At 74.8% G+C, this 57,671-nt stretch carries 43 protein-coding genes (1 of these 43 running past the window's edge); 25 read left to right on the top strand and 18 right to left on the bottom strand.

Annotation, left to right across the window (positions count from 1 at the left end):
• Window positions 1-13: 13 nt before the first annotated feature.
• The 7 genes from BJP25_RS10580 to BJP25_RS10610 all read right to left on the bottom strand — a co-directional run bounded on the left by BJP25_RS10580 (window position 14) and on the right by BJP25_RS10610 (window position 7,536).
• On the bottom strand, window positions 14-640 hold the full coding sequence (locus tag BJP25_RS10580; protein ID WP_075974638.1) for a TetR/AcrR family transcriptional regulator: 627 nt from the start codon (window positions 638-640) through the stop codon (window positions 14-16).
• 465 nt (window positions 641-1,105) lie between these two features.
• Window positions 1,106-1,810, bottom strand: a complete 705-nt coding sequence (locus tag BJP25_RS10585; RefSeq protein WP_075974639.1) for an alpha/beta fold hydrolase — start codon at window positions 1,808-1,810, stop codon at window positions 1,106-1,108.
• A 16-nt stretch (window positions 1,811-1,826) separates the two neighbouring features.
• Complete coding sequence (locus tag BJP25_RS10590) at window positions 1,827-2,924, bottom strand: FAD-dependent oxidoreductase (protein ID WP_075974640.1); 1,098 nt, start codon at window positions 2,922-2,924, stop codon at window positions 1,827-1,829.
• Entirely contained in the window at window positions 2,885-3,613 is a 729-nt protein-coding gene (locus BJP25_RS10595) for a TetR/AcrR family transcriptional regulator (RefSeq protein WP_075974641.1), read from the bottom strand. The genes BJP25_RS10590 and BJP25_RS10595 overlap by 40 nt, the downstream gene beginning before the upstream one ends.
• A 105-nt stretch (window positions 3,614-3,718) precedes the next feature.
• Window positions 3,719-5,323 (bottom strand): MDR family MFS transporter, encoded by a 1,605-nt coding sequence (locus tag BJP25_RS10600; protein ID WP_075974642.1) that lies wholly within the window; start codon window positions 5,321-5,323, stop codon window positions 3,719-3,721.
• Window positions 5,324-5,380: 57 nt separating this feature from the next.
• Window positions 5,381-5,992, bottom strand: coding sequence for an acyl-CoA-like ligand-binding transcription factor (locus BJP25_RS10605; RefSeq protein ID WP_075974643.1), 612 nt, complete (start codon window positions 5,990-5,992; stop codon window positions 5,381-5,383).
• 143 nt (window positions 5,993-6,135) lie between these two features.
• Window positions 6,136-7,536 (bottom strand): KamA family radical SAM protein, encoded by a 1,401-nt coding sequence (locus BJP25_RS10610; protein ID WP_075974644.1) that lies wholly within the window; start codon window positions 7,534-7,536, stop codon window positions 6,136-6,138.
• An 83-nt stretch (window positions 7,537-7,619) separates the two neighbouring features.
• On the opposite strand from BJP25_RS10610, the gene kdd reads away from it, so the two are divergent.
• The 7 genes from kdd (at window position 7,620) to BJP25_RS10645 (ending at window position 15,935) form a co-directional block, all read left to right on the top strand.
• Window positions 7,620-8,654, top strand: coding sequence for an L-erythro-3,5-diaminohexanoate dehydrogenase (kdd, locus tag BJP25_RS10615; protein WP_075974645.1), 1,035 nt, complete (start codon window positions 7,620-7,622; stop codon window positions 8,652-8,654).
• Window positions 8,651-10,291, top strand: a complete 1,641-nt coding sequence (locus tag BJP25_RS10620) for an amidohydrolase (RefSeq protein ID WP_075974646.1) — start codon at window positions 8,651-8,653, stop codon at window positions 10,289-10,291. Before kdd ends, BJP25_RS10620 begins: the two co-directional genes overlap by 4 nt.
• A complete protein-coding gene (gene kamD, locus BJP25_RS10625; RefSeq protein ID WP_075974647.1) occupies window positions 10,278-11,852 on the top strand; it encodes a lysine 5,6-aminomutase subunit alpha in 1,575 nt (524 codons plus the stop codon). Before BJP25_RS10620 ends, kamD begins: the two co-directional genes overlap by 14 nt.
• 28 nt (window positions 11,853-11,880) lie before the next feature.
• Window positions 11,881-12,627 (top strand): lysine 5,6-aminomutase subunit beta, encoded by a 747-nt coding sequence (gene kamE, locus BJP25_RS10630; protein ID WP_233157993.1) that lies wholly within the window; start codon window positions 11,881-11,883, stop codon window positions 12,625-12,627.
• Window positions 12,624-13,013, top strand: a complete 390-nt coding sequence (gene kal / locus BJP25_RS10635; RefSeq protein ID WP_075974648.1) for a 3-aminobutyryl-CoA ammonia lyase — start codon at window positions 12,624-12,626, stop codon at window positions 13,011-13,013. The genes kamE and kal overlap by 4 nt, the downstream gene beginning before the upstream one ends.
• A gap of 294 nt (window positions 13,014-13,307) precedes the next feature.
• Entirely contained in the window at window positions 13,308-15,368 is a 2,061-nt protein-coding gene (locus BJP25_RS10640; RefSeq protein ID WP_075974649.1) for an AMP-binding protein, read from the top strand.
• Window positions 15,369-15,407: 39 nt separating this feature from the next.
• Window positions 15,408-15,935: a DUF3558 family protein gene (locus BJP25_RS10645; RefSeq protein WP_075974650.1), complete on the top strand. Its 528-nt coding sequence runs from the start codon at window positions 15,408-15,410 to the stop codon at window positions 15,933-15,935.
• Window positions 15,936-15,938: 3 nt separating this feature from the next.
• Here the strand turns inward: BJP25_RS10645 and BJP25_RS10650 are convergent, their stop codons facing one another.
• The gene (locus BJP25_RS10650; RefSeq protein ID WP_198943416.1) at window positions 15,939-16,802 is read right to left on the bottom strand and encodes a Vgb family protein; all 864 of its coding nucleotides are present in this window, start codon (window positions 16,800-16,802) and stop codon (window positions 15,939-15,941) included.
• 145 nt (window positions 16,803-16,947) lie between these two features.
• Between BJP25_RS10650 and lnt the strand changes: the two genes are divergently transcribed.
• The gene (lnt, locus tag BJP25_RS10655; RefSeq protein WP_075974651.1) at window positions 16,948-18,570 is read left to right on the top strand and encodes an apolipoprotein N-acyltransferase; all 1,623 of its coding nucleotides are present in this window, start codon (window positions 16,948-16,950) and stop codon (window positions 18,568-18,570) included.
• Between the two features lie 63 nt (window positions 18,571-18,633).
• Entirely contained in the window at window positions 18,634-19,401 is a 768-nt protein-coding gene (locus tag BJP25_RS10660) for a polyprenol monophosphomannose synthase (RefSeq protein WP_075974652.1), read from the top strand.
• Between the two features lie 89 nt (window positions 19,402-19,490).
• Here BJP25_RS10660 and BJP25_RS10665 read toward each other — a convergent pair whose 3' ends face one another.
• The 3 genes from BJP25_RS10665 to BJP25_RS10675 all read right to left on the bottom strand — a co-directional run bounded on the left by BJP25_RS10665 (window position 19,491) and on the right by BJP25_RS10675 (window position 22,312).
• Entirely contained in the window at window positions 19,491-19,832 is a 342-nt protein-coding gene (locus BJP25_RS10665; protein ID WP_075974653.1) for an RNA polymerase-binding protein RbpA, read from the bottom strand.
• Between the two features lie 238 nt (window positions 19,833-20,070).
• Window positions 20,071-20,859, bottom strand: a complete 789-nt coding sequence (locus BJP25_RS10670; RefSeq protein ID WP_084793858.1) for a thymidine kinase — start codon at window positions 20,857-20,859, stop codon at window positions 20,071-20,073.
• A 25-nt stretch (window positions 20,860-20,884) separates the two neighbouring features.
• Window positions 20,885-22,312, bottom strand: coding sequence for an MFS transporter (locus BJP25_RS10675; protein ID WP_075974654.1), 1,428 nt, complete (start codon window positions 22,310-22,312; stop codon window positions 20,885-20,887).
• A gap of 231 nt (window positions 22,313-22,543) precedes the next feature.
• On the opposite strand from BJP25_RS10675, the gene BJP25_RS10680 reads away from it, so the two are divergent.
• A complete protein-coding gene (locus BJP25_RS10680) occupies window positions 22,544-23,200 on the top strand; it encodes a transglycosylase family protein (RefSeq protein ID WP_084793859.1) in 657 nt (218 codons plus the stop codon).
• Between the two features lie 21 nt (window positions 23,201-23,221).
• Here the strand turns inward: BJP25_RS10680 and BJP25_RS10685 are convergent, their stop codons facing one another.
• Together BJP25_RS10685 and BJP25_RS10690 are read right to left on the bottom strand one after the other, a co-directional pair.
• Complete coding sequence (locus BJP25_RS10685) at window positions 23,222-24,016, bottom strand: arylamine N-acetyltransferase family protein (protein ID WP_233157994.1); 795 nt, start codon at window positions 24,014-24,016, stop codon at window positions 23,222-23,224.
• Window positions 24,013-24,801: a glycerophosphodiester phosphodiesterase gene (locus BJP25_RS10690; protein ID WP_075974656.1), complete on the bottom strand. Its 789-nt coding sequence runs from the start codon at window positions 24,799-24,801 to the stop codon at window positions 24,013-24,015. Before BJP25_RS10690 ends, BJP25_RS10685 begins: the two co-directional genes overlap by 4 nt.
• A gap of 121 nt (window positions 24,802-24,922) precedes the next feature.
• Here BJP25_RS10690 and BJP25_RS10695 point away from each other — a divergent pair, with 121 nt between their 5' ends.
• The 7 genes from BJP25_RS10695 to BJP25_RS10725 all read left to right on the top strand — a co-directional run bounded on the left by BJP25_RS10695 (window position 24,923) and on the right by BJP25_RS10725 (window position 31,746).
• On the top strand, window positions 24,923-25,264 hold the full coding sequence (locus BJP25_RS10695; RefSeq protein ID WP_075974828.1) for a hypothetical protein: 342 nt from the start codon (window positions 24,923-24,925) through the stop codon (window positions 25,262-25,264).
• 55 nt (window positions 25,265-25,319) lie between these two features.
• Window positions 25,320-27,038, top strand: a complete 1,719-nt coding sequence (locus BJP25_RS10700) for a putative bifunctional diguanylate cyclase/phosphodiesterase (protein ID WP_233157995.1) — start codon at window positions 25,320-25,322, stop codon at window positions 27,036-27,038.
• Window positions 27,039-27,071: 33 nt separating this feature from the next.
• Window positions 27,072-27,863, top strand: a complete 792-nt coding sequence (locus BJP25_RS10705) for a pentapeptide repeat-containing protein (RefSeq protein WP_198943417.1) — start codon at window positions 27,072-27,074, stop codon at window positions 27,861-27,863.
• Between the two features lie 4 nt (window positions 27,864-27,867).
• On the top strand, window positions 27,868-28,611 hold the full coding sequence (locus tag BJP25_RS10710; protein ID WP_198943418.1) for a putative protein N(5)-glutamine methyltransferase: 744 nt from the start codon (window positions 27,868-27,870) through the stop codon (window positions 28,609-28,611).
• A gap of 26 nt (window positions 28,612-28,637) precedes the next feature.
• Window positions 28,638-28,982 carry a hypothetical protein gene (locus BJP25_RS10715; RefSeq protein WP_143218978.1) on the top strand — a complete coding sequence of 115 codons (345 nt, stop codon included), beginning with the start codon at window positions 28,638-28,640 and terminating at the stop codon, window positions 28,980-28,982.
• Between the two features lie 216 nt (window positions 28,983-29,198).
• Window positions 29,199-30,560, top strand: a complete 1,362-nt coding sequence (locus BJP25_RS33170) for a coiled-coil domain-containing protein (protein ID WP_075974661.1) — start codon at window positions 29,199-29,201, stop codon at window positions 30,558-30,560.
• On the top strand, window positions 30,553-31,746 hold the full coding sequence (locus tag BJP25_RS10725; RefSeq protein ID WP_075974662.1) for a tyrosine-type recombinase/integrase: 1,194 nt from the start codon (window positions 30,553-30,555) through the stop codon (window positions 31,744-31,746). The genes BJP25_RS33170 and BJP25_RS10725 overlap by 8 nt, the downstream gene beginning before the upstream one ends.
• A gap of 108 nt (window positions 31,747-31,854) precedes the next feature.
• Here BJP25_RS10725 and BJP25_RS10730 read toward each other — a convergent pair whose 3' ends face one another.
• Window positions 31,855-32,265: a hypothetical protein gene (locus BJP25_RS10730; RefSeq protein WP_075974663.1), complete on the bottom strand. Its 411-nt coding sequence runs from the start codon at window positions 32,263-32,265 to the stop codon at window positions 31,855-31,857.
• Between the two features lie 168 nt (window positions 32,266-32,433).
• Between BJP25_RS10730 and BJP25_RS10735 the strand changes: the two genes are divergently transcribed.
• Entirely contained in the window at window positions 32,434-34,620 is a 2,187-nt protein-coding gene (locus tag BJP25_RS10735) for a hypothetical protein (RefSeq protein ID WP_075974664.1), read from the top strand.
• Window positions 34,621-34,764: 144 nt separating this feature from the next.
• On the opposite strand, the gene BJP25_RS10740 is transcribed toward BJP25_RS10735, so the two are convergent.
• Window positions 34,765-36,006 (bottom strand): Nramp family divalent metal transporter, encoded by a 1,242-nt coding sequence (locus tag BJP25_RS10740; protein WP_084793863.1) that lies wholly within the window; start codon window positions 36,004-36,006, stop codon window positions 34,765-34,767.
• Between the two features lie 329 nt (window positions 36,007-36,335).
• Between BJP25_RS10740 and BJP25_RS10745 the strand changes: the two genes are divergently transcribed.
• Window positions 36,336-37,304, top strand: coding sequence for an ABC transporter ATP-binding protein (locus BJP25_RS10745; protein WP_075974665.1), 969 nt, complete (start codon window positions 36,336-36,338; stop codon window positions 37,302-37,304).
• Window positions 37,301-38,155, top strand: coding sequence for an ABC transporter permease (locus BJP25_RS10750; RefSeq protein ID WP_084793864.1), 855 nt, complete (start codon window positions 37,301-37,303; stop codon window positions 38,153-38,155). Before BJP25_RS10745 ends, BJP25_RS10750 begins: the two co-directional genes overlap by 4 nt.
• Before the next feature lie 111 nt (window positions 38,156-38,266).
• Here BJP25_RS10750 and BJP25_RS10755 read toward each other — a convergent pair whose 3' ends face one another.
• Complete coding sequence (locus BJP25_RS10755; RefSeq protein ID WP_075974667.1) at window positions 38,267-39,457, bottom strand: macrolide family glycosyltransferase; 1,191 nt, start codon at window positions 39,455-39,457, stop codon at window positions 38,267-38,269.
• A gap of 92 nt (window positions 39,458-39,549) precedes the next feature.
• Between BJP25_RS10755 and BJP25_RS35335 the strand changes: the two genes are divergently transcribed.
• Genes BJP25_RS35335 through BJP25_RS10780 form a run of 4 tightly spaced genes read left to right on the top strand, consistent with a single transcriptional unit; the run spans window position 39,550 to window position 46,639 of the window.
• A complete protein-coding gene (locus BJP25_RS35335; protein WP_084793865.1) occupies window positions 39,550-41,949 on the top strand; it encodes a macrolide family glycosyltransferase in 2,400 nt (799 codons plus the stop codon).
• A gap of 10 nt (window positions 41,950-41,959) precedes the next feature.
• The gene (locus BJP25_RS10770; RefSeq protein ID WP_075974668.1) at window positions 41,960-43,684 is read left to right on the top strand and encodes an ABC transporter ATP-binding protein; all 1,725 of its coding nucleotides are present in this window, start codon (window positions 41,960-41,962) and stop codon (window positions 43,682-43,684) included.
• Between the two features lie 4 nt (window positions 43,685-43,688).
• Complete coding sequence (locus tag BJP25_RS10775; RefSeq protein ID WP_084793866.1) at window positions 43,689-45,419, top strand: ABC transporter ATP-binding protein; 1,731 nt, start codon at window positions 43,689-43,691, stop codon at window positions 45,417-45,419.
• Entirely contained in the window at window positions 45,419-46,639 is a 1,221-nt protein-coding gene (locus BJP25_RS10780) for a macrolide family glycosyltransferase (protein WP_075974669.1), read from the top strand. Before BJP25_RS10775 ends, BJP25_RS10780 begins: the two co-directional genes overlap by 1 nt.
• Before the next feature lie 19 nt (window positions 46,640-46,658).
• Here BJP25_RS10780 and BJP25_RS10785 read toward each other — a convergent pair whose 3' ends face one another.
• Window positions 46,659-47,885 (bottom strand): macrolide family glycosyltransferase, encoded by a 1,227-nt coding sequence (locus BJP25_RS10785; protein ID WP_075974670.1) that lies wholly within the window; start codon window positions 47,883-47,885, stop codon window positions 46,659-46,661.
• Between the two features lie 58 nt (window positions 47,886-47,943).
• Window positions 47,944-49,182, bottom strand: a complete 1,239-nt coding sequence (locus tag BJP25_RS10790) for a macrolide family glycosyltransferase (protein ID WP_075974671.1) — start codon at window positions 49,180-49,182, stop codon at window positions 47,944-47,946.
• Between the two features lie 217 nt (window positions 49,183-49,399).
• Here BJP25_RS10790 and BJP25_RS35340 point away from each other — a divergent pair, with 217 nt between their 5' ends.
• Window positions 49,400-57,671 carry the 5' portion of a type I polyketide synthase gene (locus tag BJP25_RS35340; protein ID WP_075974672.1) on the top strand. Its footprint extends 2,984 nt past the window's final position, so 8,272 of the gene's 11,256 nt are visible here — the first part of the coding sequence; it begins with the start codon at window positions 49,400-49,402; its stop codon lies beyond the right edge, outside the window.

Raw genomic sequence — 57,671 nt, forward strand, 5'->3', positions numbered from 1 at the left:
GGCTCTCTCCGGGCTAGGCGGGGTTCGGGACGGTCGTCCCCAGCGCGGGCAGCGCGGTGACGAGGATCTTGAGGAAGGCGCGGACCTCGGCGCCGCGGCCCGCCGGGTCGCCGTCGGGCAGCGCGTTGAGCGCCAACCCGCTGAACAGCGCGTGCACCGCCCGCAGCGCCTCCCCGAGGAACGGCCGCCCGGCGCGCTCGGGGAAGAACTCCGCGAACACCTCGGAGGTGACCTCGGCGATGCGGTCCGGCAGCGGCGCCATGACCACCGCCAGCTCCGGGTTGTGCCGGGCGGCGACCATCAGCTCCAGCAGCACCACGCCACCGGTGTCGGCGTAGAACGACCACAGCACCGCCAGGCCCTCGGCGGGGGTCCGCCGGTCCGGGGCGATCGCGCCGAAGCGGCTGCGGAAGTCCTCGACCCGCCGCTCCAGCAACCGCTGCGCCGCGGCGCTGACCAGGTCGGCCTTGGTGGGGAAGTGGTGGGCCAGCGCGCCCCGCGAGACCCGGGCGCGGCGGACGATGTCGTTGGTCGACGTGCCGCCGTAGCCGAGTTCGGCGACGCAGTCGATGGTCGCGTCGAGCAGCCGCTCCCGCATGGCCAGCGCGCGCTGCGCCTGGGAGAGGTGTGCCCGGTCCATGGTGACCTGTCGACGGTGACGTACCACACGCCGACGGTAGCCCGGCGCGCCACAAACAGGCAAGCCTGCCGGTCATCCCGCGGCGTCAGCTTCTCGCACGCTGTTTCAGCCTGTGAAACAGCCATTAACTATCGACTATCCAGATAATGTGCTCTTCTCGCTTGGCGTGCCACCGGACCTGGCAGTGGGGGAGAAGCAGCCGAAGGCGGGGCGAACGATCGTGGGGAAGTGGGGTGAGTCGGCCGCCCGAGCGAGGGCGCGCACGTCCTTGCGGAGGTTGCGCGACGCCACCGTGGCCTCGGCGGAACGTGCTCGGCCGCGGCGGGTGTCCTTCCGGGACTGGCCCGCCGCGACTGAGCCTGGCACCACTCGTTTCAGCGTATGAAACACTATCAGCTATTCACTATCAAGATAATTGACTGTTTTCAGGAACGTCGAACCCAAACCCCTGCACAGACCAGGGGGTCACCGCGCCAGGAACGCGTCGAGGGCGGCGAAGGTGGCGGTGGGGGCTTCGCGGGTGGGCAGGTGCCCGCCACCGGGGATGAGGTGGAACTCGGCCCGGGGGAACGCCGCGGCGTACGCGCGGCCGAACTCGGCGCTCACCACCTGGTCGTGCTCGCCCCACAGCACGAGGGTCGGGATGTCCACGCCCGCCAGCCGGTCGAGCAACGCCGGGTCGCCCAGGGTGGGGCCGGTGTAGGCGCGCAGGGTCGCCAGGGCGGCGGGTGGGGGACCGGCCGGGGCGCCGCCGGGGCGCGGGCCGGACGGGGTGCGCACCTCGTGCCCGGGGACCACCGGGCCGATGGCGTCGATGAGCACGAGCCGGGAGACGCGGTGGCCGTGGTCGCGCGTGGTGAGGTCGGCGGCGACCCAGCCGCCGAAGGAGCTGCCGACGACGAGGACGTCGGTGAGGTCGAGGTCGTCGAGCAGGGTGAGGTAGGTGGTGCTGAGGGTGTCGACGCCGGTGAACCAGTCCGGGCGCGGGGTGCCGTCCCAGCCGGGGTGCGTGGGGACGTGCGTGGTGCGCGTGGCGGCGAGGTGGTCCGCGATCGGGGCGACGCTGTCGGGCCCGCCGCCGCCGTGCAGCACGAGGGCGGGGGCGCCGTCGCCGGTGGTGGTGATGGTGAGGGGCAGGTCGGGGTGCGGGTGGCGGGTGGTGGTGCTCATGGGATCTCCGGTGTGGTCAGTCGGTGCCGTGCGCGGCGAAGGCTTCCAGGAGTTCCCGGGGTGCGCGCGGGCCGAAGGTGCTGATCAGGTTGGCGGCGGACTCGGCGGCGCTGACCTCGGCGCGGGCGAACATGGTGTGCTCGTACACGGCGAGGGCGGTCTCGACGTCGGGTGCGTTGACGAGGGCGTCCGCGAGGTCGGCGGCGTCGCGCAGCGCGAGGTTGGCGCCCTCGCCCGCGAAGGGGGACATGAGGTGGGCGGCGTCGCCGAGGAGGGTGATTCCGGGGACGCGGTCCCAGCGGTGGCCGACGGGCAGGGCGTGGATGGGGCGGGGGATGAGCGGGGTGTCGCTGGCGCTGATCAGGGCGCGCAGCGCGGGGTCCCAGCCGTCGAACAGGTCGAGCACGGCGCTGAGCAGGGTGCTCGGGTCGAGGCCCGCGGCCCAGGGTTCGGGTGTGCGGACGGCGGCGTAGACGCGGATGCCCCCGCCCGCGCCGCGCTGGGCGATGATGCCGCGCCCGTCGGCCAGGGCGAACATCGTGCCTGCGCCGACGAGTTCGGCGGCGCCCGGGTGGGCGGTGTCCACATCGGTCAGCTGCGCTTCGACGAACGACAGCCCGGAGTAGGCGGGGCGGGCGTCCGACAGCGCGGGCCGCACGCGCGACCAGGCCCCATCGGCGCCGACGAGGACGTCGCCGCCGATGGTGGTGCCGTCAGTGAGGGTGGCGCTGGTCCCAGTCGTGGCGACGACCTTGCTGCCCCAGTGGACGGTGCGCGGACCTGCGGCGTCGAGCAGCAGCGCGCGCAGGGTGCCGCGGTCGATCTCGGGGCGGGTGCCGTCCCCGCCGTCCTCGTCGAGGTGGGTGGTGGCGGTGCGGTCGAGGACGCGGGTGGCCTCGCCCTCGGGGCGGGCGTGCTCGGCGAAGGCGCCCGCGAGGCCTGCGGCGGCGAGGGCGTGCTGGCCGGTGCCGGGGTGCAGGTCGAGGGTGCCGCCCTGGGGGCGGGCGGTGGGGGAGGGGTCTGCTTCGAGGACGGTGGTCGTGGTGCCGTGGCGACGCAGGACGGCGGCGAGGGTCAGCCCGCCGAGCCCGGCTCCGACGATGGTGACGTGCACGGTGGCTCCTGGTGCTGGTCCGGCCGCGGTGTGGCGGCGACCCCGGTGAGCAGCACGCGCAGTCCCCAGTCGAGGCGCTGGGGTCCGGTGCCGGAGACGAGGTCGTCGGCGAGGGCGGTCAGGTGCGGGTGGGTGGTCGGGTCGAGGGTGGCGGCGGTGCGGCGCAGGCGGTCGAGGTCGGCGGCCTGCTCGGCGCGGTCGCGGTCGGCGTGCTCGGCGGCGGTCGCGGTGGCGTGGGCGAGCAGCAGGTCGACGGCCCAGGCGGCGCGGCCGGGGTCGACGCCGCCCCCGGTGAGCAGGGCGAGCAGTCGTTCGAGCAGGTCGGTGTAGTGCGGGCCGTCTGGCCGGGTGACCAGTGCGGTCTTGGCCAGGCCGGGGTGGGTGAACAGGACGCGGGTGTAGTCGGTGAGCAGGGCGACGACGCGGTCCTGCCAGGTCCCGGTGGTGGGGGTGGTGAGGGTGCCGAGGACGGCGTCGAGGACGGCGGCGTGCAGGTCGGCGGTGTTGCGGACGTAGACGTAGAGCGAGGCGGGGCCGGTGTCGAGCGCGGTGGCCAGCCTGCGCATGGTGACGCGGTCGAGGCCTTCGGCGTGCAGCAGGTCGAGCGCGGTGGAGATGACGGCGGCGCGGGAGAGCGCGGGTTTGGCGGGGCGCTCGCGCCTGCTGGTCGGGTGGGCTCGTCCGGTCATGCCGCCACTGTAACGAACATGTTCGTGACGAACAAGTTCGTTGTCGCGGGACAGCGAGAAGGGGGACCGGGCGGGTGCCCGATCCCCCTTCTCCGGAGGGGTGGTCTAGTGGCCCGCGGCCATCTCCTGCGCGCGCCGCTCGTCACCGCTGAGGGTCTTGAGCGGCTGCTCGCGGATGAACAGCACCACGACCAGGGCCAGCAGGGCGATCGGGGCGCCGACGAGGAACAGGAACGCGGTGGCGTCGCCGTAGGCCTGCTGGACGATGGTGCGGAACGGCTCGGGCAGGGTGGCCAGGTCCGGGACGGTGGTCTCGCCGGAGCCCGCGCCCGCCACGGGGGTGCCCGCGGGGAGCCGGGAGACGATCTCGCTGGTGACCCGGTTGGCCAGCACCGCGCCGAGCGCGCTGACGCCGACCGCGCCGCCGAGGCTGCGGAAGAAGGTCAGCGTGGAGGTGGTGGCGCCGAGGTCCTTGGCGGGCACGTCGTTCTGCGCGGCGAGGACGAGGTTCTGCATGAGCATGCCGACCCCGGCGCCGAGGACGAACATGTAGACGCCCACGAGCGGGATCGGGGTGTCGGAGCCGATCGTCGACAGCGCGGTCATGCCCCCGACCATCGTGACGCCGCCCGCGACGAGGTAGGCCTTCCACTTGCCGTGGCGGCTGATGAGCTGCCCGGCGATGGTGGAGGACAGGAACAGGCCGAAGATCATCGGCAGCCCGTACATGCCCGCGGCGGTGGGGGAGGCGCCGTGGCCGATCTGGAAGTACTGCGACAGGAACACGGTGCCGCCGAACATCGCCAGGCCGACCAGCGCGGAGGCGATGGTGGTGAGCGCGACGGTGCGGTTGCGGAAGATCGACAGCGGCACGACCGGGTCGCTGGCCCTGGACTCCACCCACACGGCCAGGGCGAGCAGCACCACGCCCGCGCCGACGAGGGCGATGGTCCAGGTGGAGGCCCACTCGAACTTGTTGCCCGCCAGGGTGGCCCAGATGAGCAGGGTGGACACGCCGGAGACGATGAGCGCGGCGCCGAGCCAGTCGATGCGGACCGACTCCTTGCGCACGGTCGGCAGGTTCAGCGTCTTCTGGAGCAGGACGATCGCGGCGAGGGTGAACGGGACGCCGATGAAGAAGCACCAGCGCCAGCCCAGCCAGGGGGTGTCGACCAGGACGCCGCCGATGAGCGGGCCCGCGACGGTGGCCACGCCGAACACGGCGCCGAAGAGCCCGGAGTAGCGGCCGAGTTCGCGCGGCGGGATCATCGCGGCGAGCACGATGGTGGCCAGCGCGGAGACGCCGCCCGCGCCGAGGCCCTGGGCGACCCGGCTGATGATGAGCACCTCGATGTTCTGCGCCGACCCCGCGACCAGCGAGCCGACCACGAACAGGCCGAGGGAGACCTGGATGAGCAGCTTGCGGTTGTACAGGTCGGCGAGCTTGCCCCAGAGCGGGACGGTGGCGGTCATGGCCAGCAGTTCGGTGGTGACGACCCAGGTGTAGACCGACTGCGACCCGCGGAGGTCGGAGATGATCCTGGGCAGCGCGTTGGCCACGATGGTGGAGGCCAGGATGGCGCAGAACATGCCGAGCATGAGGCCGGAGACGGCCTGCCGGACGTCGCGGCGGGAGCGCGTGCCGGGCGCGGGGGCGCCCTCGGTGGTGGCGCCGGGACCCGGGGTCCCGGTCGCGGTGGTGTCGGACATCGCTCCTCGTCAGGGTGGTGAGTTGTCGGCGTGGTGGGTCGTCGGCGTGCTCGGTCGTCAGGGTGCGGTGGGCGCGGGCAGGCCGCGGGCGATCAGGTCGAACGCCTCGTCGACGAGGTCGACGAGGGCGGGTGGGGTGCCGGGGGTGGACCACCGGGTGATGGCGACCCGGAAGGCGGCGCTGGCGGTGGCGGCGACCAGCAGCGGGTAGCCGTGGTCGACGGGCAGCCCGGTGTGCGCGGCGACGCCTGCGGCCAGGGCGCGCTCGGTGCTGGCGCCCGCGAGGAAGACCCGGTTGAGCAGCTGCGGGTTGTCCTGGATGACCTGGATGCGGGTGAGCCACCGCTGCCGGTCCTGGCGGTCGCCCGCGAGTTCGGCGTGCAGGAAGGCCCGCACCGCCGCGAGCGGGTGCTCGTCGGCGGGGCGGGCGGCGAAGTGCGCGTCGATGCGGCCGGTGACGTCGGGGTCGGGTCCGACGACGGCGTCTTCCTTGGTGGGGAAGTAGTTGAAGAACGTGCGCGGGGAGACCCCGGCCGCGTGGGCGATGTCGTCCACGGTGACCTGGTCGATCCCGCGTTCGGCGACCAGGTCGAGCGCGGCGTCGGACAGGGCTGTCCTGGTCTCGCGCTTCTTGCGGTCGCGCAGTCCCCCGGTGCTGGGTGCGGCCATGGCGGCGAGTGTAGGCACCGATGTGCAGTCGCTGCAACTTTGCACCTACTGCACGTTGTGTGCTGGCCCCCACCCGGGCGCGCACAGCGGCGCGCGGTGGCCCCGGTCAGCACCGGGACCACCGCGCGCGGGGTTCTAGGGGGTCACTTGTCCGCGATGGCCGCCCAGTGCCGCTTGCCCGCCTCCGGCAGGGTGGAGATCGGGTCGTAGTAGGGGTAGCGGCGGTCGAGGACGTCCTCCGCGGTGTCGAGGCGCTCGGTGCCCGCGCGGTAGTTCTTCGTCCAGTAGGAGATGCCCAGCTCGCGGTCGTACTCCGCGAGCTGGTGCACCCAGCGCTTGCCGACATAGGGGACGTCGCAGATGATCCGCGGCGTGGCGTAGCCGGGCAGGTAGCCCATGATCGCGTGCTGGAGCCGCTGGGCCTCCCACACCGCCACCCGCCAGTGCTCGGCGTTGGGGATCATGTCGCACATGTAGAAGTAGTACGGCAGGATGCCCGCCTCGCCCTGCAGGGCGAAGCACAGGTCGAGCAGGTCCTCGGCGGTGGCGTTGACCCCGCGCATGAGCACGCCCTGGTTGCGCACGTCGCGCACGCCGACCTCCAGGGCGGTGCGGGCCGCCTCGGCGACCAGCGGGGTGACCGACGCGGCGTGGTTGACGTGGGTGTGGATGGCCAGGTTCACCCCGCGGCGCTGGGCGGTGCGGGCGACCCGCTCCAGGCCCTCGACGACGGTGGGCTGCAACCAGTGCTGGGGCAGGGCGGCCAGGGCCTTGGTGGCCAGCCGGATGTCGCGCACGGTGGGGATGTCGAGCAGCCGCATCAGGAAGGACTCCAGCTGCCGCCACGGCACGTTGGCCACGTCGCCGCCGGAGACCACCACGTCGCGCACGCCCGGGGTGCGCTTGAGGTAGTCGATCATCCTGTCCTGCCGGTCGACCGGCTTGAGCAGCAGCTTGTGCTTGTCGACCGCGGGGGTGGAGTTGCCGACGAGGTCCATGCGGGTGCAGTGGCCGCAGTACTGCGGGCAGGTGGACAGCAGCTCCGCGAGCACCTTGGTGGGGTAGCGGTGGGTCAGCCCCTCGACCACCCACATCTCCGCCTCGTGCAGGGAGTCGCGGGAGGAGTGCGGGTGGCTGGGCCACTCGGGGTCGCGGTCGGAGGCCACCGGGAGCATGTAGCGGCGCACCGGGTCGGCCAGGAACGCGGCGGTGAACGCCTCCGGGGTGGTGGGGGCGTGCGCGGCCATGGTGTTGAGCATCTGCGGCGGGATGAGCATCGACATCGTGGCCAGGTTCCGCTGGTCGGCGTCGAGGTCGTCGAAGAAGGCGTCGGTGAGCAGGTCGCCCACCACCGCGCGCAGCTGCGCGGCGTTCTTCACGCAGTGCGCGCGCTGCCACTGCGCGTCGCGCCACTGCGCCGCGGTCACGTCCCGCCAGCCGGGGAACCGGCGCCAGTCCGGTTCCACCAGCTCGTGCCGGAGGTACTCGTAGGGCTGCTCGCCAGGGGCGCCCCGGGTCGCGGAGCGCTCGTCCACTGCGGTCATCTCTACTCCTCGCCAGTCGCGTCGCGTAAAGATATGCTGCCAGACGACCGGTTGGACGTAAATTTTTCGGCAAGGGGTGTGACGTGGGGAGTTCATCGCCGCTCGGGCTGCACCGGGTGCTCGACCCGGTGGGGGTGCTGCCGCAGCGCGCGCACCGCCTTGACGCCGACCCCACCCCGCACCCGGACGAGGTGGTCGTGGACATCGAGGTGCTCAACCTCGACGCCGCCTCCTACCGGCAGTTGCGCGAGCAGCACGGCACCGGCGCGGCGGTGCGCGCGGCGGTGCTGGCGATCGTGGCCGAGCGGGGCAAGATGCAGAACCCGGTCACCGGCTCGGGCGGGATGCTGCTGGGCACCGTCCGCGCCGTGGGCCCCGAGTCGCCGCTGGGCCTGCGCGTCGGGGACCGGGTGGCAACCCTGGTGTCGCTGTCGCTGACCCCGCTGCGCATCACCGACGGGCTGGCCCGCTGGGACGGCGCGGGCGAGCAGGTGCCGTGCGCGGGCACCGCGGTGCTGTTCGGCCGCTCCATCGCCGCGGTGCTGCCCGACGACCTGCCCGACGCGGTGGCCCTGTCGGTGCTGGACGTGTGCGGCGCGCCCGCGCTCACCGACCGGGTGGTGCGCGAGGCGGGCCCCGGGGCGTCGGTGTGCGTGCTGGGCGGGGGCGGCAAGTCCGGGTCGCTGTCGCTGGCCGCGGCGCGCGCCGCCGGGGCCGGTCGGGTCGTGGCGCTGGTGCCCACCGAGGCCGAGGCGGCCGCGGTGCGCGCCGCCGGGCTCGCCGACGAGGTCGTCCTCGCCGACGCCCGCGACCCGGTGGCCCTGGCCGAGGCGGTGGGCAAGCCGGTCGAGGTCACCGTGGTGTGCGTCGACGTGCCCGGCTGCGAGCACGGGGCCATCCTGGCCACCGCCGACGGCGGCACCGTGGTGTTCTTCTCCATGGCGACCTCGTTCACCGCCGCCGCCCTGGGCGCCGAGGGGCTGGCCGCCGACGTGCGCATGCTCGTCGGCAACGGCTACGTCCCCGGGCACGCCGAGTTCGCCCTGTCGCTCTACCGCGCCGAGCCCGGGGTGCGGGCGCTGTTCGCCGCCCGGGAGCGGCAGACTCACACCCCATGAGCAGCGACACCGCGGCGGCCGCCACCACCCTCCTGGTGGGCGGGCGCATCCACTCCCCGGCCGACCCGCACGCCACGGCCATGGCCGTGCACGACGGGGTGGTCGTCTGGCTGGGGCAGGACACCGTCGGGCACGCCCTGCACCCGGGGGCCGAGGTCGTCGAGCTCGACGGCGCGTTCGTCGCCCCCGCCTTCGTCGACGCGCACGTGCACGCCACCTCCGCCGGGCTGCTGCGCACCGGGGTCGACCTCACCGCCTGCGCCTCGCTGGCCGGGTGCCTGGACGCGGTGACCGCCCACGCCCGCCGCACCGGCGGCGCCCTGGTGCTCGGCCACGGCTGGGACGAGACCGCCTGGCCCGAGGGGCGCCCGCCCACCCGCGCCGAACTCGACCGGGCCGCGGGCGGGGCGCCGGTGTACCTGTCGCGGGTGGACGTCCACTCCGCACTGGTGTCCACCGCCCTGCTCGACGCCGTGCCCGCCGCCGCGGCCGCCGACGGGTTCGACCCCGCCGGGCCGCTGAGCCGCGCCGCCCACCACCTCGTGCGCCGGGCCGCGCTCGACGCGGTCACCCCCGCCCAGCGCGCCGCCGCCCAGGAGGGGTTCCTGCGCCACGCCGCGGCCAACGGGGTCGCCGCCGTGCACGAGTGCGCGGGCCCGGACATCTCCGGCCGCGCGGACCTGGCCGCCCTGCTGTCCCGCCGCGCCGACCTGCCCGAGGTCGTCGGCTACTGGGGCGAGCTCGCCCCGGCGGAGCTGGCCGCGGAGCTGGGCGTGCGCGGCCTGGCGGGCGACCTGTTCGTCGACGGCGCCCTCGGTTCGCGCACCGCCTGCCTGCACCAGCCTTACGCTGACGCCCCCGGCACCACCGGCGCGCTCTACCTCGACGCCGCCGCCATCGCCGACCACCTCGTCGCCTGCACCGAGGCGGGCACCCAGGCCGGGTTCCACGTCATCGGCGACGGCGCCGTGGCCGAGGTCGTCGAGGGCTTCGCCCGCGCCGAGTCGCGCGTGGGCCGCCCCGCCCTGGCCACCGCCCGCCACCGGCTCGAACACCTGGAGATGGTCACCGGCGAGCAGGCCGACCGGCTCGGCCAGTGGGGCGTGGTCGCCTCGGTGCAACCGCTGTTCGACGCCACCTGGGGCGGGGACGACGGCATGTACGCCCAGCGCCTCGGCGTCGAGCGCGGCACCGCGCTCAACCCCTTCGCCCGCCTGGCCGCCGCCGGGGTCGTGCTCGCCCTGGGCTCCGACGCCCCGGTGACCCCGCTCGACCCGTGGGCCGCGGTGCGCGCCGCGGTCCACCACCGCACCGAGGGCTCCGGGCTGTCCCCGCGCGCCGCCTTCACCGCCCACACCCGGGGCGGGTGGCGCGCCGCCGGGGTCGACGACGGGCTCACCGGCACCCTCGTGCCCGGCGCCCCCGCCACCTACGCGGTGTGGGCGGCCGACGAGCTGGTCACCGCCGCCCCCGACTCCCGCGTGCAGCGCTGGTCCACCGACCCGCGCTCGCGCGTGCCCGCGCTGCCGCCGCTGCACCCCGGCGCCGAGCTGCCCACCTGCCTGCGCACCGTCCACACCGGGCGCGTGCTCTACCGCCGAGACAGCGACCGGGAGGACACCCGTGCCCCTGCTTGACCTCGACCCGCGGGTGGTGGCGCGGGCCCGCGCGCTGGCCGCCCGCGCCGCCGAACCGGTGGTGGAGCTGGCCCGCGCGCACACCACCGTCGCCGTCGAGCGCGCCACCCTGCGCCTGGCGGGGATCACCGGCGCCGACACCGCCCACCCGGCCGGGGACGTGCCCTGGGTCAACCGGGTCGTCGACACCGTCCGCGAGCACTGCGGCCTGGAGCACGGCGTCGTCCTGCCGGTCTTCCACGCCCTGCGCGAGCACGACCTGGGGTCGCTGACCGAGCTGGCCGAGGCCACCGCCGCCGGGCAGGTCCGCTACACCGTGCCCACCGGCGCCGCCGCCACCCGCGCGGGCAAGGCCGCCAGGACCGCGGTGGCCCGCGGCCTGCGCGCCGTCGACCGCAACCGCGCCACCCGCGACCGGCTCGTGGCCAAGCTCGGCGACCCGCCGCGGCGGCCCTGGATCTACCTCATCGTGGCCACCGGCGACATCGACGAGGACGTCGTGCAGGCCGCCAGCGCCGCCCGCGCCGGTGCCGACGTCATCGCGGTGATCCGCTCCACCGGGCAGTCGCTGCTCGACTACGTCCCCGAGGGCGCCACCCACCACGGGTTCGCGGGCACCTACGCCACCCAGGAGAACTTCCGCATCATGCGGGCCGCCATGGACGAGGTGTCCAAGGAGCTGGGCCGCTACGTGCGGGTCACCAACTACGCCTCCGGCCTGTGCATGCCCGAGATCGCCGTGCTCGGCGGCCTCGAACGGCTGGACATGATGCTCAACGACTCGATGTACGGGATCCTCTTCCGCGACATCAACCCCATCCGCACCTTCGTCGACCAGCGCTTCTCCCGGCAGGTGCACGCCCGCGCCGGGATCATCATCAACACCGGCGAGGACAACTACCTCACCACCGCCGACGCCGTGGACGCCGCGCACACCGTCACCGTCTCCCAGCTGCTCAACGAGCGCTTCGCGCACGAGGCCGGGCTGGGCGACGAGCTGCTGGGGCTGGGCCACGCCTTCGAGATCAACCCCAGGGTGCCCGACTCGTTCCGGCTGGAGCTGGCGCACGCCCTGCTGGCCCGCGAGCTGTTCCCGCACGCCCCGCTCAAGTGGATGCCGCCGACCAAGCACATGACCGGCAACGTCTTCGACGGCTACCTGCTCGACGGGTTCTTCAACCTCGCCGGGGCGCTGACCGGCCAGTCCATCCTGCTCGTCGGCATGATGACCGAAGCCGTGGTCACCCCGTTCCTGTCCGACCGCGACCTGGCCCTGGCCAACGTGCGCTACGTCCTCGACGCCGCGGGCTCGCTGGCCGAGGACTTCCGCCCGGCCCGCGACGGGCTCATCGTCAAGCGCGCCCACCAGGTGCTCGGCGAGGCGGTGGACCTGCTGGAGCGGGTCGTCGACGACGGGCTGCTCACCGCCATCGCCCGCGGCACCTTCGGGCTGATGAAGCGCCCGCCCGACGGCGGCAAGGGCGCCGACGGCGTCGTGGCCAAGGCCGAGGGCTACCTCAACCCCGCCACCACCCTGCTGGAGAGCGGGGAGACCCGGTGAGCGGCACCCGAGCGAAGGGGGACCGACCGTGAGCGGCCACCACATCCGCCCCTACGGCGACACCACCGGCGACGGCATGGCCCAGCTGTCGTTCACCCTGCCCGTCCCGCACGGCCCGCGCGCCGACGGCGCCGCCGCGCAGCTGGCCGCCAAGATGGGCATGGACCCGGCCATGGTCGTGCACTCGCACCCCATCGGCGACGGGTTCACCTTCTTCGTCGTCTACGGCTCGGTGACCCACCTGGTCGACCTCGACGCGGTGCAGGTCGTCGAGCGCGACTACCCGCTGCTGGCCCCCGCCGACGTCAACGCCGCGCTCAAGCGGCTGCTGCGGCGCAAGCTCGTCGTGGTCGGCGCCTGCATCGGCACCGACGCCCACACCGTCGGCATCGACGCCATCCTCAACATCAAGGGCTTCGCCGGGGAGAAGGGGCTGGAGTACTACCGGGAGCTGCGGGTGGTCAACCTCGGCGCCCAGGTCACCGTCGCGGACCTGGTCAAGCGCGCCCGCGCCGAGCGCGCCGACGCGGTGCTGGTGTCCCAGGTGGTGACCCAGCGCGACGCGCACCTGCTCAACACCCGCGAGATGTCGGCGGCCTTCCGCGAGGCCACCGGCGCCGACTGCCCGCTGCTGGTCGCGGGCGGCCCCCGGTTCGACCCGCTGATGGCCGCCGAACTCGGCGTCGACCGCGTCTTCGGCCGCGGCACCACCCCCGGCGAGGTCGCCAGCTACCTCGTGCACGCCATCACCGAGAGGACCGCGGTACCCGCATGAGCCCCGAACCCGGCACGTCCGTCACCCACCGCCGCTACGTGCCGCACTCCCACGCCCACTACGGCGGCAACCTCGTCGACGGCGCCTACGGCCTGGGCATGTTCGGCGACGTGGCCACCGAGCTGTGCGTGCGCACCGACGGCGACGAGGGCCTGTTCGCCGGCTACACCAGCGTGGAGTTCCTGGCGCCGCTGCAAGCGGGCGACGTCGTGGAGGCCACCGCCACCCTCGTGCGGGTGGGCACCCGCTCGCGCGGGATGGAGTTCGAGGCGCGGGTGGTCTGCCGCGCCGCCCCCGAGCGCGGCCCGTCCGCCGCCGACGTGTGCGACCCGCCGGTGGTGATCACCCGCGCGGCGGGCACCGTGGTCGTGCCGCCCCGGCCCTGACCGCGACTCCACGCCCTGGGCGACCGCCCGCGACCCCCGGTGGCCGGACCACGCCACCGGGGGTCCTCCGGTCAGCGGGCAGCACCGGCCGTCCCCGGGTTTGCACCGCCCGGTCGACTCCGCTGGGTGAGCAAGTGCGGGAAACCCCGGGACGCTGCTGCGCCGGGCGGGTGATCTTCCCCCGCGGCCCCCGCACCCGGGACGCCCGGCGCTTGCCCACGGCCTCGCGCTCCTGGTAGACCGCCGGTGAACCACAGGTGGCCTGCGGCGCGGGCGGCGCCAGTACGGAGGATCATGGCTACCGAGCTCGTGGAGGTGGAGCAGGTCCTCGGCCACACCCCGCAGCGGGTCTGGGAGCTGGTCGGCGACCCCGCCCTCTACCCCCGGTTCGTCCGCGAGGTCGCCGCCGTCGAGCGCTCCACCACCCCCGCCCGCAACCCCCGCTACCGGGTCCGGTTCAGCGTCGCCGGGCACCGCCCCGTCCCCGACGAGGTGGAGGTGCTGGTCGGCAGGCCCGCCGAGCACCTGGTGCTGGTCAGCCCCCGCTGGCAGGACGGGCACCTGAGCATCCGGCTGGAGGCCGAGGGCCGCCGCCGCACCCGCGTGCAGGTCGTGCTCTCGCTGCCCGACGCGGTCACCGCGGGCACCGTGCTCACCCCGGGCTGGGTGCGCAAGCGGATCCGCAAGGCGCTGGCGCTGATCGAGGACCACCTGGCGGGCAGGCCCATCACCGTCTCGCCCACCCGCATCGACCAGGCCGCCAAGGGCCAGACCGCGCTGACCGTCGCCCGCACCCTGGCCAAGGCGGGCGTGCTCAGCCCCGGTCGCCCGGACAAGGTCGTCAAGCAGCTCGGGGAGCTGTCCCGCTGGGGCGCCACCCTCGTCGGCGGCTACCGGGCCGCGGCCGCCCGCAACCCCACCACCACCGCGGTGCGCGACGAGCGCGGCGCGCTCACCTACGCCGACATCGACTCCCGCACCACCCGGCTGGCCAACGGGCTGGCCCAGCGCGGGGTCCGCCACGGCCGCCGCGTCGCGATCCTCTGCCGCAACCACGCGGGCCTGGTCGAGGCCACCATCGCCTGCGGCAAGCTCGGCGCCGACGTCGTGCTGCTCAACACCGGCGTGTCCGCCGACCAGCTCGCCGACCTCGTCGCCGAGCACCGGCCGATCGCGCTGCTGGCCGACGCCGAGTTCGCCCCGCTGTTCCACCACCTGCCCCGGTCGCTGACCTGGGTGTGCACCTGGGCGGGCGCCCCGGGCGACCTCACCGCCGACAGCCTGGTGGCCGACTCCTCCCCGGCGCCGCTGCGCCCCCCGCCGCAGCCGGGGCGCATCATCGTGCTCACCTCCGGCACCACCGGCACCCCCAAGGGCGCCCGCAGGCGCACCCCGCCCGGGCTCGGCGCCGCGGCCTCGGTGCTCTCCCGGATCCCGCTGCGGGCGGGGGAGCGGATGCTGGTCTCCGCCCCGCTGTTCCACACCTGGGGCCTGGCCGGGATGCAGCTGGGGATGCCGCTGCACGCCACCATGACCCTCCAGCGGCGCTTCGACCCCGAGGCCGCCCTGCGGGTCATCGCCGAGCAGCGCATCACCTCCTGGTTCGCGGTGCCGGTGATGCTCCAGCGGGTGATGGCGCTGCCCGCCGCGGTGCGCGCCCGCTACGACACCTCGTCCCTGCGGGTGGTCGCCTCCAGCGGGTCCGCGCTGCCCGCCCAGCTGGTCACCGCGTTCATGGACGCCTTCGGCGACGTGCTCTACAACCTCTACGGGTCCACCGAGGTCTCCTGGGCCTCCATCGCCACCCCCGACGACCTGCGCGCCGCCCCCACCACCGCGGGCCGCTGCCCGGTCGGCACCAAGGTCGGCATCCTCGGCGCAGACGGCCAACCCCTGCCCCCCGGCGCGGTCGGGCGCATCGCGGTGGGCAACGACATGCTGTTCGAGGGCTACACCTGCGGCACCAGCACCGAGATGCACGACGACCTCATGGTCACCGGCGACCGCGGCTACCTCGACGCCGACCGGCGGCTGTTCGTCTGCGGCCGGGACGACGACATGATCGTCTCCGGCGGGGAGAACGTGTTCCCGCTGCCGGTGGAGGAGCTGCTGCTGTCCATCGACGAGGTGGCCGACGCCGCCGTCGTCGGCGTCCCCGACCACGAGTTCGGGCAGCGCTTCGCCGCCTACCTCGCGCTCAAGCCCGGCGCCCGGCTCGGCGCCACCGCCGTGCAGGAGTACGTGCACGAGCACCTGGAGCGGTTCTCGGTGCCGCGCGACATCATCTTCGTCCGCAAGGTCCCCCGCAACGCGACGGGTAAGGTCCTCAAGCGCCTGCTGGTCGAGCAGGAGTGACCGGTGGGCGACGCGGCTCGCCCGGGGAGAGGGGCTGGGATGGGCGTGCGCTCGTGGGCAGGGGCCGTGCTGGTGGCCGTCGCGCTGGGCACCTCGGCGTGCTCGTCGGACGAGCAGGCCGCGCCGCCGCCGCCCACCCCCATCGGTGACGGGCCGCTGCGGCTGACCGACCCGTGCACCCTGCTGCCCGCCTCCGCGGCCTCGGTCGCCGGGCTGCGCAGGGTCACCCCCACCGGCGGCACCGGCTACCGCGACTGCCAGTTCGAGCACGGCCCGCAGGGCTCGGCCCCGGACTACTCGGTCAGCGTCGGCATCATCGCCAGCGGCGAGTTCCCCAGCACCCAGGACAGCACCCTGTTCGTCCGCGACACCACCGCCCCCGCCGGGCGCCAGGGCACGCGGCTGCGCTACACCGCCGTGCCCGCCTGCCAGTACGTCGCCGACACCGCCCCGAAGGAGCGGATCTCGGTGATGGTCACCGGCGCCGCGGGCGGGGCCGAGCAGGCCTGCCAGGTGCTCGACTCCCTCGCCGCCGAGGTCGTCAAGGCCCTGCCCGCCGGGGTCTGACCCTCAGGCCGGGTCCACCCGCGCCAGCTCCCCGGACTCGCAGGCCACCCACACCCCCGGCCCCACCGCGGTCAACCCGTGCGGCTCGGACCCCTTCGGCAGCCGCGCCCGCACCACAGTGCCGTCCTCGGCGCAGAACCCGACCGCGGCCGCGGCCCACTCGGTGAACCACACCCCGCCGCTGCCCGGCACCACCGCGTGCGGCCGCGCCGCGCGATCAGGCAGCGGGAACTCCCGAACCTGCCCGTCCGAGGACACCCTGGCCAGCTGCCCAGCGCCGATCTGCACGCACCACACCGCGTCCGCCGTGGCGGTCACCCCGACCGGGGCGGCACCGGGAGTGGGCAGCGGGTGCACGGTCACCCCCAGGTCGGCGTCCACCCGGGCCAGCGCCCCGGCCGTGTTCAGCGCGCACCACACCGCGCCGTCCGGGCCCTGCACGACCCCGGCGGGGAAGCTGCCCGCGGGCAGGGGCACGTAGTCCACCGCGCCGTCGGCGACCCTGCCCAGGCGGTGACCGGTCATCTCCGAGAACCACAGCGCCCCGTCGGCGGTGGCGGCCACGCCGTAGGGGGTGCCGTCGACCCGCACCGCCTCGGCCCGCCCGGTGACCTCGCTCAGCCACCCATCGCCGCGGCTGCACCACACCGCGCCCGCCGCGACGGCCAGCACGGTCGGCTTGGAGTCCGCACCCAGCTCGACCCGGTCCATGACCCGGCCGTCCGCGAGGTCGACGCGCACGACCGCGCCCGCGTGCACCAGCGACACCCACGCCGTGCCGTCACCGGCCGCGACGACGTCGTAGGGGCCGTCGCCGGGGGACCCCAGGGGCAGGCGCCGGACCCGCAACTCGTCGAAGACCACCACCCCGGCACGCTAGCAACCCGGGCTCATCCCTCACCTTCGACATGAGGTCGAGGCTCGCGGGGTCAACCTCAAGGCGAGGTTGAGGGTTGACGGGGTCGCGGGTGGTCACACGTGGTGCGCACGGGCCGGGTCGTAGGCTGTCCCGGTGGTCGCCCCCGCCGTGTCGCCGGACAGCACCGGTCCGCAGCCGCCCGCCCGGTCCCCGAGGTGGGCGGTCCTGCTGCGCTGCCTGGCCGTCGTCGCCGCGGGCGCGCTGACCTACCTCGCCTGGCCGCCGCGCACGACCTGGTGGCTGGCCCCGCTCGGCATCGCCGTCCTGGGCTGGGTGCTGCACGGCCGCCGCGCCCGCGCCGGGTTCGGCTACGGCTTCCTCTACGGCATGGGCCTGATGACCCCCGCCCTGGCCTGGACCGGGGTGTTCGTCGGCCCGGTCGCCTGGCTGCCGCTGAGCGCCGTGGAGGCCCTGTTCGTCGGCGTGGCCACCGCCGCCATCGCCGTCGTCAGCACGCTGCGCGCCGCGCCGGTGTGGATGGCGCTGCTGTGGGTGGCGGGGGAGACCCTGCGGTCGGTGTTCCCCTTCGGCGGGTTCCCCTGGGTCAAGCTCGCCTTCAGCCAGCCCGACGGGCTCTACCTGCCGCTGGCCACCCTGGGCGGCACCCCGCTGATCGCCCTGGCCGTCGCCACCACCGGCTTCGGCCTCGGGGTGCTCGCCCGCCGCTTCGCCACCCGCGACTTCACCGTCGCCCGCGTCGCGGGCCCGGTGGCCGCCGCCGTGCTGCCGCTGCTGGCCGCCATCGCCGCCACCGGCGCGGTGGGCACCGACGCCAACGCGGGCACCGCCACCGTCGCCGCCGTCCAGGGCAACGTGCCCCGCGCGGGCCTGGACTTCAACGCCCAGCGCCGCGCCGTGCTCGACAACCACGTCGCCCGCACCCGGCAGCTGGCCGAGGACGTGCGCTCGGGCCGGGTGCCCCAGCCGGACCTGGTCATCTGGCCGGAGAACGCCTCCGACATCGACCCCTTCCGCAACCCCGACGCCCGCGCCGAGATCGACGAGGTGACCAAGGCCATCGGCGCCCCGGTCGCCGTCGGCTCCGTCGTCGTCGGCGACGACCGGCTGCCGCGCAACACCGTGGTGCAGTGGGACCCCCAGCGCGGCCCCGTCGACACCTACACCAAGCGCCAGCTGCAACCCTTCGGCGAGACCATGCCCTACCGGTCGTTCTTCCGGCTGTTCAGCGCCGCGGTCGACCGGGCGGGCAACTTCCAGCCCGGCACCGAGGCCACCGTGTTCACCATGGGACCGGCGCGGGTGGCGATCACCACCTGCTACGAGGTGGCCTTCGACTCCGTGGTGCGCGAGTCGGTGACCAACGGCTCCACGCTGCTCGCGGTGCCGACGAACAACGCCACCTTCGGCCGCAGCGAGATGACCTACCAGCAGCTGGCCATGGACCGCGTCCGCGCCGTCGAGCACGGCCGCTCGGTGGTCGTGGCGGCCACCAGCGGGGTGTCCGCGCTCGTCCGACCGGACGGTTCCGTGGTCGCCTCGACCGACCTGTTCACCCCCGCCGCGCTGGTCGCGCGGCTGCCGCTGCGCTCGACCACTACCATGTCGGACCGACTGGGCGTGTGGCCGGAGACGGCCATGGTGGCGCTCGGCCTGGCCGCGCTGGTCGTCGCGCTGGTGGCGGGCAGGCGGGCGCGGTCGGCCGGGACCGGGCAGCCGACCGGGACCACCGGCGCGGGCGCACCGCCCACCACCTGAGCGGGCACGCCCCGACACGAGCGAGCACGGCCCGGGCACGCCGGGCGAGGAGGAGACACCCGGATGGCGGAGCAGCCGCACGACCCCGCACAGCTCGACCCGGTGCTGGTGGTGATCCCGACCTACAACGAGCGGGACAACCTCGGCATCATCATCGAGCGCCTCACCGCGGCCCTGCCCACGGCGCACGCCCTGGTCGTCGACGACGGCAGCCCCGACGGCACCGGCGACCTGGCCGACGCCATGGCCGCCGCCGACGAGCGGGTGCACGTGCTGCACCGCACCGAGAAGGCGGGCCTGGGCGCGGCCTACCTGGCGGGCTTCGCCTGGGCCCTGGAGCGCGACTACGCCGTCGTCGTCGAGATGGACGCCGACGGCTCGCACGCCCCCGAGGACCTGCCCCGGATGCTCGCCGCCCTCACCGACGCCGACCTCGTCCTGGGCTCGCGCTACGTCCCCGGCGGCAAGGTCGTCAACTGGCCCAAGTCCCGCGAGGTCCTCTCCCGCGGCGGCAACCTCTACTCCCAGCTCGCCCTCGGCGCCAAGGTCAAGGACATCACCGGCGGCTACCGCGCCTTCCGCCGCGCCGTCCTGGAGAAGCTCAAGCTCGGCAACGTCGCCTCCCAGGGCTACTGCTTCCAGGTCGACCTGGCCTGGCGCACCATCGAAGCGGGCTTCACCGTCGTCGAGGTCCCCATCACCTTCACCGAGCGCGAGCGCGGCCAGTCCAAGATGAGCGGCAACATCGTGCGCGAGGCCCTCTGGCGGGTCACCAAGTGGGGTGTGCGCAGGCGGGGGAACCAGCTCAAGTCCCTCCTGGGCATCAAGTAGCCCTTCCCTCCCGCTGCGCTCTGCTTGCACCTCGCACGCAGAACGGCCGCCCTGGTGGGGGAGTCCAGGGCGGCCGTGGTCGGGGGGCGCTACGCAGGCCGACGGCGGGTGCGCAGCTCCTGCAGGCGCTCGGTGAGCAGGTCCTCGAGCTCCGGGATGGAGCGGCGCTCCAGGAGCATGTCCCAGTGGGTGCGCGGCGGCTTGACCTTCTTGGGCTCCGGGTCCGACCCGTCGAGCATCTTCGACTCCAGGCCGTGCAGGCGGCACTCCCAGATCGAGGGCACTTCGGCGTCGTCGGAGAAGGGGACCTCGAAGTCGTGGCCCTTCGGGCAGGCGTAGCGGACCGTGCGCCGGGGGGCGAGGTCGTGGTTGCGGTCGGTCTCGTAGCTGACCGCGCCCAGCCGGCTGCCTCGCAGAACTCGGTCGGCCATGGCGGTGTCCTTCCTCTCGGCTCGTCCAGCAGAGCCCGGGCGTTGTCACCCAGCGCAACGAGCGGAGCGGGAAAAGGATTCCCGGTCTACCCGCCGCGATCGCTGAGGGTGACAAGCTTCACCCGTCAACGACAGCGTCCACCTGGGAGATGCCCGTTTTCCGGGATCGTGACGCCTGCGCGCGCGATTCGTCGGCACATCTCACCCCATTGGGGGATCGTACCTGGTCGGACCGGGATCAGGCGAAACTGAGCTGGCCCTGCACCGCGACGTCGGCGCCCAGGTCGCCGAGGCGGAAGTGCCTGCGGCAGAGCACTTGATAACGCACCGTAGTTGAGGACGTGTCAAGTTGACCGGAGGAGTGGTTACTTTCCGTCATAGAGCGCGTGGTTTCCGTGTCCGCGACCACGACGGTGTCGCCGTCGCGGGTGATGCGGCCGTCGACCACCCTGGCGTTGAACCGGGCCGGGGCGCCGCACCAGCACAGCACGTCGACCTGCACCGGTTGCAGCTCGTCGGCCAGCTCGAACAGCCGGGCCGCGCCCGGGAACAGCCTGCTGCGGAAGTCGGTGGCGATGCCGAAGCAGTACACGTCGACCTGCGAGTCGTCGGCCAGCACCGCGAGCTGGTCGACCTGCTCGGGGGTGAGGAACTGCGCCTCGTCGACGATGAGGTAGTCCACCCGCTGCCCGGCCGCCCAGTGCGCGCGCACCAGCGCCCGCAGGTCGACGTGCCCGTGCACCTCGATGGCCTGGCGGGTGATGCCGATCCGGCTGGTGATCTGCGGCAGCCCGGAGCGGTCCAGGTGCACCAGCAGCAGCCCGCGCCGCCCCTGCCGCGCGTGGTTGTGGTCGACCTGCAGGGCCAGGGTGGACTTCCCGCAGTCCATCGGCCCGTAGTAGAAGCGCAGGTGCCCGACCACCGGCGCCGCCCGCCGCGACCCGGCCACGGGCACGGCGGACAGGGCGTCGGTGGGGTCGGGCAGCTCGCCCGGCGCGGTGTGGTCGGTGCTGGGTGCGGGGGTCACGCGCAGACACCCTAGTCAGGGGGCCTCAGAGCAGGCGGGGTGCCTCGTTGCCCGCTTCGGTGATGGCCCGGCGCACCGGCACCAGCGAGATGAGCACCAGGCCGACGAAGAAGAAGATGACCAGCGAGATGATCGCGTACCGGTAGGAGCCGGTGGTCGAGGCCATCACCGCGAACACCAGCGGGCCCAGCCAGGACGTCGCGCGCTCGCCCATCTCGTAGACGGAGAAGTACTGCGCCTCCTTGCCCGGGGGCACCATCTGCGAGTACAGCGACCGCGACAGCGCGTTGGTGCCGCCGAGCACCAGGCCGATGCCGCCCGCGAGCAGGTAGAACTGGGTGGCCTGCCCGGCCTGGACGAAGTAGGCCGCGCCGATGACCAGCACCCACACCACCAGGCTGCCCTGGATGGTCCGCTTCGCCCCCACCTTGCGGGCGACCAGGCCGTGCAGCAGGCCGCCGAGCGCGGCGACGAACTGCACGATGAGGATCGTCGTGATCAGCACGTCGTTCTCGAACTCCAGCTCCTCGGAGCCGTACTGGGCCGAGACGTTGGCGACGGTGGCGATGCCGTCGGTGTAGATCAGGTAGGTGCCCAGGAAGGCCAGGGTCAGCGGGAACGAGCGGGCGTGGCGCAGGGTGTCGCGCAGCTCGCGGAACCCCGCGGTGACCACCGAGCCCTGGGTGCCAGTGGGCTGCGGGCGCTCGTGGTGGCCGCGCAGGCGCTTGAGCGGGACGAGGGTGAACAGCGCCCACCAGATGCCCGAGGTCAGGAAGGCGATCTGCGCGGCGCCGCCCTCGGAGACGCCCAGGCTGTCGCGGAACAGGTACACCACCAGTTGCAGGGCCAGCATGAGCCCGCCGCCGAGGTAGCCGAAGGCCCACCCGGCGCTGGAGAGCCGGTCGCGCTCGTCGGCCGTGGCGATCTCCGGCAGGTAGGAGTAGTAGATGACCACCGAGGTGCCGTAGCCGATGTTGCCGAGGATGAACAGCGCCACCCCCAGCCCCCAATCGCCGCCGCCGACCAGGGCCATCGCCGCGGTGGCGACCGAGCCGCCGAAGGCGAACCCGGCCAGCAGCGGCTTCTTGTTGGTCGAGCGGTCGGCGATGGCGCCCATCAGCGGCACCACGAGCACCTGGATGACGGTGGCCACGCTGAGCAGGTAGCCCCACAGCGACCCGGCGGGAAAGTGCAGGCCGAGCAGGCTGATGTCGCAGTTGGTGAGCCGGTCGCTCTTGCCCTCGGCGTCCAGGCAGGCGTTCGGGCCGTTGAGGGCGGTGTCGGTCTTGGCGGCGGTGGCCGCGACCGAGGTCAGGTAGAGCGAGCCGAACACCGTGGTGACCGAGGTCGGGAAGACCGAGTTCGCGAAGTCGTACCAGCACCACCCGCGCTGCTCGCGGCGCCGGGCCCGCTCCTCGCCCGCCCCGGGTGTGCTCTGCTCGACCGTGCTCACGTGCGCCTCCGCCCTGCTGGTGTGACGCGGAGGGTACGGCGTCGGCGTGGCGGGGGTCACGGGGCGTCGACACCGATGCCGGATGTTCACCCGGAGCGGCCCGGATCGTTAGCTCGTCCGAGCGGTCACCCGGTGGGGTGGACCGGACCCTCGGTTTTCCACGGTCGGTGATGCTCGTGCGCCCGGTGGTGCGATTGTGACCGCTGGGGCAGCCGCTTACCGTCGACTGGTATGGCTGGTAAGCGTTCCGCTCTCAGGTGGCTGACGGTGATCGCCACCGGGTGCGCCCTGCTCGCGGCGGGCGCCGCGGCCACGGCCGACCCCTCCGCGTCCGACTGGTCCCGGCTGCGCCAGTGCGAGTCCAGCGGCCGGTACTCGACCAACACCGGCAACGGCTACTACGGCGCCTACCAGTTCGACCTGCCCACCTGGCGCAGCGTCGGCGGCACCGGCAGCCCGCACCAGGCGAGCCCCGCCGAGCAGGACCACCGCGCCCTCTACCTGTACCGGATGCGGGGGTGGCAGCCCTGGGAGTGCGCGGGCAAGCTCGGCCTGCGCGCGGACGCCGACGCCCGCAGCAAGCGGGTGCCCACCTACGCCGAGTCCGCCTACATCGGCGGTGGGGGCAGCCCGGCCCCGCCGTCCGGTGGGGGCGCCCCGCCGTGGCCGGGGGTTGTCTACTCCTACGGTGACTGCTCCCCGGCGCTGGTGGCCTGGCAGCTGCGGATGAACGCTTACGGCTACGACTTCCAGGGCACCGGGTGCTACTACGCCGAGACCCAGGCGGCGGTGCTGGCCCTGCAACGGGCGAACGGCATCAACGACTCCGGCAAGCTCGGCCCCAAGACCTGGCGCGCGGCGTGGTACGGCGCCCGGCCCCGTCAGTAGAGCCTGGCCAGTACAGCCCGGTCAGTACAGCCTGGCCAGCAGGGCGTCGAGCACGTCGTCGGGGAGTTCGACGCCGAGGTCGCGCAAGGTGGCGGGCATGTCCTCCCGGGTGATCTCCCGCTGCTCGGTGGCGCCGGACGGGTCCTCGACGCGCAGCGTGGTGCCCACCAGCCTGCGCAGCGACCCCTCGGCCAGCCGCACGACCACCAGCGAGCCGACGAACGGCGAGCTGGGGTGCGTCGAGGTGAAGTGGTGCCCCATCTCCGCGTCCACCGGCCGGTCCCCGGCGTCGTCCCAGCTGTAGGCGGGCTCCCAGCCGTCGTCGCCGCGCGCGGCCATGGTCCACGTGGCGCCGTCGCGGGTGAGCAGGTGCGGCCACCCGGCCTGATCGCTGCGCTCGCCGTCGCGCAGCGGCACCGGCCGCCACATCCCCGAGCCGAAGCCCACGTCGGCCAGGTGCTCCACGCCGTCGGCGGTGGCCAGCACGACCATGTGGGTGCGCGGGCCCGTGCCCTGCGGGCGGATGCGCCCGACGCGGCGGCGCACCGGGTAGCCGAGCCGGTCGAGGGCGGCGGCCAGCAGGGTGGCGTGCTCGAAGCAGTAGCCCCCACGCCGCCGGGTGACCAGCTTGTCGAACACGACGGGCAGCGCCACCCCGGGGTGGGTGCCCAGCAGCACGTCGACGTTGTCGAACGGGATCGCGGTGATGTGCGCGCGCACCAGCTCCGCCAGCGCGTCGGCGGACGGCTCGCGGGCGGCCACCCCGACCCGGTCCAGGTAGGCGTCCAGGTCGAGCCCGTCGAGGTCCCAGCTCACGCCCACAGGCCACGCTCGATGAACACCTCGCGCAGCACGGCGGGGTTGTCGGTCATCAGCCCGTCCACCCCGAGGTCGAGCAGCGCGTGCATGGTGGGCGCGTCGTCGATCGTCCAGACGTGCACCTCGCCCCGGCGCCTGCGGGCCGCCTCGACCAACCGGGTGGTCACCACGGTCAGCGGGCCCTGGCGCACCGGCACCTGCGCCAGCACCGGCCGCGGCCGGGGCCTGCGCGAGAAGCCCGCAGGCAGCTTGGCCGCGGTCCAGAACCCGAGCATCGCCCGCAGCCCCATCGAGGTCAGCGCCCGCGGCCCGGCCAGCGCCCGCACCCGCGCCATCCGTGCCTCGGAGAACGACGCCAGGCACACCCGGTCCCACGCGTCGGCCTCGGCCAGCACCTCCAGCACCGGCTCGACCGCCCGGTCGGCCTTGATGTCGATGTTGAGCTTGGCGCCGGGCACCGCGGCCAGCAGCTCGGCCAGGGTGGGCAGCGGCTCGCGGCCGCCGATGTTGGCCTTGCGCACCTGGTCCCAGGTCTGCGCGGCGATCGGCCCCCGGGCGTCGGTGGTGCGCTCCAGCCGGGGGTCGTGGTGCACCACGGGGACGCCGTCGGCGGTCGCGTGCACGTCCGTCTCCAGGTAGTGGTAGCCCTCGGAGACCGCGCGGCGGAACGCCGACAGCGAGTTCTCCATGCCCGCGAGGTCGTCGCGGTGCCAGCCCCGGTGCACGAACGCCCGGGGGTGGGGGCCGGTCAGGAAGCCGTGGACGCGGGGGTCGGTGAGCACGCTCCCGAGTGTGCCCCAGCGGCGTGGCACCGGCGTGGCAAGCGCGTGGCAGCGGGGTGGCTGGTGGGTGTCGCGCAGCGCCGCGGGGCTCCACCGGGGGCTGCGGGCTATCCTCCCGCGCATGACCGGTCCGACGACGCGCGCGGTGCCGCGGCACTGCGGGTGGTGCGGGCGGGAGATCACCGGCGACGCCCGGGGCGGGCGCCCGCGCCGCTACTGCGCCCAGTCCTGCCGCCAGCGCGCCTACGAGCAGCGCGGTCAGGTGCGCCGCGGCGGGCTGCCCGAGGACGCCGTGGTGCTCTCCGCCGCCGAGTTGGCCGACCTGCAGGACCGGCTCTTCCAGCTGCGGTGCGCCGCCGAGGACGTGGTGACCGCGGTCGCCGACGGCGCCGACCGCGATGAGCTGCGGATACTCGCCCAGCGCGTCGGCGAGGCCGCCGAGGCGGTCGAGCGCCTGCGCTGACGGGGACCGGTCCACTACCCTACGTGCGCGAGTCTTCGGGGTGAGGGAGGTCGGGGTGGCGGCTCAGCCGGTCAGCGGACCCGGGGCGGTGCTGGAGAGCACCGACACCGCGTTCGCGCTCACCGACCTGCGCGCGCACGTCCGCTGGGTGAACCCGGCGATGACGGAGCTGCTGGGGTTGTCCACCGAGCAGTGCCTGGGCCGGGCGCTCACCGCGCTGCTGGCGGGTGCCCCGGACGGCCCGCCCGAGGGCGGCGCGGAGGACGGGGACGTGGTGCTGTCCTTACCCAGGCCCGACGGCGCCGGGCACCGGTGGCTCCAGGTGCGCTGCACCAAGGCCGAGGACGAGCAGATGCTGTACCGGGTCGTGGACGTGACCCGCTGGCGGGAGCGCGAGCTGCGCGACGCCGGGCTGACCAAGCACCAGGACGAGCTGCTGCGCCTGGTCGACGAGGACCCGCTGACCGGGCTGCCGAACCGGCGCGCGCTGACCAGGGAGCTGGAGCGGCAGCTGGCGCTGGGCACCCGGGGCGCGTTCCTGCTGCTCGACCTCGACCACTTCAAGGACATCAACGACCTGCACGGCCACCCCACCGGCGACCGGGTGATGTGCTCGCTGGCCTCGCTGCTGCGCGACCGGATCGGCTCGGGGCAGCTGCTGGGCAGGCTCTCCGGCGACGAGTTCGCCGCGGTGCTGGCCGACGTCGACGAGCGGCAGGCGGTGGCCGCCGCCGACCGGCTGCGCAACGCCATCGCCGCGATCCCGATGACCGGGGTGGCCGGGGCGTCGCGGGTGACGGTGTCGATCGGCATCGCCATGTTCGAGCCGGGGGTGGGCTGGGACGAGGTGCTGGCCTTCGCCGACATGGCCCTCTACGCGTCCAAGGCCGCGGGCCGCAACCGGGCCACCGTCTACGAGCAGGGCCACTACCAGGACACCGCGCTGCGGGTGACGGTGGTGGAGCGGGTGCGCGCGGCGCTGTCCGACGGCGGGTTCGTGCTGCACGCGATGCCGATGGTGAAGCTGGGGTCGGGCCGGGTGATCGGCCACGAGCTGCTGCTGCGCCTGGAGGACGGCCGCGAGCCGCGGCTGGGCCCGGGGGAGTTCCTGCTCGCCGCCGAGCGGTCGGACCTGGTGTTCGAGATCGACCGGTGGGTGGCGGACAAGGCCATCCAGACCCTCGTGGAGCACCCGTACCCCGGCCTGCGGTTCAACGTCAACGTCTCCGGCCGCACCCTGGAGGACGAGGACTTCGGCGGGTTCGTGCTCGACCGGCTCACCGCGGCGGGGGTGGCGCCGGGCAGGCTGGGCTTCGAGATCACCGAGACCGCCGCGGTCACCAACCTCGACGCCGCCCGGTCGCTGGCCCAGCAGCTGCGCGCCTCCGGCTGCCGGATCACCCTCGACGACTTCGGCTCCGGGTTCGGCTCGTTCGTCCACCTCAAGCAGCTGCCGATCACCGGGCTCAAGATCGACGGCGAGTTCATCCACGGCATCGACTACGGCTCCCGCGACACCGTGCTGGTGCAGGGCCTGGTCGACATCGCCCGGGGCCTGGGGCTGTCGGTGGTGGCCGAGTGGGTGGAGCGCGCCTCCCAGGTCGAGGCGCTGTCGCGGCTCGGCGTGCGCGTCGCGCAGGGCTTCCACCTCGGCAAGCCCGAGCCGCTGGACGACCTGCTCGCCCGCCCGCACGGGGTGTGGATGCGCCGGCCCATGCCGATGCCGCCCGCGTCCTCGGAGGCCCCGGCCCCGCCGGTGGTCGAGCCCCAGTAGGGTTGTCGGGCCGCCCACCCTGGAGTGCCCGCCGTGACCCGTGTCGAGCCGCCGCCTGCGCTGCGCGCGGACTGCACGCGCTGCGCGGGGCTGTGCTGTGTGGTCCCCGCCTTCGCCAAGTCGGCCGACTTCGCCGTCGACAAGCCCGCCGGGACCCCGTGCGCGAACCTGCTGCCCGACTCCCGCTGCGGCATCCACACCCGGCTGCGCGAGTCGGGCTTCCCCGGCTGCACCGTGTACGACTGCTTCGGCGCGGGCCAGCACGTCACCGAGGTGGTGCTCTCCGGCCGCGACTGGCGCACCGACCCGACCGCGCGCACCCGGATGGCCGAGGTGTTCCCGCACGTCCGCGACCTGCATGAACTGCTCCACTACCTGCGTGAGGCGTCGTCGTGGCCGGAGTCGGCCATGCTGTCGCGGCGGCTGGCGGCGCTGACCGGCGAGGTGCTGGCGGCCCGCGCGGACGCCGCCTCGGCCGACGTGGCGGGCCTGCGGGCCCGGGTGAGCGCGTTGACGGCGGAGGCGGTGGCGCTGGTGCGCCCGCCGGGGCCCGACCACCGGGGTGCGAACCTCATCGGCGCCCGGCTGCGCGGCGCCGACCTGCGGGCCGCGTCGCTGCGGGGCGCGCTGCTGATCGGCGCGGACCTGCGGGAGGCCGTGCTCGTGGGCGCGGACGTCATCGGCGCGGACTTCCGCTCGGCCGACCTGCGCGGGGCTGACCTGAGCGGCGCGCTGTTCCTCACGCAGATGCAGGTGGACGCGGCCCGGGGCTCGTCCCGCACCCGGCTGCCCGGTGCCGTGCGGGCGCCGGGCCACTGGAGCTGACCCGGTGGACATCGTCTCCCGCCTGCGCGCCGCGGGCTGCGTGTTCGCGGAGGAAGAGGCGGCCCTGCTCAGCGAGGCCCCCGCCGACGCGCTCGACGCGCTGGTCGAACGCCGCGTCGCTGGCGAACCCCTGGAGCACCTGCTGGGCTGGGTCTTGTTCGACGGTCTGCGCGTCCCGCTGGACCCCGGGGTGTTCATCCCCCGGCAGCGCACGGAGTTCCTGGTGGAACTGGCCGCGCCGCTGCTCTCCGCTGGTTCGGTGGCGCTCGACCTGTGCTGCGGCTGCGGGGCCGTGGGCGCCGCGCTGCTCGCCCGCGTCCCCGGTCTGGTGCTGCACGCGGCTGACATCGACCCCGCGGCGGTGGCGTGCGCTTCCCGGTCGCTACCCGACGTCCACCTGGGCTCGCTGTTCGACGCGCTGCCGGATGACCTGCGCGGGACGTTGGACGTCATCGCAGTCAACGCCCCGTACGTGCCCACCGGGTCCATCGCGCTGATGCCCCGCGAGGCCCGCGACCACGAACCCCTCCTGGCGTTGGACGGCGGCGCGGACGGGGTGCGGTACCACCGCGAGATCGCTGAGGCCGCGCCCCGGTGGTTGCGCCCGGGTGGTCATCTGCTGATCGAGACGAGCCAGTCCCAGGCGCCCCTGACGATGGCGGCCTTCACCGCCGCGGGCTTCGCCTCCCGGCTCCACGAGGACGACGACCGGTACGCCACCGTCGTCAGCGGGCAGTTGCGGTCCTGATGGGGCCGGGGCAGCGGTGGCAGGGCGTGCCCGACGAGATCAAGCGGGTCTCGGGCGAGCGACTGCTGCGGCTGTTCGAGCGAGCGCGGTTGCTGCGCTTCAGCGGCGTGGGCCGACCGGCGTGGGTCGAGCAGAACCTCGACCGGATCTCGGCCGTGTTCCTACGGCCCCTCATGCCGGAAGGCACTCCTCAACGTCCCGGGACGTGCTGGCGGTGCTGCGCCCTCGTCGTCGTGGCGGGGGAGGGGTTGCGGTTCTTCGGGGTCGACATCGAGCACGGTGACTTCGACGCGCTGCCGAATGCTGACCTGAGCTGGGACGTCGCCGCGACGCTGGAGCAGGCGGCGCACTACGTCCCACTCCCCGAGTGACAGCCCCAGAGCCCTCCCCACCCCCTGACCCAGTTTTTCCAGCGGCCGGACAGCCCCTCAGAGGCTGCCCGGCCGCTCTCGTCCGCGCCCCGGAAGTCTTGTCCTACAGAAGGCCACTTCTGTAGGACAAGACTGGCTCGGCGTGTTGCTGCGGACAGTTAGTCCTAACTAACTATGATTCATACATAGATAGGTACTTCTAACTGCGGAGTGAATGTGACTGGCAGCGAGACCGTGGTGGTCGAAGCGGTGGTGGCGGTGCCCGACGACCAGGGGTGCCTGTGCTGCGGGCAGGTGTTGCCCGAGCGGAGCGGCGTCCGGGGCGGGCCTCGACTGCGGTACTGCCCCGAGGGGCAGGGGATGTGGGATGGCGCGGGGTTCTCCTGCAAGCGGCACGGGGCCGCGGTGGTGGCGTATCGAGCCGCGCGGGGCGAGGAATCCTCGGAGGACCCGCTGGCGGTGCTGGACCGCGAGTTGTTGCGGATGCGGCAGGTGCTGGAGCCGGTGGCGGAGGTGATGGCGGAGACGGCGGCCGCGGTGGGGGAGCAGCGGGAGGTGGTGCGGCGGGAGGCTGAGCGCATTGGCGCGGCCGAGGCCCGGGCCGAGGAGGCCCGCCGGGCGCTGGAGGTCGCGGAGCAGGCCCGGGACGAGGCGCAGGCCCAAGCGGCTTCTGACCGGGAACGCGCGGACGCCGCCGAGCGACGGCGGAGGGAGGCCGATGAGCGCGCGGACGCCGCGGTGGAGGCCGCCGCGGCAGCGGAGCGGCGGGCGGCGACGGCGGAGCAGGCCCGGCAGGACGCGGTGGTGGCCGCACAGGACGCGGTGAAGACGCGGGAGGCGGCGTTGGCGCGGGTCGCGTCGCTGACCGACGCGGTGGCCGCGGCCAACCGGGAACGAGAAGCCGACCGGGCCGAGGTCGCCGCCGCGCAGGCCCACCTGCGCGAGGCCCAGGCGGCGGAACGGGCCGCGCGGGTGGCCGCCGCCGAAGCAGCCGACGAACGCGACCGGCTCACCGCCGACACCACGCGGCTCCAGGACGAACTGGCCGCCCGCACCACCGACAACACCAGGCTCACCCACGAACTGGCGCGGCTGTCCGCCACCACGGCCCGGCTCACCAGCGACAACGCCAGGCTGGGCGACGAGGTGGCCCGGCTCGCCACCGACCACGCCGCCGCCGCGGCCCGGCTCGACAGCGCCACGGCCACGCTCGCCACCACCGAGGCCGCCCTGGCGACCCTGCGAGAGCAGCACACCGCCGCGCGGGTCGAGGTGGGGGTGCTGCGGCGCTTGGCCGCCGTCGTGCCCGCCGACGCCACCGGCCACCCCGGGGTGCGGCAGGTGTTCACCCTGCTCACCGGCGGGGCGGACGCCCACGCCGACCTCGTCGCCCGGCTGCGGGAACAGCCCGAGGAGGACCCGGCCGACATCGTGATGATGTTCCTGCGCGACCATGACCTCGTGACCGGGGAGGACGTCGTGCGCCGCATCTTCGAGCTGACCGGGCACAACCTCACCCCCGACGTCCTCGCCCGCCGGGTGCTGGTCGAAGTCGCGGCCGGGGGCACCGATGACTGAGGTGACCCGGCCGTCCACGGACCTCGGGGCCGCGGGCACGGTGTGGCCCGGGGTGGCCGACCCCGCCGGGCTGCTCACCGCCATCGCGGAGTGGCTGGCCGGGTACGGCAACACCACCACCCGCCACACCTACGCCGGGCAAGCCCTCGGCCTGCCGACCAAGGCCGACGACATCGACCGGTGGGCGCACCCCGGCACCGCGCCCCCCGGCTGGGCGCACGCGGTGGCCGCCTACGCGGCCGTGATGCGCACGCCCGCCACCAGACCCGCCACCCACGCCCCGCCGCCCGCACCCCCGGGCAGGCTGCGCCACCTGCACTGGCTGCGGTGGTGCGCCGCCCGCGACCTCGACCCCACCGCCACCCGGGCCGCGCACGTCAAGGCGTGGTTGGCCGACCTGGCCGCGGCGGGAGCGGCGGCGGCGACCCGGGACAAGATGCTGGGCGCGGTGCGGGCGCTCTACGACCACCTGGTCGCCGAAGACGTGGTCGCCGCCAACCCGGCGGCGATCAACCGGGCGCGGCTGGGGCTCGACGCGGCCCGCAAGGGCGCGTCGCGGACGATCACCCTCGCGGACGCCGAGGTGGCCGCGCTGTTCCACTTCGCGGGGCGGCTGCCCCGGCAGCGGGAGCTGGACCGGCTGCGGGCGCGGGCGGTGGTGGCGCTGTTCACCGCCGGGGTGCGGGTGAGCGAGCTGTGCGGGCTCGACCGCGGCGACCTGCACCGCAACCGGGGGCGGCGCGCCGTGCGGGTGGCGGGCAAGGGGGACAAGGACCGCATCGTCTACCTGGCCGACCCGGTGGCGTCCGCGCTCGACGAGTACCTGCGGGCGCTGGACGCGGCGACGGCCGTGCCCGCGGTGCGCGGGCAGGTGGCGGCCGGGACGCCGCTGCTGGTCAGCCGCACCGGGCGGCGGTGCACGCGGCAAGGGATCTGGGAGCTGCTGCGGCGCATCGCGGCGGCCATCGACCCGGCGGGCACCGGCCTGGCGGCGACCCTGCACCCGCACGCCCTGCGGCACTACTACGTCACCACCGCGATCACCGAGGGCGCCGACATCACCGACGTGGCGGTGGACGTGGGGCACGCCAGCACCGACACCACCCGGCACGTCTACAGCTCCGCCGCCCCCGACCCGGCCCGGTCGTCGGCGGACCGGGTGGCCCGGCGCGTGTTCGGGGAATGACCGCGCCCGGGGTGTAACAGCCCCGGCGGGGGCGGCGATACCCCTGGCGTACGGCCCCGCTTGGGAACCCCCGACCTCAGGCGGGGCCGTTCGCCGTCCCCGGTCGGGTCAGAAGCTGATGTCGCCGTGGACGTCGCCGCCGATCTGGGTGACCTTCCCGAGCACGGTGCCGGACACGCTCTGCTGCACCACCCGGTTGTCGCGCAGCTCGTCGCGGGCCTGCTCCACGGCCTCGGCCAACCGCGCCGCGAACTCCGGGTCGGACTTGCACGCCGCCTGCAGCGACAGGTCCACGCGCTGCTTGGTCAGCTCGTCCACCCGGTCCTCGCCGCCCGCCGCCTCCAGCTGGAGCTGCTCGACCGCGGAGTCCCCGCCGAGCTTGCCCAGCACCAGCTCACCGACCTTCTCCACGCCCTTGTCGATGGCGTCGTCGACCACGCCGTCGGCCCGCTGCGCCGCCCTGCGGGCCTTGGCGGCCACCCACGCGATGAGCATCCCCACCACGACTTCCACACCCATCTGTTCCTCCCGCGGCACCGCTCGGTGATCAGGTGTCCAGGACACCACACCCCGGCGCTCGCGCGCCGCCGATCACCGGGTCGTGCACCGTCCGGAGCAGGAAACACCCGCGCCGCCCGCGCTCGCCCTGCCAGACTGGCGCGGCACCGGATCGATCAGAGGGACCACATGCGCAACCACACCATCATCACCAGGACCCTGCGGGTGCCGCGGGTCGCCGGACCGGCCGGGGACGGGGCGGGGGTGGCCCGGCGGTTGGACGCCGCGCTGGCCGGGGTGGGGTTCACGTGCTCGTCCGCGCTGCTGGAGCACGTGTCCGGGCTGGCGCCGCACACCGCGACCACGCTGGCGGTGGAGGTCGTCGCGGCGGTCCGCGAGCTGGTCGGGGACCAGGTGGCGCACAACTCCTACTTCATCGACTTCCCGCGCGGGGTGCCCGACACCGTCGAGTTCTGGGTCGGTGAGCTGCGCAAGGCGCTGGTCGCCCCGCGCACCGACGCCACCGGGACCACCGTGCCCACCGACGCCGACCTGCTGGCCGCGGCGGTCTCCGGGGAACTCGACCTGCTCGCCATCCCCACCTACGGCCGCTACCAGCACACCTACGCCGAGCTGCTGGCCGCCCACGACGAGCTGGTGGCGCGGGCGGGCGACCGGGTCACCACCCTGCACCTGGGCGCCACCCTCGACGAGGAGGCCCTGGCCCTCTACGCCGAGCTGGCCGGGTCGACCACGCCGCTGGGCGAGCAGGACCGGCTGCTGCTGACCCAGCTGGCCGCCGAGTACCGCGACCACCCGCAGCCGACCGCCATCCCGGTGCGGGAGAACCGGGCGCTGGTCAACGCGGTCCGCCTCGCCGCCGGGCTCGACCTCATCGCGGTCGACCACCCCACCGACGTGCTGCGCCTGGCCTGCCAGGTCAGCGGCGGCGACGTCACCCTGCGCACCCCGACCCGCTTCCGCTCGCTGCCCCGGCGCCGCCGCCGCGCCCTGCTGGGGGCGCTCGACGCCGCCGTGGCCGCGCACCCGGGCACCCTCGCCGACGTGACCCGGTACGCCGAGCGCTGGAAGCGGCTCGCCGAGCGCCTGCACCCCGGGGAGCTGCCGGAGCTCGCCAACGCCCAGCGGGTGTTCGCCGTGGCCAGGGGCCAGGAGCGGGTGCCGTCCACCACCGCCCGCGCGGAGGCCGCGTTCGCCCGCCGCGACCCGGTGGCGGCGACCCGGGTGCTCGCCCCGGCCCCCGGCCTGCTGCTGCGGTCGGTCGACCGGCTCCTGCGCTCGGTGCCCGAGGACGCCACCGGGGACGTGCTCGCCGCCCTCGGCGCGGCGCTGCCCGGCACGTCCGGTCGGGTGCTGTGCTCGGTGCGCGAGCACCTGCTCAACCGCGACGCCCCGGCCGCGTCCCGGCTGTTCGTCAACCGCAACCGGCGCGCGTGGATCGCCCCGGACCGGCGGGCGGTCCCGGCACCGGGGGCGGTGGCCGCCGCGGCGGCGCTGCTCGACGACGAGCTGGCCCGGCGCCTGCCCACCGCGGCGACGGTCGTGGTGGACCCCGCGGTGCTGGCGATGGCGGTGCCGCTGTCGGGGGCGGCGGCCGAGGACGGGTTCGCCGTGGCGCCGCGCGGGTCGCGGACACCGGTGGTGGGGGAGGTGCTGCGGTTCTTCACCCACTGGCGCCAGCGCGCCCGCCGCACCGACTGGGACCTGTCCGCGCTGCTGCTCGACGACGACTTCCACTACACCGGGCACGTCTCGTGGACGCGGCTGCGCGACGAGGGCGCGGTGTACTCCGGCGACATCACCGAGGCGCCGGACGGGGCCACCGAGTTCATCGACCTGCCGCTGGCGTCGATCGGGGCCCGCTACCTCGTGCCGCAGGTGTCGGTGTACTCTGGCGAGGGGTTCGACGAGGTCGCGGAGTCGATGTTCGGGTGGATGACCCGCGATGCCGACCAGGGCGGGGCGCCGTTCGAGGCGCGCACGGTCCGCACCCGCTCGCAGCTGCGCGGCACCGGCCGGGTGAGCCTGCCCATGGTGTTCCACCGCGCGGACGACGGGTCGTGGTCGGCGCTGTGGACGCACCTGTACCTGTCCGGGCGCGTGGACTTCAACCAGGTGGAGACGCACAAGGTCACCACCACGGCGCTGACGCGGTCGGTGGTCGACCGCCGCTACCTGACCGTGGGCCACCTGGTGCAGCTGATCGGCAGGACGGCGGGCCGGGTGAGCACGCTCGACACCGCGGGCCCACTGGTGGACCCGGTGCTCTACATCGGCCTGGAGGACCCGGGCACGTTGCCGGAGGGCTCGACGGTGATCACCCTGTCCACCCTGAACCAGCTTGTGCCCGCTTGATACGCTGAGCGCGCGAGGCCATGGGAGAGCTTCCTTCTACTCTCCTCTAAAGAGAGCGCATGGACGCTTTAGCACTCCCGCCTTCCTCGCTCCCACGTCCACTGCGGCCCCCGGTGACCCCGGGGGCCGCAGTGCGTTCGGGGGTCAGGCGAACAGGGTGCGCCAGAGCAGGAACAGGTTGAGCGCGGAGATCATCACCGCCAGCACCACGCCCACCGCGGTGATCACCCGCCCGTTGGCCAGCTCGCCCATCACCGCCGTGCGCCGCCCGAGCAGCACCAGCGGCAGCAGCGCGAACGGGATGCCGAACGACAGCACCACCTGCGAGAGCACCAGCGCCCGTGTCGGGTCCACGCCGAGGGCGAGCACGGCCAGCGCGGGCAGCATCGTGACCAGCCGCCGCACCGGCAGCGGCACCCGCCTGCGCAGGAACCCCTCCATCACGACCTGGCCCGCGTAGGTGCCGACGCTGGAGGCCGCCAGCCCCGAGGCCAGCAGCGCCACCGCGAAGGCCACCGCCGCGCCGCCGCCCAGGGTGGCGCCGAGACCCGCGTGCATGTCCTCCAGCGACTCCGCGGGCAGCTCGGTGCCGTGCAGCGCCCCGGCGGCGACCAGCAGCATCGAGACGTTCACCAGCCCGGCGATGCCCAGCGCGGCGGCGAGGTCGACCATGCCCGCGCGCAGTGACCGGCGCAGGTCGGCGGTGCTGCCGCGGTGGTGGTGGCGGGTGAGGGCGGAGTGCAGGTAGATCGCGTGCGGCATGACCGTCGCGCCCAGCATCCCGGTCGCCAGCAGCACGCTGTCGACCCCGGCGAACCCGGGCACCAGCCCGGCGCCCGCCTCGGTCAGCGGGCCCAGCCGCAAGGTCTGGTAGAGGAACCCGGCCAGCACCACGCCCAGCAGGGTCGCGATCACCGCCTCGAACCGGCGCCGCCGCGCGGCCCCCAGTGACAGGATCGCGAACGACACCACCGCGGTGATGACCGCCGCGGGCAGCAGCGGGACACCGAACAGCAGGTTGAGCGCCACCGCTGCGCCGACGAACTCGGCCAGGTCGGTGGCCATGACGACCAGTTCCGCCTGCACCCACAGCACGCCGACGACCGGGCGCGGGTACTGGTCGCGGCACAGCTCCGGCAGGCTCGCGCCGGTGGCCACGCCCAGCTTGGCCGACAGGTGCTGGATGAACACCGCCGCCAGCGACGCCGAGACGATCACCCACAGCAGCAGGTAGCCGTACCCGGCGCCACCGGCCATGTTGGTCGCGAAGTTGCCGGGGTCCACGTAGGCCACCGCCACCACGAACGCGGGCCCCATCAGCCCGGCGATGGTGCGCAGCCGCCCGCGCAGCGACCTCGGCTCCACCGCTGTCACGGTGTCGACCACGCGACCTCCCCGAACGATTGGGAACGACCCGGTACCGCTGACCCCTGGGATGATCGCCGCTGCTCGCGCCGGGCACAACGGGCTCGCGCCGACGGGTGTGGGAGTGGGCGCCCGCCGAGCAAGTCCACGGCGGACTTGCGCACCCGGCGAGCAAAAACCGGGCCCGCGCGGGCGACCGGTCCCGGTTCCGGTGAGCACCCCCACCCGGGAGGTGCCCGCGCAACCTTGGTTGTCCGGATCGACCACCAACGCCGCTAGTTGCACCCACCCCGAACACGGTTGACTACACCCTGCGAAGAGAACTGCGCACGCATGGGATGTGGAAGCTGATGATCGAAGCGGTGGGGCTCTCCAAGAAGTACGGCTCGACAGCCGCTGTCGACGACCTGACCTTCACCGTGCGCCCGGGCATCGTGACCGGGTTCCTGGGCCCCAACGGGGCGGGGAAGTCGACCACGATGCGGATGGTGCTCGGGTTGGACACGCCGACCTCCGGGTCGGTGACCGTCGGCGGCAAGCAGTACCGGTCGCTGCCCGCGCCCATCCACGAGGTCGGGGCGCTGCTGGACGCGCGGGCGGTGCACGGCGGCCGCTCGGCCTACCACCACCTGCTCTGGGTCGCCCAGGCCGCCGGGATCGGCAAGGCCAGGGTGGAGGAGGTGCTCGGCGCCGTCGGGCTCGCCGACGTGGCGGGCAAGAAGGTCGGCGGGTTCTCGCTGGGCATGTACCAGCGCCTGGGCATCGGGACGGCGCTGCTCGGCGACCCGCCGGTGCTGATGTTCGACGAGCCGCTCAACGGCCTCGACCCCGACGGCATCCACTGGGTGCGCACCCTGGTGCAGGACCTGGCCGACGAGGGCCGCACGGTGTTCATCTCCAGCCACCTCATGAACGAGATGGAGGAGACCGCCGAGCACGTGGTGGTGATCGGCCGGGGCAAGCTGATCGCGGACACCCCGATCACCGAGCTGACCCAGAAGAACACCCGCAGCCACGTGCGGGTCGTCTCGCCCTCGGCCACCGAGCTGGCCCAGGCGCTGACCAGGGCGGGCGCCACGGTGACCACCGCCTCCGACGGCGCGCTGCACGTCGTCGGCGTGGACGCCGCCAAGATCGGTGACATCGCGCTGGAGCAGCGCATCGGCCTGCACGAGCTGACCCCGCGCCGGGCCAGCCTGGAGGACGCGTTCATGGACCTGACGCACGACAGCGTGCAGTACCGGTCGTCCGAGGAGGCCGCGCAGGCCCGCGAAGAGCTGAAGAAGGTCACGGCGCTGACCGGGGATCGGAGCGAATGACGATGAGCACAGCCACCACCGGGGCCGGTTCGGCCGCCGAGACCGCCGACCGGCCCTCGCCCTCGTTGCAGGAGACCGTCCGCTCGGAGTTCACCAAGCTGCGCTCGGTGCGCTCGACCTGGCTGCTGCTGCTGATCGCGGGGGTCATCGCGATCGGCCTGTCGCTGCTGTTCACCTTCGCCACCACCACGACCTTCGACAGCATGGCCCCGCAGGACCGGGCCGCCTTCGACGCGGCGGGCACCACCAGGGTCGGGGTCGACCTGAGCCTGATCCTGTTCGTGGTGTTCGGCTCCATGGTGGCCTCCAGCGAGTTCGCCAGCGGCATGATGCGGCTGACGCTGACGGTGACCCCCAACCGGCTGCGGGTGGTGCTGGCCAAGGCGATCGTGGTCGCCCTGCCCTGCTACGTCGCCGGTGTCGTGTACTCGACGGTGGCGTTCCTGGCGGGCCAGGCGATCATCCGGGGCACCGACCCGTCGCTGGCGCTGGACCTGGGCAGCCCCGGGGTGCTGCCGAGCCTGTTCAACTGGGGCAGCGAGACCGCGGCGTTCGCGCTGATCGCGCTGTGCCTGACGTTCCTGCTGCGCAGCGCCGCCGGGGCGATCGCGACCTCGCTGGGCATCATCTTCGGCCCGCTGCTCATCGGGCAGCTGCTCCCGCTGTGGGTGCGCCAGCACGTGCTGGCCTACCTGCCCGCCTCGGCCGCGGAGAACCTGACCAACGTCCGCCGCGACCCGACCTCGGCCACCTACCTCGACCCGCAGGTCGCGAGCTGGGTGCTGGGCGCGTGGGTGGTGGCCTTCCTCGCCTGCTCGTACCTGGTGCTGAGCAAGCGGGACTCCGGCTGAAGGCGGGTCCCCCCAGCCGCCTTCGCAGAAGCGGGCCCGTCGCGCACTCCCCCTGCGCGACGGGCCCGCTCGTGTCCGCCCCCGGTGCACCGCACCGGGGGCGTCCGCCTGCTACCGGTCCACGAGCGACAGGATGCGGTCGGCCGCCCGGTGGTGACCGCCCGCGGCGGCGCAGTGCTCGCTCATCCGCTGGACCCGCTCAGCCATCGCCGGGTCGGTGGCGACCGCCAGCACCAGGTCGCGCACGGCCTCGGGGGTGACCTCCGCGCGCGGCAGCCGCTTGCCCAGCCCCAGCTCCACCACCCGCTCGGCGTTGACCTCCTGCTCGCCGTGCTGGGGCACCACGACCATCGGGGTCGCGCACGACAGCGCCTCCATGATGCTGCCCATGCCGCCGGGGCAGACGAAGGCGCGGGCGTGGCGCAGGACGGCGGGGTGCGGCAGCCAGCGGTGGGCGCGCACGTTGGGCGGCAACGGGTCCAGCTCGGCCGGGTCGGTGCCGCTGCCCAGGGTGAGCACCAGGTTCCAGGGCAGGTCGGCGAAGGCGGCGGCGCAGGAGCGGAAGAAGTCCGGCTGGTCGTTGAACGCCGAGGTGCCCAGCGACACCAGCAGCACCGGGTTGCCGTCGGCGGGCGGCTCCCACGCGCCCGCGAGCCTGCGCGGGCCCAGGCACGGGCCGACGAAGGTGTGCCGGTCGTCGAAGGTGGCGCCCGCGAACTGGAACTCGCGCGGCACGAAGACGAGCTTGTGGTCCTCGGCGTCGCTGAGCAGCGCGCCCAGGTCGCCGGTCAGCCCCGCCGAGGCCAGCACCGCGCTCAGCTCACCCGCCGCGTCGGCCGCCGGGGCCGCGCTGTCGGTGGCGGGCGCCGGGGGCACGTGCGCGGCGACCCGCTCGGGCAGCGAGAAGTGCTCGTTGGAGGCCAGGCACGGGCTCAGCTGCACGGTGGGGGCGGGGTGGTCGTGGGCCAGGACGCGGCCGCCGAGCCACATCACCGAGTCGAAGGCGAGCACGTCCGGCGGGTCCTCGGCGAGCCTGGCGCGGACCGGGGCCAGCGGCTCAAGGAACCCGGTGAGCCCCGCCAGCGCCTCAGCCACCGCGTGCGAGCCGCCCGCGACCTCGTCGTAGGCGACGGTGCTCGCCCCGGCGTCGTGCAGCGGCCCGGTGAAAGCGGCACCGGTGGCCGCGGTGACCCGCGCGCCCCTGGCGACCAGCTCACCGATGACGTCCAGCACGGGCGTGACGTGGCCGTAGCCGGGGATCGTGCACAGCACGACGTGCGGTGCCTCGCTTCGCGATGCCATGCCCCGAGCACACACGATGAGCTTGTGAGGGATTTGCTAGTCCTTGCGGGCGCGGCTGCCGCACCCGCCCGGGCGGCACCGACGATGCCAGGGTGCCCACTCCCGCTGGCCGCCCCCGCCACGTCGCCTTCCTGCCCTACCCGTCCGCGGGGCACGTGACGCCGACGCTCGGGGTGGCGCGCGAGCTCATCCGCCGGGGCCACCGGGTCACCTACGCGGTGACGCCCGCGGTCGCGGCGAGCGCGGCCGCCACCGGCGCCGCGGTGGTCGAGTACGACACCGCGCTGATGTCGACGGTGAAGCCGCCCGCGCGGTGGGCCGACGACGAGGTGAGCCGGGCGTTCCTGCAGTACGTCTCGGAGATGGTCGGCACCACCGCGGCCATCGAGCGCCAGCTCGACGACGACCGGCCCGACGTGATCGCCTACGACACGACGGTGTGGGCCCCCGGTCGGGTGCTCGGCCGCAAGTGGGGCGTGCCGACCTGCCAGCTGCTGCCGGTGTTCGCCTCCAACTCGGCGTACTCGCTGATGCGCGCGCAGGTCGAGCACGCCGGGCACCCGGAGCTGGCCGAGGACCACCCGGCCGTGGTGGCGTTCAAGGACCTGCTCGCCCGGTTCCTGGTGGACAACGGCATCGACCCCGCCGAGGGGCGGGCGCTGACGCTGGGGGAGGGCGAGCGGAGCCTGGTCTTCCTGCCCCGGTCGCTGCAACCCGCAGGCGACACCTTCGGCGCCGAGCACGCCTTCGTCGGCCCGTGCGCGGAACCCGCCGCCCCCGGTGGGTGGGCCCCGCCGGGGGACGGGCGCCCGGTGGTGTTCGTGTCGCTGGGCACGGTCGTCAACGACCAGCCCGAGTTCTTCCGCACCTGCGCCGAGGCGCTGGGCGGCATGCCGTGGCACGTCGTGCTCGCCGTGGGCGACGCGCTCGACGAGCGGGCCGCCGCGGCGATGCCCGACAACGTCGAGGTGCACCGGTGGGTGCCCTACGGCGAGGTGCTGGCGCACGCGGACGCGTTCGTGTCCCAGGCGGGCATGGGCAGCATCATGGCCGCGGGCTCGACGGCGACCCCGCTGGTCGTCGTGCCCTACCAGCCCGAGCAGCGCATCAACGCCGCCCGCCTGGTCGAGCTGGGGCTGGCCCGCCGGGTCGACCCGGACGGGCTGACCGCCGAGCAGCTGCGCGCGGCGGTCGCGTCCGTGCTCGACGACCCGGGTGTGGCTGCCCGGATGCGCGGGCTGCGCGCGGACATCGAGGCGGCGGGGGGCGCGGCCCGGGCGGCCGACTTCCTGGTGCCCGGCGAACTCGACGAGGCCGTCCCGTTGCCGCGCACGCGCGCGTGCCCGTTCGACCCGCCCACCGGCTACCGCGAGCTGGCAGGCGGCGGCATCCGCAGGCTGTCCTTTCCCCTCGGCGGCGAGGGGTGGCTGGTGACCAGCCACGCCAACGCCAAGGCGGTGCTCTCGGACGCCCGGTTCAGCCACCGCAGCGAGCTGCTGGCCTCCCCGCTGCCCCCGCCCTTCGAGCTGCCGCCCGGCGACCACCGGCCCCCGGCGGCCGAACCCGGCGCCTTCAACAAGATGGACCCGCCGCGGCACACCGCCTACCGGCGCGCCATCGGCCACCTGTTCAGCCCGCGCGCCGCCGCCGACCTGCGCCCGGCCATCGAGGCCACCGCCGCCGACCTGCTCGACGCGATGGCCGCCCAGGGCCCGCCCGCCGACCTGGTGCGCGACTTCGCCCGGCCGCTGCCCGCCGCGGTGGTCTTCGACCTGCTCGGGGTGCCCGCCGACCTCCGCGCGCCGCTCCAGGACAACCTGGACACGATCATGCGGCTGACGATGACCCTCGACGAGCTGATCGGGTCGGTCACCGTCGTCGGTGAGCTGCTCGACGAGCTGGTCGCCAGCGGTCGGGCGGGCGGGGCGCTGGCGCGGTTGGCCGCGCGCGGTGACCTCGACCTCCAAGAGCAGCGCAACATCGCGTGGGCGCTGCTGGGCGGGGGCACCGACACCACCTCCAACATGATCGCCCTGGGCACCGTCGCGCTGCTGGTGGACCCGGCGCGCCGCGACCTGCTGCTGGCCAAGCCGGAACTGCTCGACGGCGCGGTGGAGGAGCTGCTGCGGCATCTGACGATCTCGCAGTTCGGCGCCAGCCGGTGCGCCACCGAGGACGTCGAGGTCGGCGGGGTGCTGGTGCGCGCGGGGGAGACGGTGGTGGTCGCGCTGCCCGCGGCCAACCGCGACGCCGCCAAGTTCCCCGAGCCCGACCGGCTGGACCTGACCCGCGACGCCCGCGGGCACCTGGCGTTCGGGCACGGGGTGCACAAGTGCGTCGGGCAGTACCTGGCGCGCGAGACGCTGCGGGTGGCCTACCCGGCGCTGCTCGGCCGGTTCCCCGGCCTGCGCCTGGCGGTGCCCGCCCACGAGCTGCGGATGCGCGACGACATGGACCACTACGGCGTGCACGAGGTGCCCGTCACATGGTGATCGAGGGGACGTGACCGCCGTGCGGGAGAGCGGGTCGCTGGTGGTGGCGGCGCTGCGCGCCGGGCGCGGGTCGACGCTGTGGCTGGTGGCGCTCAGCGTCGTCAACGCCGCGGTGGTGATCGCGGTGCCCGCGCTGCTGGGCACCGCGGTGAACCTGGCGCTGACCAGGGGGCCGGGCGACGGCCTGGTGCTGGTGGTGATCGGGTTGCTGCTGGTCGGGCTGGCGGCGGAGAGCCTGGTCGAGGTCGCGGACTTCTCCGCGCGCACCCGCGCCCTGCGGTACCTGCGGCTGGGGCTGCTCACCCACGTGTTCACCCTCGGGTTCCGGGGGCAGCGCCGGTTCAACCAGGGCGACCTGGTCAACCGGCTCACCGACGCCACCCACCAGACCGCCCAGGCCGCCAACGTCGTCACCCGCATCGGCGTGCCGCTGCTGACCTCGCTGGGCGGGATCGTGGCCCTGTTCGCGATCGACTGGCCCCTCGGGGTGGCGTTCCTGCTGATCGGGCCGCTGCTGGTGGTCGTCACGCTGCGCCACCTCAAGCGGATCACCGCGCTGAGCATCGAGGCCGCGGTGGAGCAGGCGGGGGTGGCGACCCGGCTGTCCGACGCGATCCGGGGGCTGCGCACGATCCGCGCGAGCGGCACCGCCGAGCAGGAGGTGGCGCGCGTCCTGGCGCCCGCCCGGTCGCTGCGGTCGCTGTCGCTGCGGATCTGGCTCAAGCAGCGGCAGGTCACCTGGGAGACCTCGGTGCTGGCCCCGCTGCTCCAGGTCGTCGTGCTGGGCGTGGCGGGCTGGGGCGTGGTGGCGGGCCGGATCAGCGTCGGGGAGGTGCTGGCCGCCTCGTCCTACCTCGCCTACGCCATGGGGATCTTCCAGCAGGCGGGCAGCGCCAGGGAGATCGGGCAGATCCGCGCCGCCGCCGCGCGCCTGCGCGCCGTGGCCGACGAGCCCGGCCTGCCCGGCGGGGACGAGCCGCTGCCCGCCGGGCGCGGGGCGCTGAGCTTCCGCGGTGTCGGGTCCGACGTGGGCGAGCGGCAGGTGCTGCGGGACATCACCTTCGACGTCCCCGCCGGTGCCACGGTGGCGCTGGTCGGGGAGTCCGGGGTCGGCAAGACGACCCTGACCGCGCTGGCCGGGGGGCTGCTCGCGCCGGACCGGGGCGTGGTGACCTTCGACGGGGTGCCCACCACCGAGCTGCGCCCCGAGGAGCTGCGCCGGGCGGTCGTCTACGCCTTCGAGCGGCCGAACCTGCTGGGCACGACGATCGCCGACGCCCTGCGCTACGGCGACGACACCGTCCCCGACGCCCGCCTCGACGCCGCGCTGCTGTCCACCAGCGCGGAGGACTTCGTCGCCAGGCTGCCCCAGCGCACGGGCACCCCGCTGGACGGGCTGCGCCTGTCCGGCGGCGAGGTGCAGCGGCTCGGGCTGGCCCGCGCGGCGTGCCGGTCGGCGCGGCTGATCGTCATGGACGACGCGCTGTCCAGCGTGGACACCGCCACCGAGGCGGCGATCAGCGCCGCGCTGCACGAGGCGTCGCGGGGCTCGACCCGGCTGCTCATCGCCCACCGCACCTCCACCGCCGCGCGCGCGGACGTGGTGGTGTGGCTGCACGGCGGCACCGTGGCGGGCATCGGCACGCACCGCGAGCTGCGCGCCGACCCCCGGTACCGGGCGGTGTTCGCGCTGGCCGAGGAACCCGAGCTGGACACCGCCGAGACGGGGAGCTGATCCGGTGACCACGATCACCGCCTTGCGGCCGGGCACCGGGTGGCGCCTGCTCGGCGAGACCGCCCGGCGCCATCGGCGCGACCTGCTGCGGCTGCTCGGCTGGTCGGTGCTGGAGGCGGGGCCGACCCTGGTGTCCGGCGCGCTGGTGGCCGCGGCGCTGGACCGGGGGTTCCTGGCGGGCGACTTCGCCACCGGCGCGCTGCTGCTGTGCTGCTACGCCGGGGTGGTGGTGCTGGGCGGGTTCGGCGCCCGCCAGGCGGTGCAACCGCTGGCCGAGGTCGTCGAGTCGCTGCGCTTCGACCTGGTCAGCCGCACCGTGCGGGCCACCCTGCTGCGCGGGGTCGTGCCCGGTGAGCGGGTGGACGGGCGCAGCGTGGAGGGGGCGACCAAGCACACCGAGGTGCTGCGGATGCTGATCTCCCAGCTGCTCACCGTGCTGCGCACCTCGGTGTTCTCGTTGGTGTTCGTCATCGCGGGCCTGTTCTGGCTGGCGCCCGCGGTCGCCTGGGTGTCGGTGGGCAGCACCGCGCTGGTCGTGCTCGTGCTGGCCTCGACCGCCCGGGGCTGGCAGCGGCGCGTCCGCGACGGGCTGCTGGCCGAGGAGAAGCTGTCCGCCACCGCGAGCACCACCCTGCTCGGCCTGCGCGACGTGGTGGCGGTGGGGGCGGCCGAGCGGGCCACCCGCGACCTCGCCGTGGACGTCGACGCCCACGCCGACGCGGTGAACCGGATCGGGCGCGTGGTCGCGGGCCGGGTGGCGGTGCTGGCCCTGGGCGGGCGGCTGCCGCTGGCGGTGCTGCTGCTCACCGCGCCGCAGGCGGTGTCCTCGGGCGTGCTCACCCCCGGCGAGCTGCTGGGCGCGGCCACCTACCTGATCGGCAGCCTCGACCCGGTGCTGCGCGCGCTCGTGCGCGTCGTCGGCGACATCGGGTTGCAGATCGGCGTGCTGCTGGCCAGGGTGCAGGAGTACGCGCGCCTGCCCGCCGACCCGGAGCCGCAGGCCACGGGCTCGGGCGCGACCGGGGAGGTGGCGCTGCGCGGGGTCGACTTCGCCTACGGCCCGGCCTCGGAGAAGATCCTCGACGGGGTGGACCTCACCATCCGCCCGGGGGAGCGGCTGGTGGTCGTCGGCCCCAGCGGGGCGGGCAAGTCCACCCTGGCCAACCTCATCGCGGGCCTCGACACCCCGCAGCGCGGGGAGGTCACCCTCGGGGGCGTGCCGGTGACCGGGCTCGACCGCCGGTGGCCGCGCCGCTCGGTGACCCTGCTGCCGCAGGAGGCGTACGTGTTCTCCGGCTCGGTGCGGGAGAACCTGGCCTACCTCAACCCCGACGCCACCGACGCCGAGCTGGAGCTGGCCTGCGCGGCGGTGGGCGCCGACGAGCTGGTCGCCTCCCGCGGCGGGCTCGACGGCCGGATCGACTCGCCCGGCGAGCTGTCCGAGGGCCAGAAGCAGCTGGTGACCCTCGTGCGCGCGTACGCATCCCCGGCCGAGGTGGTCGTCCTCGACGAGGCGACCTGCCACCTGCACCCCGAGCGCGAGCGCCGCGCCGAGGACGCCTTCGCCGCCACCGGCCGCACCCTCGTCGTCATCGCCCACCGGATCAGCTCGGCCATGCGCGCCGACCGCGTGGTGCTCCTGCACGGGGGCGCCGTGGACGTCGGCACCCACCTGGAGCTGCGCACCAGCTCCCCGCTCTACGCCGACCTGGTCGGCTACTGGAACGAGGCCTGATGAGCACCCCCGGACACGTCCTGGTCAACCCGCTGCCCGCGCACGGGCACGTCACCCCCACCCTCGCCGTGGTGGCCGAGCTGGTCCGCCGCGGCCACCGGGTCACCTTCGCCACCACCGCCGAGTTCGCGGACGCGGTGCTGGCGACCGGGGCCGAGCCGCTGGTGTACGACTCGGCGCTGGCGGGCAAGGCGCAGCCGGAGCGGTTCACCGCCGACTACGTCGCCCGCGAGCCGCTGCGCTGCATCGAGGAGGGCATCGCCACCGCCCGCGTGTTCGAGCGCGCCCTGGCCGAGCCCCCGGACCTCTACGTCTACGACGTGAGCACGTTCCCCGCCGGGCGCGCGCTGGCGCAGAAGCAGGGCCGCCCGGCCATCCAGCTGTTCCCGGTGTTCGCCTCCAACGAGGTGTTCTCCTTCGGGCAGGCGCAGGCCGCCGAGCTCGACGAGCCCATCTCCGCCGAGCACCCGGCGATCGTGGAGTTCCTGGCCGAGGTGGGCGGGTTCGTCGCCGAGCACGGGCTCACCGCGGGCACCATGGAGTTCCTGACCCCCTGCGACGAGACCAACCTGGTGTTCCTGCCGGAGGAGTTCCAGCTCAACGCCTGGGACTTCGACGACCGGCACACCTTCGTCGGCCCGTGCCTGCCGCGCGAGCGGGCCGACGGCTGGGCCCCGCCCGCCGACGGGACCCCGGTGGTGCTGATCTCGCTGGGCACCACCTTCAACCGCAACCCCGACTTCTTCCGCCGCTGCGCGCGCGCCTTCGCCGGGCTGCCCTGGCACGTGGTGCTGACGCTGGGGTCGCGGGTGCGGGTGGCCGAGCTGGGCGAGCTGCCGCCCAACGTCGAGGCCCACCAGTGGCTCCCGCACGCGGCGGTGCTGCGCCACGCGTCGGTGTTCGCCTGCCACGCCGGGATGGGCACGATGATGGAGGCGCTGTCGTTCGGCGTGCCGCTGGTGCTGGTGCCACCGGACGTGACCGAGCACAAGCTCAACGCCCGCCGCGCGGCGGCGCTGGGCCTGGGGCACCTGGTGTCCTCGGTGGACAGCTCCGCCGAGGAGGTCCGCGACGCGGTGCTGGCCGCCGCGGGCGACGCGCGGGTGCGCGAGCGCGTGGACTGGATGCGCGGGGCGCTGGAGCGGGCCGGTGGCGCGACGCGCGCGGCCGACGTCGTCGAGGCCACCCTGGCCAGGAGCCGCGCGGCCACGCCCCTGTGACGCGGCCGCGCGGGTCCGGCTACGCGGTGGGCGCGGTCTGCATGGCCTCCACGGCCCGCGCGCGGATGACCTCCGCCGCGCGGGCCGGGCCACCCGCCCGCCTGCCCGCCTCGCGCACCACGGCCATCCGGTCGTCCAACCCCTCGGTGGCGCGCAACCGGTCGACGGCCTGGCGGATCAGCTCCGGGGTCACCGTCGCCTCCTCCAGCACCAGGCCCAGGCCCAGCTCCTCGACCCGGCGGGCGTTGGCGATCTGCTCGGGCTGGTGCGGCACCAGCACCATCGGCGTGCCGTGGTGCACCGACTCCATGACCCCGGAGATGCCGCCCTGGCACAGGTACGCCGAGGCGTGCCGCAGCACCGCGCCGATCGGGATCCACGGGTGCACCTCGACGTTGGGCGGCAGCTCGCCCAGCTCGTCGGGGTCCACCTGGGTGCCCAGGGCGATGACGACGTGCCACGGGGAACCGGCGAACGCGTTGGCGCAGTCGGTGAAGAACTCCGGCGGGTAGTAGGTGGAGGTGCCCATGGAGATCAGCACCACCGGACCGCTGCCCTCCGGCGGGGCCCACCCCTCGGTCGGCTCGGTGACGCTCGGGCCGACGAAGTGGTGGTCGGGGCCGAACGTCTCCCCGGCGATCTGGAACAGCTTGGGCATGAACACCACGCTGTCCTCCCCGACCCCCGCCAGCGCGGCGCCCGCCTCGTCGCCGGAGAGGCCGTGGCCGTGCAGGAACCGCACCAGCTGCTCGTTGTAGCGCACCACCGCGGGGTGCGGCGGGTCGGCCGGGTCGGGCGCCGGGGCCAGCTTGGCGAACTCGGCGTCGATGGAGAAGTGCTCGTTGGAGGCGAAGATCGGCAGCACCCGAACGTTCGGCCTGCGCCACTTCGCCGCCAGCACCCGCCCCGGCACGGTGAGCGCGATGTCGTGCACCAGCACGTCCGGCAGCAGCTCGGCGCACGCCTCGTCGATCACCGGCGCCACCCCGAGCACCTGGTCGAGCAGCACCGAGATGGCCTCCGCGAGGTTGGCGTAGGAGGTGTAGTCGGGCAGCCGGGCGTCCAGCGGCGTCCGGTAGGGCACCGTCTCAGCGCCGAGGCCGCGCAGCCGCTCCGCCAGCTCCGGGGGCGCCGTGGCGGTGACCCGGCAGCCCGCGCGCACCAGCTCCCGCACCACGGGCAGCATCGGCAGCAGGTGCCCCCACGCGGGGTAGATCGCGCAGAGGACGTGGGGCGGGCGGCTCATGGGTTCTCCTCGCTGGGATCGGGCTGGACTGGCCCCCGGCCCCGACCGGGGGTGGGGCTCACACCGCGGCGGCGCGGGTGGCGTGGGCGGTGATCAGCTCGGCGGCGCGCTCGGCGCCGCCGCCAGCGCGCACGTGCCCGCGCATCGCCAGCACCCCGGCGCGCACGCCGGGGTCGGCGGCCACGGCGTCGACGGCGTCGCGCACCTGCTCACCGGTGACCCGGTGCCGGTCGAGCAGGGCGCCCAGGCCCAGCTCCGCGATCCGGTCGGCGTTGGCGCGCTGCTCGGGGTGGTGGGCGGCGACGACCATCGGCACGCCGTGGTGCAGCGACTCCTGCACGCTGCCCATCCCGCCCTGGCAGACGAACACCGACGCGTGGCGGAGCACCGAACCGTGCGGGATCCAGTCGTGCGCCTCCACGTTGGGCGGCAGCGGGCCCAGGTCGGCGGGGGAGACCCGGCCACCCAGGGACAGCACCACGTGCCAGCCGGTGCCGGTGAACGCGCGCACGCAGTCCGCGAAGAACCCGGGCTGCTCGTTGACGGTGGTGCCCAGCGAGATCAGCACCACCGGGCGCCCGTCCGCCGGGGGCGCCCAGCCGCCCTCCTCGGGGGACAGGCAGGGGCCGACGAAGACGTGGTCGCCGCCGAAGGTGTCGCCGTGCACCTGGAACTCGCGGGGGATCGTCACCACGTTCAGCTCGCCCGCGCCGCCGTAGACCGAGGCGGGCACCCCGTGGTCGGCGGCGTGCTCGGCCAACCGCTCCCCGAACCGCACCAGCGCCGGGTGCGCGGGGTCGAGCGGGGTCGACAGCTCGGCCAGCTTCTCCGTCACCGAGAAGTGCTCGTTGGAGGCGAAGGTCGGCACGACCTGCACGGCGGGCCGCCCCCAGCGCGCGGCCTGCACCCGGCTGGGCGCCCACAGGGTCGTGTCGAACACCACCGCGTCCGGCGGCCGGGGGCACGACGCCGCCAGGACGGGGGCGATGGCGAGGATCTGCTCCAGGTACAGCAGGGTGCGCTCGGCCAGTTCGTCCGGGGGCAGGTGGTCCGGGGGCGCCGCGGTGGACAGGTCCGTGGTGTACAGGACGGGGTCGGCACCCGCGGCGCGCACCCGGTCGGCCATGGCGGCACCGGTCGTGGCGGTCACGCGGGCACCCCGGTCGACCAAGCGGTCGATGATCGGGACCATCGGCAGCGTGTGTCCGAACGCGGGGTAGAGCACGAACAACAGGTGTGGTCCCGGGCGCACACCCACAGTCAAACCAGACCACCTTGGGGAAACTGCTAGATACATTCCTCCCGCCACCCGCCCCCTCGTCCCCGCCCGGCATCGTTCCCGGCCTGGCACCACGGCTGGCGGCGTCGTTCCAGTGGGGGTTCGGCGTTGTCCGCGGGGTCGGGACGGCCGCACCGGTGGGGCTGGCCGAGGTTGGCACAAACCCTAGTCCGGAGTCCGTAGCTTCAGCCCTCAGCACGCCGTGTGGTGGACGCCGAGGGAGGCCGTGGCGCCGATGGACGCACCCCGCAGCGAGACCCGCCTGGACGTCGCGGTCGTCGGAGTGGCCTGCAGGCTGCCCGCCGCCGCGGACCCGGGCGCGTTCTGGGCGCTGCTGGCGGCGGGGGCGAGCGGGATCGGCGAGGTGCCGCCGGGGCGCTGGCCCGACGAGCACCTGCTCGACCGCGACGCGCACGCCCACCTGCGGCGCGGTGGCTTCCTGGAGCGGGTGGACGGGTTCGACGCGGAGTTCTTCGGCATCTCCCCGCGCGAGGCCGCGGCGATGGACCCGCAGCAGCGGTTGGCGCTGGAGCTGGCCTGGGAAGCGCTGGAGGACGCGGGTGTCGCCCCGGGCGCGACCCCGGACACGGCCGTGCTGCTCGGTGCCATGGCCGACGACTACGCCCACCTGCTGCGCCGGGCCACCGGGCCGGGCGCGTTCACCGTCACCGGCACCCACCGCGGGGCGCTGGCCAACCGCGTCTCTTACTGCCTGGGCCTGACCGGGACGAGCCTCACCGTCGACTGCGGGCAGTCGTCCTCGCTGGTCGCCGTGCACGTGGCGTGCGCCGAGCTGGCGGGCGGACGGGTGCGCGCGGCGCTGGCGGGCGGGGTGAACCTCAACCTGCTGGCCGCCACGGCGCTGGGGGTGCACGAGTTCGGCGCGCTGTCCCCGGACGGCCTGTGCCACACCTTCGACGCCCGCGCCAACGGCTACGTGCGCGGGGAGGGCGGCGCCGTCGTCGTCCTCAAGCGCCTGGCCGACGCCGTGGCCGACGGCGACCACGTGTACTGCGTGATCCGCGGCGGCGCGGTGAACCACGACGGCGGCGGCACCACGTACACGACCCCGGACGGCGCCGCGCAGGAGCGGTTGCTGCGCGCGGCGTGCGCGTCCGCCGAGGTCGACCCGGCCGCGGTGGACTTCGTCGAGCTGCACGGCACCGGCACCCGCGTGGGCGACCCGGTGGAGGCCGCCGCGCTGGGGGCCGTGCTCGGCGGCGCGCCAGGACGGCGGGCGCCGCTGCTGGTCGGCTCGGCGAAGACGAACGTCGGCCACCTCGAAGGCGCCGCCGGGGTCGTCGGGCTCGTCAAAGCCGTGCTCGCCCTCGACCGGGGCGAACTGCCCAGGAGCCTGAACTACACCACCCCCAACCCGGACATCGACCTCGACGCGCTCAACCTGCGCGTGCACACCGAGCACTCCGCGCTCGACGGGCCCGTGCTGGCGGGCGTCAGCTCGTTCGGCATGGGTGGGGCCAACTGCCACCTGGTGCTGTCGCGCGCCACCGCGGACGAACGCCCCGAGAACCCGCTGCCCGCGCTGCCTGTGGCCCCCATCCCGGTGTCGGCGCGCACTCCGCTGGCCCTCCGCGCCCACGCCCGCGCGTTGGCCGAGTGCCATCTGGAACCCGGCGAGCTGGCGGCCGCCCTGACCACCACCCGGCGCGCGTTCGAGCACCGCGCGGTGGTCAACGCCGAGACCCGGGACGAGGCCACCGAGCTGCTCCGGGCGCTCGCTGACGGGCGCGACCACCCGCGCGTCACCGTCGGCGCGGTGTCCGAGGACGAGGGCGGGTTGGCGTTCTTGTTCCCGGGCCAGGGGTCGCAGCGCCCGGGGATGGGCCGCGAGCTGTACGAGGCGCTGCCCGCGTTCGCGGCCGAGTTCGACGCCGTCGCCGGGCACCTGGACCCGCTGCTCGGCCGCTCCACCCACGACCTCGTGCTCAGCGGGCGCCACGACCTGGACGACACCGCCGTCACCCAGCCCGCGCTGTTCGCCGTCGAGGTCGCGACCGCCGCCGTGCTGCGGGACGTGGGCCTGGTGCCGGACCACCTCATCGGGCACTCGGTGGGGGAGATCGCCGCCGCGCACCTCGCCGGGGTGTTCTCCCTCGCGGACGCGTGCGCGCTCGTCGCCGCGCGCGGCCGGTTGATGGGCGGGTTGCCGCCCGGTGGCGCCATGGTCGCGGTGCAGGCCGCGGAGGACGAGGTTGACACCACCGAGGTGGACATCGCCGCGGTGAACGGGCCGGACGCGCTGGTGCTCTCCGGTGACGCGGACGTGGTGGCGGCGGTCGCCGCGCGGTTCGCCGCGGCCGGGCGCAAGACCACCAGGCTGCGGGTCAGCCACGCCTTCCACTCCGCCCGGGTGGACCCGGTGCTGGCCGAGTTCGCCGCCGTCGCCGCCCGCCTGGAGTACGCGGAGCCGCGGGTGGCCGTCGTGTCGAACCTGCTCGGCCGCGTCGCGGGCCCGGGTGAGCTGAGCACGCCGGACTACTGGGTGCGCCACGCCCGCGACGCCGTCCGCTTCCTCGACGGCGTGCGCTCCCTCGACGCCGCGGGGGTGAGCCGGTTCGTCGAGGTGGGGCCGGGCACGGCGCTCACCAGCATGGTCGACGCGGGCATGGGGCGCCCCTGCCGGGTCCGCGTCCCCACCCTGCGCGCCGCGGGCGACGAGCTGCGCAGCACGCTGGACGCGGTGGCCGCGCTGCACGTCACCGGCACCCCGGTGGCGTGGGAGCGCCTGGTGGGCACGTCCCGCGCCAAGCTGCCCACCTACCCGTTCCAGCGCCGGTCGCACTGGCTCACCACGTCCCAGCCCGAGGCGGAGGCGCCCGAGCAGGACGGCTCGCTGCGCGCCCGGTGGTGGCAGGAGGCCGCCGACCAGCGCCCGCGCCTGCTGCTCGACGCCGTGCTGGGGCACGTCGCCCACGTCCTCGGCCACGCCGACGCCGCCGAGGTCGACCCGCGCCGCCGCTTCAAGGACCTGGGGTTCGACTCGCTCAGCGCCGTTCAGCTGCGCGACCGGCTCGCCGCGGCCACCGAGGTCGCCCTGCCGTCCTCCCTGCTGTTCGACCACCCCACGCCGCACGCCGTCGCGGGCAGGATCGCCGCGCTCCTGGCGGGCGAGGTTGCCCCAGCCGAGGACGCCCCTGCCGAGGTTGCCGCCACCGCCGCGGCCCACGGCGACCCGGTGGTGATCGTCGGCATGGCCTGCGCGCTACCCGGCGGCGTGTCCACCCCGGACGAGCTGTGGGAGCTGGTGGCCGAGGGGCGGGAGGGCATCGGCCCGTTCCCCACCGACCGCGGCTGGGGGCGGCGCGGCGTCGGCGGGTTCCTGGCCGGGGCCGCCGACTTCGACGCCGACTTCTTCGAGATCTCCCCGCGCGAGGCCCTGGCCATGGACCCCCAGCAGCGGTTGGTGCTGGAGTGCTCCTGGGAGGCGCTGGAGCGCGCGGGCATCAACCCCGCCGGGCTGCGCGGCACGGACACCGGCGTGTTCACCGGGGTCATGGGGCAGGACTACCTCGCGCCGCTGAACGACATCGACGACGACGCCCGCGGCCACGCGCTCACCGGCGGGTCGGCCAGCGTCGTCTCCGGCCGGGTCGCCTACGCCCTCGGCCTCGAAGGGCCCGCCATCTCCCTCGACACGGCGTGCTCGTCGTCGTTGGTGGCGCTGCACTGGGCGGTGCAGGCGCTGCGTCGCGGCGAGTGCTCGCTGGCGCTGGCCGGTGGCGTCACCGTCATGTCCAGCCCCGGCATGTTCGTCGAGTTCGAGCGCCAGGGCGGGCTGGCACCGGACGGCCGGTGCAAGGCGTTCTCCGACGACGCCGACGGCACCGGCTGGTCCGAGGGCGTCGCCGTGCTGGTGGTGGAGCGGTTGTCCGACGCCCGGCGCAACGGGCACGACGTGCTCGCGGTGGTGCGCGGCTCGGCGGTGAACTCCGACGGCGCCTCCAACGGGCTGACCGCGCCGAACGGGCCGTCGCAGGAGCGGGTGATCCGCCGGGCACTGGCCGACGCGGGCCTGTCCGCGTCCGATGTGGACCTGTTGGAGGCGCACGGCACCGGCACCGCGCTGGGCGACCCCATCGAGGCGCAGGCCCTACTGGCAACCTACGGCCGCGACCGCGCGGGCACGCCGCTGCGGCTCGGGTCGCTCAAGTCCAACATCGGCCACACCCAGGCCGCCGCCGGTGTCGCCGGGGTGATCAAGGTCGTGCAGGCCATGCGGCACGCCGTGCTGCCCAGGACCCTGCACGCCGAGCGCCCGTCCACCCACGTCGACTGGAGCGCCGGGGACGTCCGGCTGCTCACCGAGCAGCTGCCCTGGGAGTCCGACCGGCCGCGCCGCGCGGGGGTGTCGTCGTTCGGCATCAGCGGCACCAACGCCCACGTCATCGTCGAACAGGCCGCCCCGGCCGAGCGGGCACCCGAACCGCGACCGGTGGTCGTGCCCTGGGTGTACTCCGCGCACGACCGGGCCGCCCTCGACGCCCAGACCGCGCGGCTGCGCGGAGTCGAGGCCGAGCCCGCGGACGTGGGCTGGTCGCTGGTCACCGGGCGGGCCCGGCTCGACGAGCGGGCCGTGGTCGTGGGCACCGACCTCGACGACTTCCACGCCGACCCGGTCACCGGCCGCGTCGGCGCCACCCGCCTCGCCCTGCTCTTCCCCGGGCAGGGGGCGCAGCGGGCCGGGATGGGGCAGCGGCTCGCCGCCCGGTTCGGCGTGTTCGCCGACGCCCTCACCGAGGTGTGCGGGCACTTCGACCTGCCGCTGCGCGAGGTGATGGCCAGCGGGGAGGGGTTGTCCGACACCCGCTTCACCCAACCCGCGCTCTTCGCCCACCAGGTCGCCCTGCACCGGCTGCTGGAGTCCTGGGGTGTGCGCGGGGAAGCGCTGATCGGGCACTCCATCGGGGAGGTCGCCGCCGCGCACGTGGCCGGGGTCTGGTCGCTCGCGGACGCCTGCGCGCTGGTGCAGGCGCGCGGCCGGTTGATGGGGGAACTCCCGCCCGGCGGGGCGATGGTGTCCGTGGAAGCCACAGAGGACGAGGTGGCGCCGCTGCTGACCCCGCTCGTGTCGATCGCCGCCGTGAACGGCCCGCGCGCGGTGGTCGTGTCCGGCGCCGAGGACGAGGTGCGCGCCATCGCGGCCCACTGGCGCGAGCGGGGGCGGCGCACCAAGCGGCTCGACGTCTCCCACGCCTTCCACTCGCCGCTGGTGGAGCCGATGCTCGACGAGTTCGCCCGCGTTGCGGCCTCGCTGACCTACCGGACCCCGCGCGTCCCCGTGGTGTCCAACGTGACCGGACGGTTCGCGACGACGGAGCTGACCGACCCGGGCTACTGGGTGCGGCACGTGCGCGAGGCCGTGCGGTTCGCCGACGGCGTCGCCGCGCTGGCCGAGCGGGGCATCACCACGGTGGCCGAGCTTGGCCCGCGCCCGGTGCTCAGCGCCTCGTTGGGCGACCTCGACCCGGCCCCGCTGGCCCGGGACGCCCTCGACGAGGACGCCGCGCTGCTCACCGGCGCCGGGCGGCTGTGGGTGCGGGGCGTGGACGTGGACTGGGCGCGGACCTTCGACGGGGTCGGGGCGCGCCGCGTCGACCTGCCGACCTACCCGTTCCAGCGCAGCCGCTACTGGCCCGCGGCCGCGGGGCCGGACGTGGGCACGTGGTGCCGCGAGGTCGTCTGGGAGCCGGTCGACCTGCCCGCGGGGCAGCTCGACGGCGGGTGGGCCGTCATCCCGGGCGCCGGGTGCCCTGCCGATGTCGCTGAGCAGGTGCGGGTGGGTGTGCTGGCCCGCGGCGGCAGGCTCACCGAACCCGAGGACGCTGACGGGGTCGTCGCGCTGCTGGGGTGGGATCGGCACGAGGGCGACGGGTTGTGGGAGTTGGTGGCGCTGCGCGCCGACTTGGCGGCCCGCGGCGTGTCGGCCCCGCTGTGGTGCGCCACCAGGGGCGCTGTCGCCGTCGCTGACGAACAGGTGAGCTCGCCGGTGGGCGCGGGGTTGTGGGGCCTGGGCCGGGTCGCCGGGCTGGAGCTCGGCGCGGCCTGGGGCGGGCTGGTCGACGTGGCCGATGGTGCCTGGGACAAGCTCGCGGACGCCCTCGCCGCCAGCCGCCCGGAACTGGCACTGCGCGGCGGTGGCGCGTTCAGCCGCGGGCTCGGCCCCGCTCGCCCGGCGGCGGCCGACCCGCTCGACCTCTCCGGGGCCACCGTGCTCGTCACCGGCGGCACCGGGGCGCTCGGCCGCCACGTGGCCGCGTGGCTGACCGGTCGCGGCGCCGCCAGGGTCGTGCTCGCAGGCCGGTCGGCCGCCCCGGTCGACGGGTACGAGGTCGTCGCCTGCGACGTCACCGACGCCGACGCCGTGCGCGGCCTCGTCGGCTCGCTCGGCCCGGGGTTGCGCGGGGTCGTCCACGCCGCCGGGGTGCTGCACGACGGCCTGCTGGACGGGCTGACCCGCGAGGTGTTCGACGACGTGGTGCGCGCCAAGGTCGTCGGCGGGTGGAACCTGCACGAGGCCACCCGGGGCGTGGAGCTGGACCTGTTCCTGGTCTTCTCGTCGATCGTCGGCGTGCTGGGCAACGGGGGCCAGGGCGCCTACGCGGCGGCCAACGCCTTCCTCGACGGGCTCATCGCCCACCGGCGCGGCCTGGGCCTGCCCGGCACCGGCGTCGCCTGGGGCCCCTGGGCCGGGGAAGGGATGGCGGCCACCGAGGCCGTCGCCCGCCGGTTCGAGCGCGACGGCATCAGCCCCATGGCGCCCGAGCACGCCCTCGCCGCGCTCGACCACGTGGTCGACCACGGCATCACGCTGCCGCTGATCGCCGACGTCGACTGGACCCGCCTGGCCGCCGCGCGCGGGGCCTCCCCGTTCGGCGCGGCGCCCGCCCAGGCTGGGCGGCTGTCCGCTCGGGTCGAAGGACTGCCGGAGGGTGAGCGGCGGCGCGTCGTCACCGAGCTGGTGCGCGACACCGCGGCGGCTGTCCTCGGGCACCGCGATCCGGGCGCGCTCGACGTGACCCGCCCGTTCAAGGAACTGGGCTTCGACTCCCTGACGGCGCTGGAGCTGCGAACCGCGCTCGCCGCCGTCACCGACCTGCCCATTCCGGGCACTCTCGTCTACGACTACCCGACGCCCGCGGCGGCCGTCGACCACGTGCTTTCCCAGCTGGCCGACGAAGACACCGCCGAGGACGGCCTCGCGCGCCCCGCCGCGCCGGACGAGCCCATCGCCATCGTCGGCATGGCGTGCAGGCTGCCCGGTGGCATCCACACCCCCGACGAGCTGTGGTCGCTGGTCGCGTCGGGCGGCGAGGGTGTCGGGCCGTTCCCCACCGACCGCGGCTGGGACCCGGCCCTGTCCGGCGTCGGCGGTTTCCTGCACGACGCGGCCGACTTCGACGCGGGGTTCTTCGGCATCTCCCCGCGCGAGGCCGCCGCCATGGACCCGCAGCAGCGGCTTGTGCTGGAGTGCTCCTGGGAGGCCCTGGAGCGGGCCTGCCTCGACCCCGGGTCGCTGCGCGGTTCGGCCACCGGCGTCTACCTCGGGGTCAGCCACCAGGACTACGGGCCCCGCCTGCACGAACCGGCCGAGGGCGCCGAGGGCTACTTGCTGACCGGCCTCGCGCCCAGCGTCGTCTCCGGCCGGGTCGCCTACGCCCTCGGGCTGGAGGGGCCCGCGCTCTCGATCGACACGGCGTGCTCGTCGTCGCTGGTGGCGCTGCACTCGGCGGTGCAGGCGCTGCGCCGCGGCGAGTGCTCGCTGGCGATCACCGGCGGGGTCACGGTCATGTCCAACCCCGGGTCGTTCGTCGAGTTCGCCCGCCAGGGCGGCTTGGCCGCCGACGGGCGGTGCAAGGCGTTCTCCGACGCCGCCGACGGCACGGGCTGGTCCGAGGGCGTGGCTGTGCTCGTGGTGGAGCGGCTGTCCGACGCCCAGCGCCTCGGGCACGACGTCCTGGCCGTGGTGCGCGGGTCCGCCGTCAACTCCGACGGCGCCTCCAACGGCCTCACCGCGCCGAACGGGCCGTCGCAGGAGCGGGTGATCCGCCGGGCACTGGCCGACGCGGGCCTGCGCCCGGACGACGTCGACGCCGTGGAGGCCCACGGCACCGGCACCCGGCTCGGTGACCCCATCGAGGCGCGCGCCCTGCTCGCCACCTACGGCCGCGACCGCGCGGGCGCGCCGCTGCGGCTCGGGTCGCTCAAGTCCAACATCGGCCACACCCAGGCCGCCGCGGGCGCCGCGGGGATCATCAAGGTCGTCCAAGCGCTGCGCCACGGCGTGCTGCCCCGCACCCTGCACGTCGACACCCCGTCCGCCGAGGTCGACTGGGCGTCCGGCGGTGTGGAACTGCTGACCTCCGACGTGCCGTGGTCGCCTGGTGATCGGCGGCGCCGCGCGGGGGTGTCGTCCTTCGGCATCAGCGGCACCAACGCGCACGTCATCATCGAGGAAGGCGTGCCCCTGCCCACCGCCACGCCCGCGA

The sequence above is a fragment of the Actinokineospora bangkokensis genome (assembly GCF_001940455.1).
GTDB classification, from domain to species: Bacteria; Actinomycetota; Actinomycetes; order Mycobacteriales; family Pseudonocardiaceae; genus Actinokineospora; species Actinokineospora bangkokensis.

Coding starts and splice junctions, on each gene's coding strand:
- BJP25_RS10600 (WP_075974642.1), bottom strand. CDS start 5,323: ATGTCCGACACCACCGCGACCGGGACCCCGGGTCCCGGCGCCACCACC.
- BJP25_RS10750 (WP_084793864.1), top strand. CDS start 37,301: ATGACGATGAGCACAGCCACCACCGGGGCCGGTTCGGCCGCCGAGACC.
- BJP25_RS10695 (WP_075974828.1), top strand. CDS start 24,923: ATGACCGGTCCGACGACGCGCGCGGTGCCGCGGCACTGCGGGTGGTGC.
- BJP25_RS10780 (WP_075974669.1), top strand. CDS start 45,419: ATGAGCACCCCCGGACACGTCCTGGTCAACCCGCTGCCCGCGCACGGG.
- BJP25_RS10580 (WP_075974638.1), bottom strand. CDS start 640: ATGGACCGGGCACACCTCTCCCAGGCGCAGCGCGCGCTGGCCATGCGG.
- BJP25_RS10725 (WP_075974662.1), top strand. CDS start 30,553: ATGACTGAGGTGACCCGGCCGTCCACGGACCTCGGGGCCGCGGGCACG.
- BJP25_RS10735 (WP_075974664.1), top strand. CDS start 32,434: ATGCGCAACCACACCATCATCACCAGGACCCTGCGGGTGCCGCGGGTC.
- BJP25_RS10645 (WP_075974650.1), top strand. CDS start 15,408: ATGGGCGTGCGCTCGTGGGCAGGGGCCGTGCTGGTGGCCGTCGCGCTG.
- BJP25_RS10640 (WP_075974649.1), top strand. CDS start 13,308: ATGGCTACCGAGCTCGTGGAGGTGGAGCAGGTCCTCGGCCACACCCCG.
- BJP25_RS10745 (WP_075974665.1), top strand. CDS start 36,336: ATGATCGAAGCGGTGGGGCTCTCCAAGAAGTACGGCTCGACAGCCGCT.
- BJP25_RS10785 (WP_075974670.1), bottom strand. CDS start 47,885: ATGAGCCGCCCGCCCCACGTCCTCTGCGCGATCTACCCCGCGTGGGGG.
- BJP25_RS10790 (WP_075974671.1), bottom strand. CDS start 49,182: ATGTATCTAGCAGTTTCCCCAAGGTGGTCTGGTTTGACTGTGGGTGTG.
- BJP25_RS10610 (WP_075974644.1), bottom strand. CDS start 7,536: ATGACCGCAGTGGACGAGCGCTCCGCGACCCGGGGCGCCCCTGGCGAG.
- BJP25_RS10680 (WP_084793859.1), top strand. CDS start 22,544: ATGGCTGGTAAGCGTTCCGCTCTCAGGTGGCTGACGGTGATCGCCACC.
- BJP25_RS10730 (WP_075974663.1), bottom strand. CDS start 32,265: ATGGGTGTGGAAGTCGTGGTGGGGATGCTCATCGCGTGGGTGGCCGCC.
- BJP25_RS10585 (WP_075974639.1), bottom strand. CDS start 1,810: ATGAGCACCACCACCCGCCACCCGCACCCCGACCTGCCCCTCACCATC.
- kal (WP_075974648.1), top strand. CDS start 12,624: ATGAGCCCCGAACCCGGCACGTCCGTCACCCACCGCCGCTACGTGCCG.
- BJP25_RS10755 (WP_075974667.1), bottom strand. CDS start 39,457: ATGGCATCGCGAAGCGAGGCACCGCACGTCGTGCTGTGCACGATCCCC.
- BJP25_RS10605 (WP_075974643.1), bottom strand. CDS start 5,992: ATGGCCGCACCCAGCACCGGGGGACTGCGCGACCGCAAGAAGCGCGAG.
- BJP25_RS10595 (WP_075974641.1), bottom strand. CDS start 3,613: ATGACCGGACGAGCCCACCCGACCAGCAGGCGCGAGCGCCCCGCCAAA.
- BJP25_RS10620 (WP_075974646.1), top strand. CDS start 8,651: ATGAGCAGCGACACCGCGGCGGCCGCCACCACCCTCCTGGTGGGCGGG.
- BJP25_RS10665 (WP_075974653.1), bottom strand. CDS start 19,832: ATGGCCGACCGAGTTCTGCGAGGCAGCCGGCTGGGCGCGGTCAGCTAC.
- BJP25_RS10660 (WP_075974652.1), top strand. CDS start 18,634: ATGGCGGAGCAGCCGCACGACCCCGCACAGCTCGACCCGGTGCTGGTG.